Source organism: Bradyrhizobium semiaridum (assembly GCF_020329505.1).
Taxonomy (GTDB): Bacteria; Pseudomonadota; Alphaproteobacteria; order Rhizobiales; family Xanthobacteraceae; genus Bradyrhizobium; species Bradyrhizobium semiaridum.
This window is the reverse complement of sequence record NZ_JAGKJJ010000009.1, coordinates 55,379-112,101: the sequence shown is the minus strand read 5'-3', so window position 1 is coordinate 112,101 and position 56,723 is coordinate 55,379. Positions and strand designations below refer to the sequence as shown.

Sequence of the window (56,723 nt, the reverse complement as noted above, 5' to 3'; positions counted from 1 at the left end):
GGTGGAACCCTGACGGTCTCGGATGGAGCATTGGTATCCGGCACCATCCTGCAAGAGTTCGGCAGGTTGAATGTCGATGCAGGCGGCACGGCAACCGGAACGACCATCAATGGTTACGCGACGATGGAACTGTCCGCCGGCGCGACAGCGGCCAACACGACCGTCAATCAAGGCGGCACGTTGATCGTGCTTGGTAACGCCGATTTCTCGGGGACGACATTCAACGCCGGCAGCGCTCTCGAGATCGGCGACGGCACGATCGAAAACGGATTTACTGTCGCGAACAGTTCGGCGCTCTACGTTTTGGACGGTGGCATCCTCAATGACGGTGTTGTCGCCGCAGGCGGAACGCTCGTCGCTCAAGCCGGCGCGACCCTTTCCCATACGACCTTCGAAAGTGGCGCGACGTTCATCATCGACTACGGCTATACAGAAGACGGCTTCACCGTGGCTGACGGCGTGCAGTTCAGGCTGAGCGGCGGCACGGCCACGAACACGACGATATCGACGGGCGGCAAGCAGGTCGTAGGCGGCGACTTCGGCGACGGAGGCACTGCCAGCAACACCGTCATCAATGGCGGTGAACAGGACGTCGGGCTCCTCGCCACCGCGAGCTACACCACGATCAATGCGGGCGGCGTCCAGCATGTTGCCGGCGTTTACGTACATGATCTGCCGGGTCCAGGTGAGGCCGATCACACGATCATCAACAATGGCGGCGAGCAGGACGCCGATGGCGGCATCGTCACGGCGACCACCGTCAACGCAGGCGGTGTCCAAAATCTTACCAATGGCGGCACCGCGCACGGCACCATTGTTGAATCCGGTGGCATCATCAACGCTTCGGGAGTGACGATCTACTATCCTCCGGGAGGCCCATACGGCCAGGTCATCAGAAGCACGGTTGATTCAGCCGTTGTCGGCAGCGGCGGCGAATTGCACCTGTCCGGGGCCGGGGTCGCCACCAACGTCACCATCAACGGCGGCGTGATGACGGTTTCGGGATCAATTCCGGATCCCACCGGCGACCCGAACGCACCGGCGGTCGATGCCAGCGCGGCGAGCGGAACAATCCTCAATTCCGGCAGCATCTCCGTCTCGGACGACGGTATCGTTAATTCGACGACGCTGAACGGCGGCACGCTCGACGTGCTCGACCAAGGCACCGCGGACGCGTCGATCATCCATCCTGGCGCCACGGAGCTCGTCGAAGCCGGCGGCACTGCCGGCGCCACCACGATCGCCGGCGGCACGCTCGATCTCAAGGCGGGCGCGATCTCCGACGACACGATCACCTTCTCCGGCCAGGGCACGCTCAAGATCGAGCAGCAGCTGGCTTCAGGCTCATCGACCTTTGCAAGCCAGATCGCAGGCATCACGCTCGGCGACCAGATCGATCTTTCCGGCCTGTCCTACACGAGCAGCGCAACGGCGACGCTCTCCGGCTCGACGCTCACGGTCAGCAACGGCACGGCCAGCGAGACCTTCAACCTGGCGGACACGTCGGTCACCGGTTTCGGCATCGCGAAAGACAGCTCCGGCGGCATCCTGCTGACGGCCGCGGCGTTGCCGACTATCACCGGAACCGTGTCGAGACAAACGACCAGCAACGAAGCCGCGATCAATCCGTTCGCCACCGTCACGATCACCGATCCGAATGCAGCCGCAACGGATAGTCTCATCATCACGCTGGCAGGCGCGGACGGCATCCTGTCCGGGGCAGGCTTGACTGCGCTCGGCAACGGAACCTACGAGCTGGCGGCGACCAGCGCGACCAACCTGACCGCCGAGTTGCACGCCCTCACCTTCGTGGCCGCGCCGCACGGCGACGGCAGCGTAACGACCACGTTCACGCTGACCGACACAAGCAGCGCCGGCCTGACCGTCAGCGACGCCAACACCTCGGTCATCGACACGCATCAATCCGCTCCCACGCCGATCGACGGTCCGGCATCCGGCTATGCGACCATCGAAGGCACGACGGGCAACGACCTCATCCACGCCTACGGCATGTTCAACACCATCCACAGTAATGGCGGCGACGACACGATCTATGCCGGAACGTACGGCACAGTCGACGTATCGAGTGGCGACAACACCGTTCATCTGGAGGGGATCGTCAACCACGTCACCGGCGGCGACGGCAACAACACGGTGACGGGATCGACCGGCGCCACCACGATTGCGCTCGGCAATGGCAACGACACCATCGACGCTGGCGGATATGGCAACATCATCACGCTCGGCAACGGCAGCAATATTGTCCATCCCGGCGACGGCGCGAGCCGGATAACGGCCGGCGACGGCAACGACAAGGTGACGCTCTCCGGATATGGCAACACGGTCACGCTCGGGCATGGCGACGATGTCGTCTCGGGCGGAGACGGCACCAATACCGTCACGCTCGGCGACGGCGACAACACCGTCGATCTCGGCGGGACGGGAAACCAGATCACGGTCGGCTCGGGAACGAACACGATTGCGGCCGGCAGCGGACTGGCCACCATCGTTGCCGGCGCGGGCCACGATACGATCACGCTTGGCGGCGTCGCCAATCACGTGGTGCTCAACGGCGCCGAGGCGGAGGTGACGAACCAGGTCGGCCAAGACGTCATCACGGTCAATGGCGGATCGGACCAGTTCAACTTTTCCGGGTTCGACAATCACGTGATCATCAATGGTGCGGCCCATGTCAGCATCAACGATCACGGCACCGGCCTGACCGTCTCGATCAACTCCAGCAACCAGATCGATACGATCTCTGGATTTGGCAATGACCCGAACGGCGTCGTCGAGCTTGCGAGCGGCATCGGCAACTACCACTCCGTCGCCGACATCATGAGCGCGCTCACGAGCGACGGGCACGGCGGGACTCTGCTCGCGCTGGGCAGCGGCCCGAGCGCGGGGTCAGTCGATTTCGTCGACACCGCGATCGCCCAATTGCACGCGTCGAACTTTCTGCTCGTGTAAGACCGTACGCCGGTAGAACTGCAAGCGCTGCATCGAAGCGGAATGAAATCAGGCTGAGACATCACAGGTGCACCTCTCCCCGACGGGGAGAGGTGAACCGAGATCGCGCCGATTCTGTCGGGCGCTGTCGGGCGCCGCAAGCGCGGATTGATCAGCCGGCCTTCCTGACCCGCGATCCCCTGAGGAAATCCGAGAACGCCTTCAGCGTCGATTCGGAGACATGATGCTCGATGCCTTCGGCATCGGCCTCCGCCGCCTCGCGCGGCACGCCGAGCGCGAGCAGCACTTCGAGCACGAGACGGTGGCGTGCGCGCACCCGCCGTGCCAACGCCTCGCCCTTCTCGGTCAGGAAGATGCCGCGGTAGGGGCGCGCGGTGGCGAGATTCTCGCGCTTCAGCCGCGCGATCGTGTTGATGGCGGTGGGGTGCGACACGCCGAGCCTGCGCGCGATGTCGGTGGCGCGCGCCTCGCCGGTCGATTCGATCAGATCGGCGATCAGCTCGACATAATCCTCCAGGATCGCCGTCGAGCGCGCCGAGCGGGCCTTGCCAAACCGCCGCGCCTGCGCCTGCTCGGTCGGGAGAGCATGCAGCTTGGGCTGGCGCAACGCCTTCCGGCCTGTCGGAGAATCCGCGTTCATGACCGGCCGACCATGAGCCCGTCATCCCGACATTGCAAGAACGGGATCGCCCTGTCGCCTTCCTGCAACAGCTTCGCAATTGCATCAAGCCCCGCCTTGACTTTGTAGCCTCGGCTTTGCAGTTGTAGTATACGCTACATGTTAGTGTATTTGCTATGGATACCGCTGGGCGTACCGGAGGCCGGAATGCGTGGTTGCGTGGGTCGTTCGGCGCTGCTGGGGTCGACGTCAGTCGCCTTGATCTGCCTGCACGGGATCGCGGCGGCACAGCAGGCGGCGCCCGCGCCAACCGGCAATCCGGCCACCCCGCCCGCGGCTCAGGCCCAGCCGGCCGCCGCTCCTGCAACGCCGAACCCGCAAGCGTCCCCCGCACCGGCGCCCGCTGTACCCGATGCGCCGGCACCCGCATCCGCAGCGCGGCCGCCGGCCGCGGCACCCATGCAGGGAGCCCGGCCGACCGAGATCGAGCTTCCCGAGGTGACGGTCGAGGGGCGGCAGCCGAAGGCGGCGCGCCGCACCGCGCGCAACGCACCGGCCGGACGCCCGGCAGCGCGCACAACGCCCGCGCCGGCAACCGCAGCAACGACGCCGCCACCGGCAACCGCGTCCAATGCCCCGCCTTTCGCGCCGTCGGCGCTGAGTGGAAACCAGATCCAGTCGAGCACGAGCACGAGCTTCGGCAATTTGTTCTTCACCGCCCCCGGCGCCACCTCGGCCGGCCTTTCAACCCAGTCCGCGCGCCCGGTGCTGCGCGGCCTGTCCGACGCCAAGGTCAGGATTCAGGAAAACGGCGTCGGCAGCGTCGATGTCTCCGACATCGCGCAGGATCACGGCGTGCCGCTCGACCCGCTGGCGCTGCAGAAGACCGAAATCTTCCGCGGACCGGGTGCGCTGCGGTTCGGCTCGCAAGCGGTCGGCGGCATCGTCGATGTCACCAACAACCGGATTCCGACCGCCGCGCCGCCCGGCGGCATGGCGGCGGAGTTGCGCTCTGCCGTCACGTCCGGCGACAGCGGCTGGGAGAGCGGCCTGCTGCTCGATGCCGGCGCCGGCAACGCCGCCGTGCACGCCGACGTCTACAGCCGCGGCGCGCAGGACTACCGGATTCCGAGCTATCCCTACCTCGTGCCGCCGAGCCCGGCGCCGGCGTTCGACGGGCGGCAGCCGAACTCGGCGATGCGGGCCGCGGGCGCCGCGATCGGCGGCTCCTATCTGTTCGACGGCGGCTATGCCGGCCTGTCGATCTCGCGCTTCACCAGCGACTACCACGTGCCCGGCATCGCCTCCGCCGAGAGCCAGCAGCACAACGACCTCGAGCAGACCAAGATCATGAGCAAGGGCGAGTATCGCCCCGACGCCGTCGCGATCGCCGCGGTGCGCTATTGGCTCGGCTATTCGGACTATCGCCACGACGAGATCGATCTCAACCAGACCAATTTTGGAAATTTCCAGACCATCGGCGCGACGTTCAAGAACCGGCAGACCGAGGGCAAGATCGAGGTCGAAGGCCAGCCCATCGCGACGCCGCTCGGCGCCCTGACCAGCATCGTCGGCGTGCAGGGCGCCCACCAGCGCCTCGACACGCTCGGCCAGGCGATCCTGCTGCCGGCGCAGACCACGACCGCGGCCGGCTACCTCTTCGAGGAAATGCGGCACACCGACACGCTGCGGACCCAGTTCGCCGCCCGCGTCGAATCCGTCGACGTCGCCGGCACCTCGTTCGGATTTCCGTCGAGCTATCTGCCGCCGCCGGCCGTTGTGCCGAGTTCGCCGTCGCGCTCCGACTTCCTGCCGACCAGCCTGAGCTTCGGCGTGATCAAGGACCTGCCTTCCTATCTGCAGGCCAGCCTGACGCTGCAGCGGATCCAGCGCGCGCCGCGCGCGCTCGAACTGTTCGCCAGCGGCCCCGACGATTCCGAGAAGACCTTCAAGATCGGCAACCCCGACCTGACGCTGGAGACCGCGAACACCGCCGAGATAGGCCTGAAGCGGACGCGCGGCGATTTCCGGTTCGATGCCAACGTCTATTACACCCGCTACGACAAGTTCATCTTCGGCCAGGCCACGGGCAATTTGTGCGGGCCGACCTTTGCGACCTGCGTCGCGGGCGGCACCGGCGACTACATCCAGGTCGCCTACTCGCAGCGCGATGCGATCTTCCGCGGCGGCGAATTGTCGTGGCAGTGGGACGTCGCGCCGCTCTCCGGCGGGCTGTTCGGCATCGACGGCCAGTTCGACATGGTGCGCGCCACCTTCACCGACGGCAGCAACGTGCCGCGCATCCCGGCGATGCGGCTCGGCGGCGGCGTCTACTGGCGCAGCGACGCGTGGTACGCGCGGCTAAACCTGCTGCACGCGTTCAAGCAGAACGATTTTGCCCGGTTCGATACGCCGACCGACGGCTACAATCTGCTCAAGCTGCAGATCGAGCACCGGCAGCGGTGGACGGATTCACCGTGGGGCGCGGTCGAGCTGGCGACCGGCGTGATCGGGGACAATCTGCTCAACGCCGACGTCCGCAACTCCGTCCAGTTCCACAAGGACGAGATCCTGCAGCCGGGCCGGACCTTCAAGCTGTTCCTCAATGTCAGATACGGCGCCGACGCGCCCGCCAACACGGCGATCGGCGCGGTGCGCGGACAGGACACCCCGCCGACCTTTCGCAAGGCGCCTTCCGCCGCCGCATGGGACTGGAGCGGCTTCTATGCCGGCGGCAATGCCGGATATGCCTGGGGCACGGCGAAGACGTATGCCGGATTCATCGACAATGCGAGCCAGACGCCGCTTGACGGCGATCGTCCAAGTGCGGCGCTCGATCATGCCGGCCTCGGCATCCAGGCCGGTTACAACTGGACGATGGGACGGATGGTGGCGGGCATCGAGGGCGACGTCGTCTACGGCAACCAGCGCGGCCGGTCGTCGAGCAGTTGTCCCACCGCAGCCTGCAATCCGGCGCTGCTGCCGCTCGACGCTCCGATGTCGGCCGACCTCAACTATCGGCTGGACTGGATGGCCTCGCTGCGCGGCCGCGTCGGCGTCGCCGTCACGCCCGAGACGCTGGCCTATGTCACCGCCGGCGTCCCGTTCGGGACCGTCAGTTCGTCGGGAACGGTGTCGGGCTTCACGACATCAGGTGCAGCCATCACGACTCCCTTCAAGGTCGACACGTTCCGCTTCGGCTGGGCCGTCGGCGCCGGACTGGAAAGCCGGCTGTTCGGCAACTGGACTGGCCGGATCGAGTACCTCCACTCCGACCTCGGCTCGTTCCGCGCCACGCCGAATCCCGCCGCCGGCATGGCGACGGTCTTCGATTCCGACGCGCAGGTGCGAACCGATGCGGTCCGCGTCGGGGTGAACTACAGGTTCGGCGCGCATATCCCAAAAGACTAGGCCGCGTACTCATAAATCAACCGCGTGAATCGATGTCCGTTGTCTCCAATAGGGTCGCGAAGGCGGATGTTGTCGGACTTCCGAGAAGGGCCAAAGGCCGCCCTCAGCGCGCTCGGCGACCTCGCACCGAACTGACAATTTCCGATGCAGCGTCCTGAAGTTCTTCGAGATGCCGAGTGGCGAAGGCCTCCACCGAAAAGGCGGTCCTGAGCCAGACAATGTTGATCGAGCCCAGAACGCGCGCGCCATCGCGCAGGGGAACAGCAATTGAGATCAAGCCGTCCGCGTGCGGCGGCTTGCCATACCAGCCCCCGACATGGGTGGGGTCTCGCGTCGCGTAGCCGCGTGCTCGCACTTCCGCGAGAATCGTATTCAGACGCGCGGGCTCTCGCGCGAGACGATCTTCGGCCTTGTTCGAAGTCCGCAGCATCTCGATGATCTCCTGCCGCTCCTTGGCCGGACAGTAGGCCAGATAGGCTCGTCCAACGCCGGTCAGCAACCAGTTCACCTGCAGACCAACCCTCTCCTCTTGCAACAAGATCGGGCTGCGCGCACGGGTGGTCTCACGGATTTCCATGTGGTCTCCTGCCGGCACCATGAGATCCGAAGGCCACGAAACGCGCCGACACAGCCGCTCGAGGACCGGAGCGGCGGCTTCCGCGATCCGATCGCGACGCTCCCGGCGAGACGGCGCGCGCGAAAGCGTCGCGCCGATGCGGTAACTCCCATCCGCGAGCCGCCGGGTGACCACGCCGGACCGTGCCAGTGTGTTAAGGATGCGGAGCAGACTTGGCTTGGAGATACCAGTGAAGACGTAAAGCTGATGCAGCGAGGAATCGGGCTGCATCTGCAGAGCCTGCAGGACACGAAGGCCCCGCTCCAGGCTCTTGATGATTTTTGGACCCGCCACCGCCATCCTCCGTTCCACAATGTGGAGCGCAGCATTCCACAATGTGAAACATACGTCGATTTTTCTGGCAAATCCAGCCAGCGCGTCCGAAGGTGGCGTGCCTGCAGGTTGCAACTTTGGAATTGCCATTGAAAAACCCAGCGTTTGATGGAGCTTTCCATGAGACCCCACCTGTTTTTCCGCAGCGCCTCATTGTCCGTTGCGACCCTGGCCCTGCTCGCAGCCTCAGCACCACAAGTATCAGCGCAGACCTCGTTTCCAACGGGGACGATTCGTTTCGTGGCGCCGTTCTCGGCCAGTACGCCGCCGGACATCATCAGCCGCATCGTCTCCAAAGAGCTGACGGAAGCCGAAGGCTGGCGCGTCATCGTCGAGAACCGGCCCGGCGGCGTGACCACCATCGCAGCGACCGATGTCCTGACTCAGCCGGCGGATGGCAACAGCCTCTATGCGATGTCGGTGCCGTCGGTTGCAGCACCGTCGCTGGTGCCGAACATCTCGTTTAATCTCGACAAGGATTTCGACCCGGTCATCAAGGCGACAGTCTCTTACAACGTGCTGGTGGTGAACCCCTCGGTGCCGGCCAAGACGGTCGCGGACCTGGTGGCATTGCTGAAGAGCCAGCCCGACAAACTGACGTTCTCGTCCGGCGGCTTCGGCACGCCCGCCCACCTGATCGGCGAACAATTCAAGCAGCAGACCGGCACGCGTGCCCAGCACGTTCCCTATGCGCAATTCCCGCAGGCGATCGGCGATCTGCTCAACGGCACCAACGCCTTCATGTTCATCACCATGTTGCCGGTCGTCGATCTGATCAAGACCGGTAAGCTGCGGGCGCTGGCGGTGACCGGACCGAAGCGTGTGCCGCTTCTTCCTGATGTGCCGACTATCATCGAAGCCGGCTATCCTTCACTGGTGGTCGAGGACTGGACCGGCTTCGCAGTCAAGCATGGCACGCCGAAGGAAACGGTCGTGCGGCTCAACGCTGCCATCAACAAGGTGCTGGAGAAGCCGTCAGCGCGCGAGGCGCTTGCAAAGATCGGCGCCGAACCGGCGGGCGGCACGCCCGAGCAATTCGGCCGGCTGGTCGGCGATCAGGTTTCGCACTGGCACAAGGTCGTCGCCGACGCCGGCATCAAGGTCCAGTAACAGTGACATCAGATTTTCGCGTGACGCTCCTCGGGACGGGGACGCCAATCCCCCGTCCTGATCGTTTTGGCCCAAGCACGCTGATCGAAGCCGGCAGCCACACTGTGCTGATCGATGCCGGCCGAGGCGCCGCTATGCGATTGTTTCAGCTCGGTGTTCCGATCGGCCGGATCGATGCGCTGTTGCTTACGCATTTTCATTCCGATCACACGGTCGGCATTCCAGATCTCTGGCTGACCGGCTGGCTAAGCTCGCATTTCGGCAACCGTCGGCGACCATTCAACGTGATCGGCCCGGTTGGCACAGCGAGACTCATGCATCATCTGGAAGCAGCCTATGCGCACGACATCGAGATTCGTGTCGAGGACGAAAAGCTCGCCCGCGAGCATGTGGCAGTCACAGTAGAAGAATTTGGTGAAGACGGTGTCGTCTATCAAGCCGGCGACCTGCGCGTCATCGCCTTCACCGTTGATCATGGCGACGCGATCAAGCCGGCTTATGGCTTTCGCATTGAGTATCAAGGCCGGGTCGCGGTGATCTCCGGCGACACTCGCTACAACGTGAACTTGCTCCGCTACGGCGAGGGAGCCGATCTGCTGGTGCACGAGGTTGCGATGGCTCCGCCGGAACTGCTGGGCCAAGCCGACATCCAGCGCATCATCAATCATCACACCTCGCCGCAGGAAGCCGGACGCGTGTTTGCGCAGACACGGCCGAAGCTCGCCGCCTTCACCCACCTCGTCATGCTCGCCAGTCAGACCGTAATTGCCCCGACCATCGAAGCGCTGATCGCCGCAACCCGTGAAACCTATGAGGGGCCGCTGGAGGTCGGCGAGGACTTGATGAGCTTCGAAATCGGCGAGAACGTTACGGTTCGAAAACCTGAAATCTGGCCTTGGTTCAGCTATGGGTCATGAACGACAAAACTCAAGATGAGCATAATAGGTCCGCTTACGGTTGCATAGCGACCGGATGAGCCTAACAGCCGAGCCATGATTCAATCCGCCAGACGGATGGGGCCGAATCGTGCGCTACGAACTCACAGACAATGAATGGTTTGCCATTAAGCCGATGCTGCCGAATAAGGCGCGCGGCGGGCCACGAGTGAATGACCGTCGTGTCCTCAATGGCATCTTCTGGATCTTGCGCTCTGGAGCATCATGGCGCGACCTGCCAGAAAACCTCGGTCCGTACGCGACTGGAACAGGATGAAGTTGAATCGATTTGACCGCGGGTTCGCTCCACCTCTTCCCGACGGGGAGAGGCGTTGCCGCGTCCCCGAAACGACCGGCCTGAATTTCACGATTTGATGTTTGTTTCCGGACTGCCTTGCCCGAGCCGCGCCTCCGTGCCGGCCAGCAGCCGCTGGATGTTGGCACGATGGCGCACGATGACGTAGATGCCGCCTAAGATGACCAGCAGGCGATAGGGCAACGGGTGCTCAAGGCTGCACACGAGGACGATCGCCGTGAGCGCCGCCAGCATAGAACCGAGCGAAACAATCCGGAAGACAGCCACCACGGCTGCAAAGACCGCCGCAGCACCGAGGCCGACCGGCCAGGACATCGCCAGCAGCACACCCAGGCCCGTCGCAGCGGATTTGCCGCCGGTGAAATTCAGCCAGACCGAACGGCCGTGTCCCAGCAAGACCGCAAGTCCGGAAAGGCAGACAGCCCAGGAGGCGCAGGTTTGCGGATCAAGCGCCGGCGGCGGCGTGACGAACGGCAACGTGTACAACCAGGGATAAAACCAGCGGGCGAAGGCGATGGCTGCAACGCCTTTCAACACATCGACCAGGAGCACCGCCAAGGCAGGCCACTTCCCCAGGGCCCGCAACACATTCGTCGCGCCTGTCGATCTGGAGCCATGCTCGCGGATATCGATGCCCCTCAGCAGTTTCCCTGCCAGATAGCCGGTGGGTGTCGAGCCGAGGAGATAGGCGATCGCCAATCCGGCCATGCTCGCTATCCAGAAGGCCACACACGTCATTCGATGCTCCAGCTATCGCGGATGCCACCAGCGGCCGCCGATCACGACGCCTTCCGACACGATCTTGCGATCGCCAGTCAGATGTTCGCCGACCACGTCGACGTAATCGAACTGCCCTTCCCTGACCGAGAGCAGCGTGGCGTCGCCGACGCTGCCGGGCTTCAGGCTGCCGAGCTCCGGCCGGCGCAGCGCCATCGCGGCATTGACGGTCGAGGCCGCGATCACGTCCGGCAGCGACATCCCCATGCAGAGGAATTTCGACATCGTCGTCACCTGGTCGAACGCCGGGCCGCCGATGCAGAGCTGATGGATGTCCGATGAGATGGTGTCCGGATAGAAGCCGTTGGCGAGCATAGCGCGCGCGGTCTTGAAGGCGAACGAGCCCTTGCCGTGGCCGATGTCGAACAGCACGCCGCGCTCGCGCGCCTCCAGCACGACCTTCTTCACCGTGCCCTGTGCGGTCGCCGGCGTGTTCGGAAATGGACGGAACGCGTGCGTCAGCACGTCACCCGGCCGCAGCCGCGCCAGCACCTCCTCATAGCTCGGCGGCGGATGATCGATATGCGCCATCAAGGGCATGCCGACCTGCTCCGCCACCTCCAGCGCGATCTCGAGCGGCACGACGCCCGACGTGCCCGAGGCGAACAGGCCGACGCGCACCTTGATGCCGACGATGAGGTCGCGGTTCTCGTCGGCGACGCGCGCCGCGTCGACCGGATTCATTAGCCGCAATTCCTCGCTCTCGCCGACCATCACGCGGTCGGAGAAGCCGAAGATGCCGGGATGCGAGACGTGCAGATAGGCAAGGATGCGGACCTGGCTCGGCTCGATCACATGCTTGCGGAAGCCGGCGAAGTTGCCGGGCCCGGCGCTGCCGGTGTCGACCGCGGTGGTAACGCCCGAAGCGCGGCAGAATTCCTCGGCATCGATGCCGAGCGAGGTGCCGCCCCAATAGACGTGGGTGTGCAGGTCGATGATTCCCGGCGAGACGATCAGTCCGGAGACATCGCGTATCTCAGTCGCGGGACCGGCGGCAAGCGCGTTGCCGACCGCGGCCACCCTGCCGCCACTGAACGCCACGTCGGTCACGGCATCGAGCTTTTGCGACGGGTCGATCACTCGTCCGTCGCGCAGAATCAAATCGAAAGCCATCATCGTCTCCGGATTGCAGTCCGGAAGATGGTCGACTTCTCCACCGCCTGCAAGCGGCTCAACCGGCACGCACCTCGTCGGAAACCTGCTTGCTCATCGCTGCCGCGCGATCCGCGCCCTTGACCGATGCGAGGATTGCGGCAACGGCCGGATGCTGCGCCGCCTCGAGTGCGGCAATCGTCTCATTTGCCCACCGGTACGACGATTCGAAGATCTCCTGATGGCGGTCGAAATCGGTCACATCGATGCCGTCAGGCGTCGGCGGGCGCATCACCATATCGAACGGCGTGGTCGGCAGCGTGTCGTAGCGCTGGTGCGCGACGAGGCTGCGCCACAACACGTTGACGGCGCTCGGCGCTGCGGGCAGCGACTTCCGCCGGAACGGCATCAGCAGCGACGCGAGCAGCTCGAAGCGTCCCGGCAGCGCCGCATAATCGACATCGAACATCTCGGTGGCCGGCTCGCCGAAATGGACCACCAGATTCGGGCCGCTCTTCATCTGATGCATCTGCGCCAGCGGCACGTTGTCGACGAGGCATCCGTCGACCAGCATCAGGCCGTCGCGCGTATAGAACGGCGGCAGCAGGCCGGGGATGGCGCTCGATGCCCGCACCGCCTGCCACAAGAGGCCGGTTCTGATCAACTCGAGACTGTGCGTCGACAGATTGGTCGCGACCGCGGCGAACGGCCGCCAGCAATCCTCGATCCGGCAGTCGTGGCCGTACTGATCGGCCAGCGCGGCATCGAAGGCCTTGTGGTCCAGCAAGGCATAGCGCGGCCAGGTCGGGCGGCGGAAGCTGCGGCTGGAGACGAAGATCTCGTGCGTGCCGCGTTCGAGGTGCTCGGCGTCGTAGTTCTTGGCAAAGCCGGCGACCATCGCCGAACCGACGCTGGTGCCGACGAAGATGTCGAACATCACGCCGCGCTCGCGGAACGCCTTGTAGATCCCGACATGCGCCGTGCCGAGGCTGCCGCCGCCGCCGGCGACAAAGCCGACGGCGCGCCCGCACAGGAAGCGGACCAGGCTGTCGATATCGATCATGTCCTCGAGCGCGACATGATGGTGCATGTGACATGGCACTCGCGCCAGCCAGGCCGCGGTGCCGCTGACCTCGTGCCGCCGGTGATCGTGGACACGCACGAGGCGCCGCGCCGACGCGCCGTGCACGCCGCAGGCAAAACTCTCGATCTCGGTGAGCGCCGGCGGCGGCGCATCGCCGCGGCAGATGAACACCACGAGGTCGGCCTGGCGAATGGCCTTGCGCGCCCAGTCCGATGCGTCGTGGCCGCCGAAGTAGGCCACCAGCGGCGCGTCATACTCGATCCGGTTGAGCCAGCCGGCGACCTCGGATGCATCGAGCGCGTGCCCGGGAAACATCGCCTGAATACGCGCGTGGTCGACGATCTCGGCACCGGCGGCGGCAAGGCTCTGGCGCAGGCGCTGCTCGAACGCGGGCGGCGCCGGCGCGTGTCCGCCCGCGATCAGCGCGACGGTCCGGGCCCGCGGCGACGCCCGCACCGGCAGCAGCCGTGCGGTCTCGGTGGCAAATCGCCGCGCAAGGGCGGCAAGCAGCGCCTCGACGATCTCAGGCGTTTCCCGTGCGAGCTCGGCATAGGCGGCGCGCGTCAGCTCCAGCACGCTGCTGTCGCGGATCGCAATTACGTTGGCGGTGCGCGGGATATTGGCGAAGAATCCGATCTCGCCGACCAGCTCGCCGGCGCGCAGCTCCGCGATCGGCTCGGCATGATCGGTCCGGTACACGGTGAGCGCGCCGTGCAGCACCAGAAACAGGGCGTCCGAGGCGCCGCCCTGCTCGACCAGCAACTGGCCGCGCACGAGGTCCCGCCGGGTCATTGCCGAAAATGCGATCAGCCGCTGTTCCGCGGTCAGCGTCCTGAACAGCGCGAAATCCTCCGACGCATTTCCCCACGCAAACGTCGCGCCCGTCCCTTGCGTGGGCGGCACCCTGTTCGATTGCATGATCGGATGTTAGCGCCGCGCCGCCGCCACGGCGAGCCCCATCAGGGGCCGTGCCAGCATCAGCTAGGACGCACTGCAACAGGATTGTGGTGCCGGGTTCACCCGACCAGCTCCGGCCACGGCACGATGGTCGACTTCACCGTCTTCATCGCCATCGCATCCGCCACCGCCTGCCCGACGCCCTCTTCCGTGAACGGATAGATGGTCTGCATGTCGAGCCAGGGATATTTGCTCCTCGTGCGGTAGAGCATGTCGACGCCGAGCGGCAGGTCGTTGCCGGTAAAACCCCAGGAGCCGAGCACGTTGAGGTCCTTGGTGCAGATGCGGTGCCACGACGTGTCGATCGAGCCGGCATCGGTGAACTGGCCCATCTCGACATAGGTGCCGCCGTCGCGCAGCATCTCGATGCCCTCGGGGCCGGCGGTCGGATGGCCCGAGCAATCCATCACGAGATCGGCACCGAAGCCGCCGACGATGTCGCGCACCGCCTTGATGCGCTGCGCCGCCGTCTTGTGCTGCTCGATGTCGACGGTGGCCTCGGCGCCGAACTTGCGCGCCAGCGCAAGCCGCGGCGTCTCCGGCGCGCCGACGCAGATCACGCGCCCCGCCCCCATCTCCTGCGCGGCGGCGACCGCGAGGATGCCGATCGGGCCAGAGCCCTGGATCACCACCGTGTCGCCCCAGCTGAAGCCGCCGGCGCGCGTCGCGCGGTTGAAGGCGCGGATGCAGGAGGTCAGCGGCTCCGAGAGTGCGCCGAGCCGCAGCGACATGTCATCCGGCAGCTTGTAGATCTTCGTGCCCGGCAGCATGTCGAGATCGACATAGACATATTCGGCCCAGCCGCCCCACATATGCGGCGGCTTGTCGAAGCCGAGATAGCGGCCGTAATAAACCGGCGTCAGGCACTTGTTGGCGCTCTCTGGATAATGGATGCAGTAGTAGCAGCGGCCGCACGGCATCAAGGGCGGTATCATCAACTTGGAGCCGACCGTCAGCGGCTTGCTCATGAAGTCCTCGGTGAACTCGGGACCGCATTCGACGATCACGCCGCCAAGCTCATGACCGAGCGTGAACGGCCACGGCAGCGGTTTCGGCCAGTGCCCTTTCAGGATGTGCAGATCGGTACCGCAGACGCCGCAGGCGCCGACCTTGATCAGCGCCGCCTTCTTGCCGACGTCAGGCCACGGCACGGTGCGGATGACGGGCTTTGCGCCGGGCCCCTCATGCGTGCAGACGCGGATCTGCTGCATCGGTTGTTCCTCCCACGTCTTGTCGTTGCGAGGCTAGGTGAAGCAGTCGGCGTTGCCAATATCGGCTGCGAAACGACGCACCTGCACGCCGGCCTCTCCATGTCCGTCGTCCTGGCGAAAGCCAGGACCCATAACCACCGAATTTGGTTGAGAGCGGGACGTTAGCCACTGCGTCGCGCAACAACAACCAGTTGGGGTAATGGGTCCTGGCTTTCGCCAGGACGACACTCGGAGGCGCCTGGTTCCCCTGGCCGACGCGCCGCGCGTCACTCAACCGCAGGCCGCCTGCCTGTACTTGATGCACGCCGATGTAACGCCCCGTTAACCCTGTCAGCCGTAGGGTCGTCGGGGCTCCGAATGGACGGTGGTCGGGCTGCGGTGATGTCGTTTGCACAGAAGAAAACTTCCGTCGTCCCGGTTGCGGAGGAACGGCGGCGCTTCCAGCGCGTCAAGGTGCACCTGCTCGGCCGCTACATGCTGCCTGACCGGCGTGAGTTTCCCTGCCAGATCATCAATATGTCCCCGGGTGGCCTGGCTTTGCTGGCGCCCGGCATCGGCAATGTCGGCGACCGCGTGATCGCCTATCTCGACCATATCGGCCGGGTCGAGGGCCGCATCACCCGGATCATCGACAACGGCTTTGCGATGACGATCGGGGCCACCGCGCGCAAGCGCGACAAGCTCGCCGCCCAGCTCACCTGGCTCGCCAACCGCGACATCCTCAACCTGCCGGAAGACCGCCGCCACGATCGTATCGTGCCGCGCAACCCGATCGCCCTGCTCACGCAGGAAGACGGCACCCGGATGACCTGCCGGATCATCGACCTTTCGCTGTCGGGCGCGGCCATCGCCGCCGAGAACCGCCCGCCGCTGAAGTCGCTGGTGATGCTCGGCAAGGTGCAGGCGCGCGTGGTGCGAAACCTCGAGGAAGGTTTTGCGCTCGAGTTCGTCCACGAGCAGGCTGCGGAAACCCTCGAAGAGAGCGTTACCGCGAGGTAAAGCGAAACCCCGCGCAAAACCCCCGATTTTTGCTCCGCGAAGGCGGCCTCCGGTGCTCCGGCGGCCGCCTTCGGCGTATGTGGACGGCGGATTCAGCGGTTAATATCGGAACCGTTTGCGGCGGCAAACCACGCTTGGCCCAGCGTTTGCCCCGTTAATGCATAAAATTTGAATCAATTGCAGTCGTTTCAAATTTTACGCGAATTCGATTCAAGTACAGATCGAATTCGCCGCGCCTTTTACCAGTATTCGCGTCAAATCTACCTTGCGCACTTAGCGGCGGCGAAAATCGTTTGTGTCAAACGTGGTCCCAACAAGAAAAACGGGGGCCACGATGTTTGGGTTCAGGGGACAGGGGAAAGGTTTGGCGGTCGCCGCCATCCTGTTTGCGACATGCGTGTCGGCCAAGGCCGGCGACGTGGTCTACGCCAGCCTGGGGGACGTCGCGCGTTCGCCGATCGGCTGGGTCGAATTCTGCACCGAGAACCCCGGCGATTGCCGCGGTGGTGCGACGCAGCCACGCGACATCGTGATGTCGCAGACCGCTTGGCGCGACCTCGTGCGGGTCAACAAGTGGGTCAACGAAACGATCAAGCCGATGACCGACATGGATCATTGGGGCGTGATCGAGAAATGGTCGTTGCCGTCGGACGGCTACGGCGACTGCGAGGACTACGTGCTCCTGAAGCGCAAGATGCTGATGGATGCCGGCTGGCCGCGCGAGGCGCTGTTGATCACGGTGGTCCGCGACAAGAAGGGCGAAGGCCACGCAGTGCTGACGGTGAAGACCGACAAGGGCGAGTTCGTTCTCGACAATCAGAACGAGAGCATCGTCGCCTGGACGGATACCGGCTACCGCTTCGTCAAGCGGCAATCGCAGAGCGATCCCAACGTGTGGGTCTCGCTCGGTGACAGCCGCCCGGCAGTTGCAACGGCAAGCTCGCGCTGAGCAGAAGGATTTTTGGTTACGCGACCCGGTCACATCCCCACCCCTCCCCGTCCCAGACCGGTTCGCGCGCGGCCACCCTTCCCCCAAAGGGTGGCCGCATCCTTTTGGGGGACGCGATCGCCGCTTGGGAAGAGGCGATCAAGGGATCCGCATCGTCGTTCGGATGAGGCGTTGCACGGAAAATCTCCTGGGAATCTGCACATAGCAAAGTCTGCAGGTCCGCTATGCTGTAGGCATGAAACGACTCTTGATCTTTTCTCTGGTCGGTCCGCTCGTGGGAGTCACGATGATCTCGGCGACAATGGCGCTTTGGTCAGGGTGGAACTCGACGTTCTCACGATGGCTGGTCTTTACGATCTTGGTCGGCGATGCAGCGAAAACGTACATCGTCATTATGGTGCTGTTGGCATGGTCAAGCGACGTGATCCTCGTCCGATGGGAAGTCCACCGGCTGATCCGGATGATTGTTTCGGGAGGAGCCGTTGGAATTCTCACCCTCGGCCTTGAGCGGTTCGACACGATGCTGCTGGTGATGGGATTAATTTGCGGCGCAGTGGCAGCGCTTTGTGTCTGGTTATCGGCGAGCTTCGAGCAAGACGGCCTGCTGTGGTGATCAACCCGAGCGTCACCGAGACGGGCACCTCGATAGTGATCTGGCCGAAAATGATTGGGCGCCGCATCCGAATCCAACCTCCGTGCGCTCGAGCACCGCTTGCCGTGTCCCCTCCGGCATTGTGGCAGCGATGAAGGCCCGCTAAGGCCCACTTCTTCGTTGAGCTTGACTTGCTCGCGGATGTCGTTTTGAATTGAATTCAATTCAGAAACAGACGAGATCGCTGTGCCGGGCTTGGGAACGCGTGGACGATTACTCTCTGCGGCGCAGGACGAGCTCGTCGAAGGCCACGGCCACCTCGAGATGCAGGCTGTTGCCAGGCGAGCGCGAGCGTCGGTCGGGCTCGCCTATCACCACTTCGGATCGAAGGCCGGCCTGATCGCGGCTGTGGTCGAGGACTTCTATCGCCAGCTCGATGAAGCTGCGTTTGGCGGCGCCAAGCTGCCTGCGACGAGCTGGGCAGAACGGGAGAAAGCCCGCATCGGCGCCTATGTCGCGTTTCACTACGACCACCCATTTGCTCCGCTCGTGATCGGTCCGCTCAGCCGCGCACCGGAAGTGCTGGACGTTGAGACAGCCTTCACCAGCCGGCAGCTCGCGGGTGGCGCGAGGATGCTTCAGGCGGCGCAGCGCGATGGGATTGTGCCGGCCGACATCGACCCTGACCTCACCATCGCGCTGATGATCGGCGGCATCCGCCAGGCACTGATCGGCGCGCTGACCGGCGATCGGCGGCCTGATCCGATGCGGCTCACCGACGAGATCTGGGCCTTCATGGCCGCCGCGCTGCGCCTGCCCGCCAAGGCCAAAGCTTAGCGTGCACTGCCACAGCTAACGTTCAGCAGGAAGTCAAAGATCGAAGGCCATCATGTTCAACCCGCACGATTTTCACACGCCGCGATCGTCCTACACGAAGCCCGATTTGCTGCGATCAAGCGAGGGCGGCTATTTCGGGCCGGGCAACGCGCAACTGCCGGCGCCGCCGATGCTGGTGATGGACCGCATCACCGAGATCAGTCTCAACGGCGGCGCATTCGGCAAGGGCCATGTCGTCGCCGAGCTGGACATCGCGCCCGGCCTCTGGTTCTTCGCCTGCCATTTTGCCGGCGACCCGGTGATGCCGGGCTGCCTCGGTCTCGACGCCATGTGGCAGATCATCGGGTTCTGGCTCGGCTGGTCCGGTTCGCCGGGCAAGGGCCGGGCCATCGGCGTCGGCGACGTGAAGTTCAGGGGCCACATCACGCCGGAGGTCCGGCGCGTCCGCTACGAGGTCGACATGCGCCAGGTCCGGCGCGGCAGACTGGCCCTCGGCGTCGGCGATGGACGCGTGCTGGCCGACGACACCTGCGTCTATGTGGCCAGGGAGATGAGGGTCGGTTTGATCGCGCCTCCGTCGGTCTGAACGCGCCTCCCGGATCGAGCCGAAACCGCCCAACAGTCCCAATTTGGGGCAAGGGCCATTGAATTCGCGGCAGATTTCGCCCGCCGATATCCCACGCCCGCCTGAATCCTGGTTTTGCCCCTGCCCCGGTTGTGGTAATCGGAGCTATTCAATTGATCTCCGGTTTCTCGTCGCATGGTCGAGTTTGCCCCCGGGAATACGCAGTCGAGCAGCCGCATCGGCGTGCAGCCGATCGCGATCGGCGCCGTGGCGCTGGTGCTCGTGCTGTTCGGCATCGGCTCGATCGCGATGTATCGTGCCTTCAGCGGCAACACCCCCGAGACCGACCGCGCAGTTGCCGCCCGTCAGTTGCAGGCGCGGGCCGTACAGGTTTCCGAAGCCCTGGTCGAGAAGACCAAGGGGCTCGAGATGACCCAGCAGGAATCGATCGACCAGCTGCAGGAGGTGCAGGACCAGATGCAGGCGATGCGCCGGCAGCTCGCCGCGCAGCAGGCCGACAACAAGAAGCTCTCCGACCAGGTCGCCACGCTGACCGAGCAGGTCGAGGGTCTGCGCCAGGCGCAGGCGAACGCGCAGGCCAACGAGCCGGCTGCGGAGCCGTCGCCGCGCAAGCGGTCGAAGGTGCGGAGCTCTTATCGCAAACGCCACCGATCGCGCGGCTGAGCCGGGGTTCGCCGCAAACGCCCGGTAAAGTGAATTAATCGCCGAATTTGTGAACTGGTTCACATATCGGCATTCGAATCCGAGTCATCCTTAAAGGACCGGATGGCGTGAGCCGATTTCAAGGTCCGGGGCTGGCAAGGTCGTTGACGGTATACTACGTCGACGGCCTTGTTTTTTTCTGCGCGCTGCTCGCAGGCTGGTGATTTGCCAGCCATCGGCTTTGTTTGCTGAATGCCGCCTCCTTGATCCCCAGGAGGACATGAATGAGCGCCGGCCCTGTTCTGACCCAGGATGTCATCGGACTGACCAAGCCCGCGCCGGTGTCGCGCCGCGGCTTCATGACCGCATCGGCTGCCGTCGCCGCGGGCTACACCCTAGCCGCTGGCCCGGTACGGGCCGACGTGATCAAGACCAACACCAGCGGCCTCACGGTCGGCGATGCCAGGATCAAGGTGGCCGAGGGCGAGATGCCCGGTTATTTCGCGCGCCCTGCCGGCGTCAACAATCCGCCGGTGGTGCTGGTCGCGATGGAGATCTTCGGCCTGCACGAATACATCAATGACGTCACGCGCCGGCTCGCCAAGCTCGGCGCCTTCGCGGTGGCGCCGGACTACTACTTCAAGGGCGGCGACCTCACCAAGATCACCGACATCCCGCAGCTGATGCCGATCGTGAATGGCAAGGCTGATGCTGAGCTGCTGGACGACCTCGACGCGACGGTGGCCTGGGCGAAATCGCAGGGCGGCGACACCTCGCGCCTCGGCATCATCGGCTTCTGCCGCGGCGGACGCACGGTCTGGGAATATGCCGCGCATTCGACGGCGCTGAAGGCCGGCGTCGCCTTCTACGGCCCGCCGCTCGATCCGCCGAACCCGCTGTGGCCGAAGAGCCCGATGCAGCTCGCGCCCGAGATGAAAGCGCCGGTGCTCGGCCTCTATGGCGAGGCCGACACCGGCATTCCGGTCGAGAGTGTCGAGGCGTTCAAGGCGGCGCTGGCTGCGAACAAGAAGACCGCCGAGTTCAAGATCTACCCCGGCGCGCCGCACGGCTTCCATGCCGATTATCGCGCCAGCTACCGCAAGGACGCGGCCGAGGATGGCTGGAATCAGATGCAGGCCTGGCTGAAGAAATACGGCGTGCTCGGCTGACCGGATTGCGTTGCCGGCGCGGCGGGTGTCGTTGCCGACTACCCGGTGCGATCGCGGGCGACGCGATCGCGCCGCGACCGCAATCGTGCAAGCCTCGGCTCGAGCTCGTGGAGCATCCAGATCAACGCGATCGCCAGGCTGAGAACAACGCCCATGAACAGCAATGTCAAATCGGGAGCGGTCAACATCTCGGTCATCCTCTGAGGCCGGGCCCCGATCGCAGCCGGGCCGTTTAGCGTTGTGACGCATTCACACGGGAACGGCTGCACGACACAGCTCCAAGATAAGGCAAGCCGCATACCATTGCGCGGCGGCCCCGGCGTCAGAACACCGAGGCCGCGACGATCATTCCAAGACCAGCAGCGTGGCGATCAGATGGACCACCATGCGCTGCGCGGTGGGCTCAATTGCAGACCTGCACGGGGCGGACCCGCCATCCGTACGGGGTCATCACGCTGCGGCGGACGACGTAGCAGCCGCCATAGTAATCGTCGCCATAGCCGTAATCGGCGTAGTACGGATAGCCGGCGTAGTAATCGTCATAATAGCCGCCATAGGCGCCGTACGCCCCATAGGCGAGGCCAAGGCCGATCGCTGTCGCCGCCAGCGGATAACCCCAGCCGCGGCGATAGTAGCCGCCACGCCAGCCGCCGCCGTGCCAGCCACCGCCGTGCCAGCCGCGACCAGCCCATCCGGCGCCGCCGCCGATCGCAGCCGCCCGGAAGCCACCGCCATAGCCTCCGCCACGGAAAGCCGGACCGGCATGGAAGCCGCCGCCGAACCCACCGCCGCCAAAACCGCCAGCATGAAAACCGCCACCGCCGCCGCGGAAGCCGCCGCCGCCAAAGCCGCCGCGCGCCGACGCAGCGTCGACCGTGAGCAGACCGACCGAAGCGGTCGCCAACAAGGCAATCATCGTTTTACGCAACATCACCCGTTACTCCTTCTAAAGAAGAAATCCTCCGGCGCGTCCCTGCGCCCGATCATGCTAACCCAATGTAGGACCGCGACTTCCCGCCTGCGCGCTTTGTCGCGCTCACTTCTGCGCGACCCGCGTTAATCATTGGCGGCACCGGCACCCTAGCAACCGCGGCAAATGCCCTTCAACCGGTGGTCGACCGAGCGGTTCTCGTCTTCGATGGTCTTGTCGATGCTTTGGCCCGACGCCGAACCGGTGGTGACGCCCTCGCCGCTGTTCGGCCGGCCCGAGGACTGGGCGGTGCCGGCACTGTTGGTGCCGCGCGGTGACCCGAGTTGCGACGAGGCCGTGCCGGACGTGCCTGACGGCGACGGGCTGCCGGTGCCCGCGCCGGCGCTGCCTCCGGCGCCTCCGGTGCCTTGAGCGAAGCCGGCTGCCGGCGCCAGTAGAAACACGATTGTCGCGAGCGCGGTGGTGGCGGATAATTTGCGCATTGGAGTTCTCCCTTGCGGGCTCAACCATTGCGCAAGACGGCAGTTCCCAGGGAGCCCCCACAGCATTGGAGCAATGCGCTTTGCGCAAGCTGATCGAGTTCGATGACGAGACGTTCGACAAGCTGAAACAGCTCGGACGCGACCGTATGGCGACATTGCAGGAGCTGGCCGACGAGGCCTTCGCCGATCTCTTCAAGAAGCACGGTATCCCGATCGACCTGAAGGACGCGCTGCGCAAGAGCGCGAAGCTTCAGGGCGCAGCGAAGCAGGACGGCGCACCATCGAAGCGTGCACGCAGGCCGGGCCGGAAGGCGTGACGTCCGTTCAACCGATCTTGTTCAGCCGATCTTCTTGAGTCCCGCCTTGTACTGCGGTCCCCGGATGGCATAGGACTTCGCCGGCCGCGTCATCACCTCGATCTGGCCTGCCTCCAGCGTGCGGATCGCGCGGGCCGGCGCGCCGATGATCAGCGAGTATTCCGGAAATTCCTTGCCCTCGGGGACGACCGAACCGGCGCCGACGACGCTGCCGCGCCGGATGCGCGCGCCGTTCATCACGATCGATCCCATCCCGATCAGCACGCCGTCTTCCAGCGTGCAGCCGTGCACGATCGCGTTGTGGCCGATGGTGACGTCGTTGCCGATCACGAGCGGAAAGCCGGGATCGACATGGAGGGTCGAATTGTCCTGGACGTTGGAACCTGCGCCGATCTCGATCCACTCATTGTCGCCGCGCAGCACTGCACCGAACCAGACGCTCGCGCGCGGTTTGAGGCGCACCTTGCCGATCACGACGGCGGTGTCGGCGATGAAATAATTGCCGTCAGCGGGAAGATCGGGCCCCTGCCCGTCGAGTTCGTAGATCGCCATGAATTGTCTCCTCGATTGAAGCGACCTTGGCACGGCGGCCATTGGGCTTTCAAGCGAGGACTCGGGTCCGCTTTGCGGATCAGGTCAGCACGCCCGCGGCGCGCAGCGTCATCAGGAAGAAGGTGCCGGACATCAGGCTCCAGAAGCCCGAGATGATCGTCGCCATCATCACGAATTCGAAGCGGCGGCGCTCGATACGCGCACCGCGCAGCGTGTTGCGCATGATGATGAAGGGCGCGGCGAACACCAGAAACGGAACCGCGGCGAAGGTCTTCGGCACCGCGCCCTGCTGCAACAGGCCGAACCCGGCCGGACGCTCCGCCATCATCTGGTAGCCGCTCGCCAGGGCTCCGGCCAGCGCAAAACCGATGAAGAGCGAGAACAGCGAATTCAGGGCATCGGGCGACATCGGCACTTCCATCACGCAACAGGCCACCACCGTGCTTCGCAAAATCGGCGGCGCGCCGCCACATCATCCTTAAGAAAGGGTTAACAGGGCGAAGCCGGCCGCGCGCGGCGCATGGCCGATGGTTTGCGGATTCCATTGGAATCATACGGAAATCCGCCGCCACGTGGCATAGTCGGCAGGTGATTCGGCTACCTCCGACCTGATCCTGCCCTGCTCATGACGCTGCTTTCGACGGCCCAACATCTCGCCCGCGACACCCGCCGCAATCCGCGCGCGCACCTCGTTCCGATCGCCGTGTCGGGGATCATCGCAGCCGGCGCCGTTGCCATCGTCGCCTACCTGCTGTGGCCGACTTACACGACCGTCCCGGCAAGCGATCCCTCGCGGCTGCCGGTCAGCGTCGGCGGCACGCTGTTCAACGTGCCGACTCTGGCGGTGCGCATGAAGGTCCAGCGCCACTCCGGCCCGCAGGAACGCGTCGACCTCAGCTTCCTCTATCCGTCGCTGGCGGCGCCTGCCGCGCCGAAGCACTACAGCGCCGATACGATCGAGGACAAGGTGCAGCCGATCGACCGGATCTTCGTGTCGATCTCCGCGCACCACGATTCACTGGCCCCCGAGGCGCGGCTGCGCACGATCTATCCGCGCTATCTCGAGGACGCCGCGAGCACCGATCACGAGCTGACCAAGCGCGCGTTTCGCGACGGCTCGCCCTATGGCGGCGAGGATCTGTTCACCGCCGGCGAGCCGGCGCTGACCGCGCGCTGCTCGCGCGACGCCGCAACGCCGGGCATGTGCCTGAGCGAACGGCGCGTCGAGGGCGCCGATCTGACCTTCCGGTTTCCGCGGGGCTGGCTGGTGCAATGGCGCGACGTCGCCATCGCGATGGATCGGCTCGCCGCGCAGATGCGCGGGCCGAGAGGCTGATTGGTTCCGTCATTGCGAGCGCAGCGAAGCAGGCGCACGAGTTGAGTTACTCGGCCAGATCCTCTTCGAGGATCGCCATCTGGAACTGGAACGAGCGGTCATCGTCCTCGTCGTCGACGAACAGCACGCCGATGAATTCCTCGCCGATATAGACCTCGGCCGAGTCGTCCTTCTTCGGCCGCGGCACCACGCGAATCTTGGGATTGCCGAATACGCGTTTGAGATACGCGTCGAGCTTCCTGACTTCCTGAACGTCCACGGCAGTCTCCAATCGTGTCGGTGATTTTCCGGGGAGTTTTAGGACGGGACGGCACGGATCGCCAGAGCCTTTTCAAGCTTTGGCGACGTGATGTTGCGCACACGCGCGACCGGAAAGCGAACGAAATCAGAGCCCGATCGCGTTGAGCATCTGGTCCATGGTGCGCGACGGCTCGGCGCAGCCGGCCTCGCCGACGATCTTGGCGGGAACGCCGGCGACGGTGACGTTATGCGGCACCGGCTTGACCACGACGGAGCCGGCCGCGATGCGCGCGCAATGGCCGATCTCGATGTTGCCAAGGATCTTGGCGCCGGCACCGATCAGCACGCCGTGACGGATCTTGGGATGACGATCCTCGTTCTCCTTGCCGGTGCCGCCGAGCGTCACGCCGTGCAGGATCGAGACATCGTCGTCGATCACAGCGGTTTCGCCGCAGACGAAGCCGGTGGCATGATCGAGGAAGATGCCGCGGCCGATCCGCGCCGCCGGATTGATGTCGGTCTGGAACACCGCCGAGGAGCGGCTCTGCAGGTAGAAGGCGAAATCCTTGCGGCCCTTCTGATGCAGCCAATGCGCCAGACGGTGGGTCTGCAGCGCGTGAAAGCCCTTGAAGTACAGCAATGGATCGATGAAGCGCGCGGTCGCCGGATCGCGGTCGTACACGGCGACGAGGTCGGCGCGGAAGGCGTTGCCGATATCGGGCGCATCGCGCAGCGCCTCGTCATAGGTCTGGCGGATCAGATCGCCCGACAGCGCGGCGTGATCGAGCCGCTCGGCAATGCGATGCACCACCGAATCCTCGAGGCGGTCATGATGCAGCACGGTGGCATAGATGAAGGAGGCCAGCTCCGGCTCGCGCCGGACAATGTCTTCCGCCTCGCTGCGGATGCGATCCCAGATCGGATCGAGCGCCGCAAGCTTGCCCCCCTGCGGATTGACCTGATGAACTGCCATGGCTGCTCTCGCAATTCGGTGTTTCGGCTGTGCGTTATAGCACGGTGGATCGAGCGCGTCGCGGGACGGCTCGGTACGGTAAACCCCAGCCGAACGCCCCGGCCGGACGTCTAGGGCAGGTGGTCGGGATTTTGCCGAAATCAAGCCGTCCTTTTGCAACTATTGGCGGATTTCGTCCGAACCGCAGATTTGGGCATGGTCGGCCCAATGCCGGGGGGTCACACCATCAACACCCAGATTCTACGCGTGACCGATACAAGGTCGGTCTGGATCGCCACCATTGCCATTCCCCTGTTGCTGCTCGCGCCGGCCTTCTGGAACGGCTATCCGCTGCTTCAGTGGGATACCGGCGGCTATCTGGCGCGCTGGTATGAGGGATATCTGGTGCCGAGCCGGTCCACGGTATTCGGCATCTACCTGCATCTCGGCGAGCGGTCGGGCTTCTGGCTCAATCTCGGCATCCAGACCTTGGCGACGCTGTGGATCCTGCAACTCGTGCTGCGCGTGCTCGGCCTTGCCCGGCCGATCCGGCTGATTGCGATCAGCCTGGTGCTGGTGCTGACCACCGCGCTGCCTTGGCTGTCGAGCATGCTGCTGACCGACATCTTCGCCGGCCTGTCGGTGCTCGCGCTGTTCGCGCTGGTGCTGCACGGCGAGAAGATTGCGACATTGGAGAAGGCGGCGCTGGTCGCCTTCACGGCGTTCGCAGCCGCCTCGCACAGCGCAACGCTGGCGGTGCTGCTCGGCCTGTGCTGTGCCGGCTGGGCCGTGCGTCCGTGGCTGCGCCGGCAGCTTCCGCTCGGCGGCCTCGTGCAGGGCAGCCTCACCCTCGCCGCCGGTGCGGTCATGCTGCTGACCGCGAACTTCGCACTGTCGGGACAGCTCGCCTGGACGCCCGGCGGCTATGGCGTCCCGTTCGGCCGCATGCTGCAGGATGGCATCGTCGCGCAATATCTGCGCGACCATTGCGCCAGGCAGAATCTGAAACTTTGTCCCTATCGCGAGCAGCTGCCGCCGACCGCCGACGACTTCCTGTGGGGTCACAGCATGTTCAACACGCTCGGCCGCTTCCAGGGGCTGAACGACGAGATGGGCTTCATCGTCCTGCATTCGCTCGCCGAATATCCGGCATGGCAGGCCAGGGCTGCGCTGACTGCAACCGCCGATCAGCTCGCCCATGTCGCCACCGGCGAAGGCACCAACGGCTGGATCCCGCACACCTACGGCATCATCGAGCGCTATATCCCGGCGCAGCTCGCGCCGATGCGCAAGGCCAAGCAGCAGCGCTGGCAGCTCGACTTTACCGCGATCAACCGCATCCACGTGCCGGTCGCGCTGGCCTCGATGCTGGCAGTCGCGCTGCTGTTCGGCCACGGCCTATGGCGGCGGCGGCGCGACGACTTCACATTGCTGGCCGGCACGGTCACGCTCGCGCTGCTCGGCAACGCGTTCATCTGCGGCGTGATATCGGGCCCGCATGACCGTTACGGCGCGCGCATGGTCTGGGTCGCGACCTTCGTCGTGCTGATCGCGGCCGCGCGCGCGTTGGCGAAAGACGATGCCGACGAGCTACTTTCGCCGTGACAGGAAGTCGATGACGCCGGTCTTGTAGACTTTGTCGCCGACCGCGCGCATGTGATCGCGGTTCGGGATATCGAGCACCTCCGACCCCGGAATGATCTTGCCGAGCGCGAAGGCCGAACCGGCGATCTCGTCATTGCTGCCGACCGCGATCAGCACCGGCACGGCGATGCCGGCCGCCTCCTCGCGCGTCATCAGGCGGCGCGAACCGCGCAGGCAGGCGGCGAGCGCGCGGCGGTCGGAGCGGGTCTGGTCGGCGAAGGCACGGAACGTGCGGCCGACCGGATCGGTGACGTCGTCGAGCGAGGCCGCTTCCAGCGCGACGGCGACGTTCTCGCCGGGTCCGCCGCCTTCGATCAGCCCGACGCCGATGCCGCCGAGGATCGCCGAGCGCAGCCGGTCCGGCTGCTCGCGCGCGAGGATCGCGGTCATCCGCGAACCCAGCGAATAGCCCATGACGTCGGCGCGGGCGATGCCGAGATGATCCATCAGCGCGATCACGTCGCTTGCCATGATCGCGATCTCGTACTGCTCGGCATCGTAGAGTTTTGCGGATTCGCCGTGGCCGCGATTGTCGAGCGCGATGACGCGCCGGCCGGCCTTGACGAGGTCCGAGACCCAGGTCGGGTAGATCCAGTTGACGTTCTTGCTCGACGCAAAGCCGTGCACGAGCACGATCGGTTCGCCCTCGCCTTCGTCGATATAGGCAATCTCAACATCGCCGTGATGGAAACTCGGCATCATCCATTCCGTTTTCTTCTTGGGGGATTTTGGGATTGGCGGTCGACAGCCGACCGCAAGCTTAGCCCTGGACGGCTGCGCCCGCCAGCGCGGCCTGGGTCGCCATGTCAGCCGTCGCCTGCTGCCTGAGGCGACGCGCCTTGCTGCGTCTAAGCCACCACGCGGTCGCCCGCTCGGTGGTCGCCTTGATCGACGCGAGGAATCCGAACAGCGTCAACAGCGCGCCGAACAGCCACATCGTGAGATTGAACGTGCCCACGGCAAGCAGCAGCGCACCGCGGCCGAGCAGCTTCAGGATCGCACGGGTCTGGCCGCCCTTCGCTTCGGCGATGCGGGCGGCGCGCGCGAGCTCCTTCGGGTTCTCCGCGACCTTGAGCGTATCCCGCGCGGCACGAACACCGGCGGCCTCGCCGATGCGTCCGACGTCCTTGGCGGCGCGCACCAGCGCGCCGGCCTTCTCGGCGCGGAACGCCGCGCGGATCGCGCCCGCGGTCTCTGCCGGCCGGAGCACCGAACCTGATGACACGGCCTGGCGCAACGCCGGCTCGTCGACGACATCGCGCGCCGAGCGTCCGGCCCACGAAATCAATCCCTCGCTGAGCCGTCCCGCCTTGCGCGTATCCTTGACCAGCGTCAGTCCGGCACGCAGCGGCGCCGCGCCGCCGACCGAGACATAGGTCGCCGCGGTCACCGCGAGCCCGGCGGCAGCGAGGCCAAGCACCAGATGATCGGTGTCCTCGCCCATCGCCAGATGCTTGCCTTCGCGCACGACATCCCTGATGTCGCCGAACACGAACAGATCGCCGGCGACCGTGCCGGACAGGCTTGCGACATCGTCGGCATCGCCGGTCACGAAGCCGGTAGCGAACCCCTTGGCGAAATGCACCGTCGAGCCTTGCTCGGCGACCGCATCGTCGACACGCTTGGTGAGTTCGTCACCGAGCGCGATGTTTCTGTCGCGCGCGAGCGCAACGAAGCTCGCGGCGAGATCGGCGTCGTTGGCGGCGAGCGCCGCCTCGATGTTTTCCGAGATCAACGTCGGATTGTTGCGCAGGGCCGATTTGATTCTGAGATCGGCGAGTTCGGCCGGATCGTCCTGCGCGGCCAGCACGGCGCCGGCATCGTGGGCATGCGGCCAGACGGCGGCACCCAGCGCAGCGGTTGCTGCGATGCCGGCCGCCGCGAAGCTGACACGCATCCGGTTCATCACGAAAAAACCTCTAGTTTAAGTCGCCTTGGAGATAGTGTGCCGTTTTTGCGACACAACGGCTCCGACCAAAGGAGGGCTTCTCTGGGACGACAAGATTGTGTCGAATTTGCATGAGCAAATGGGCCGTCGGGGCTCTAGGAATCAACAGTTCCCGCCAGTATGGTGCGCGGCATTTCGCGATGCCGCACGCTGCTGATTGTGTTTGCTCATTGCTGCCACCAAGGTGAGAATATGTCCGACCACGTCGTCCCGCACTTCCATAACGATGCCGGAGTCTCGGTGATCGAGATCGGCTCGCAGGAGTTCATGTGCGTGGGCGCCAACCCGCCCTTCGACCATCCGCATGTGTTCCTCGACCTCGGCAACGACAGCGAGATCATCTGCCCGTACTGCTCGACGCTGTATCGCTTCGCGTCCGACCTTGCGCCCGGCGAGGCGCGCCCGCCCGAATGCGTGCTGAAAGACCGGGTCGCCTGACCTGACGCGCCCGTGGCGCTGACGCGAACCGTCATCGTAGCAGGCGCCGGGATCGGAGGACTGACGGCATCGCTGACGTTGGCCGCGCAGGGTTTTCGCGTCGTCGTGCTGGAGAAGGCCGACCGGCTCGAGGAAGCCGGCGCCGGCATCCAGCTCTCCCCGAATGCCAGCCGTATCCTGGTCGAGCTCGGGCTGAAGGAGCGGCTTGCGCGGCGCGCGGTGACGCCGGAGGCCGTGACCGTCATGAGCGCGCGCGCCGGCGGCGAGATCACGCGGATGCCGCTCGGCGAGGCCGCTGCGTTCCGCGCCGGATCACCCTATTGGGTGGTCCACCGGGCCGACTTGCAGGCCGCGTTGCAGGATGCGGTGAACGATCATCCCGACATCGACCTCCGCCTCGGCTGCCAGTTCGAGGACGTTGCCAAGCATGCCAAGGGACTGACCGTGGTCCAGCGCCGCGGCAATGCACGGCAGCAGGAATTGGCGGTGGCGCTGATCGGCGCTGACGGCATCTGGTCGTCGGTGCGCGGACATTTGTTTCCGGACGTGCAGCCACGATTTTCCGGCCTGATCGCCTGGCGCGGCACGCTGGAGGCCACAGCCCTGCCGCGTGAATATACCGCGCCGCGGGTGCAGCTCTGGATGGGGCCGAATGCGCATCTCGTCGCCTATCCGATCTCGGCGGGCCGTCAGATCAATGTCGTCGCGATCGTCTCCGGCACCTGGAACCGGCCGGGCTGGAGCGCACCCGGCGACGTCAACGAGGTCAAGGACGCGTTCACGTCGCGCTGGCCCGCGACTGCACGGATGCTGATCGGTGCAGTCGATGGCTGGCGCAAATGGGCGCTGTTCACCCTGCCCGATATCGGCCGCTGGAACGAAGGCGCGGTGGCGCTGCTCGGCGACGCCGCGCATGCGATGTTGCCGTTCGCCGCGCAGGGCGCCGGCATGGCGATCGAGGACGCGGCGGTGCTTGGCAAGAGCTTGAGAGAGGCCATGAGTGACAGCGGCGGCGAAAACGTTTCAGGGATTCCTGCCGCACTGAAGCGCTACGCCCAGATGCGCCGCCCGCGCGTTCTGAAAGTGCAGCGCCTCGCGCGGCAACAGGGCCGCATCTATCATCTGAGCGGTCCGGCCGCGATTGCGCGCGATCTCGCCATTCGCGCCATCGGGCCGCAGCGCATGCTGGCGCGGCAGGATTGGATCTACGACTGGCGGGCGTAACGGACGGTCGGCTAGTGGAGCGCCGAGCGCGGCGGCCGTGCGCCTTTTGCGGCGGGAGCGGGCGACGTGGACGGCGTCGCCTCGGCGGCCGCCGGTGGGGTTTCATGGCACCTGCTCTTGCGCCAGGCATCCTCCAGCACCTTCTGCTGGCCATGGATCGCAATCAGCTCGTTCCGGTAGGCCAATTCCGACACCACGGCACCGCCGACACCGGTCTGGGCCTTGGCCATCAACGCCTCCTGATTGGCGGCGCGGCTGGCCAGACTCTTGCGCTCGGTCTCGAGCTGCGTGCAGTCATAGAGATCGTATTTGGCGGGATCGGCAAAAGCCGACGACACGCTGTCGCCGATCTGCGCGCAGCCGGAGACGCCGGCAGCCAGGGCGAGCAGCGTAACGACGGCCGCCGCGCGCGACAGGCTGCGGCGGCAGGGGAAACGAGCGAACATGCGGCTTTCTTAATCGGACAGTGTTGAGATTGCCTAAAGCAGCCACAGATGTCGGGATTGAGGCTGCATCGCGGCATCGCGGCACGCCGTCCTTATCGGCGCAAGGCGCGCCTGGCGCAATCGGAATTGCAGGTCGGCGCGCTAAGGCATTGAAACCGCGCTTGTTCACACCGGATAATGCCGATTCCACTGCAGCGCCAAACGCGCTAGAAATCGGCGCGCCTGGCGCACGCGGACGTGGCGGAATTGGTAGACGCAAGGGACTTAAAATCCCTCGATGGCAACGTCGTGTGGGTTCGAGTCCCACCGCCCGCACCAGGCTTCGGTACAGCGCCTCACTCGAACGTCGACCCCAACCGCCTCTCCCTCTTCCATAACGATCCGGCACGGCCTCCGCTCGCCGTCGACGGCAAGCGTGAAGCGGTCGGGAAACCAGAGCGGCGAGTTGACCTCGATGCTGGCTCCTGCCGCGAGAGGTTTCGCACCGTGCATGCGATCACTTCGCTGCCGAACTCGATGGTCCCCGACTTTGAGGACCCGGCAACGCGGAGCGGCACGCCGCTCCTCCATGGGCAGCGCGGCGGTCGGCGCGGGCTTGCTGTTGGGCACGGCCATCGGGCAGGAACCACTTCCCGTCAAAATTGTTGTCACGCAGCAATTGGAGATGACGATGACCAACGAGCGCGATTCCGAGAAACAAGCGGCGAATGAGCGCCACCAGCGCAAGGGCGGGCCGCCCCCGGAGCGCACCCCGCCGCAGGGCGGGCCGCCAGTCCATGACGGTCTCGAGCAGGTGCGAGACTGTCACACCTGATCGGCGGAAGCCCTAAAAACAAGAATGGCCGGGGCGATGCCCGGCCATTTTTGCTTGTGCTGTGTGAAGACTGTGCTTGTGCTGTGTGAAGACGCCTTGCGTCCTTTTACTCCGACTTCTCGATATTCCAGAAGATCGGCGTCGCCGGACCGTCGAGCACGCCGGTCAATGACTTCCGCCATGCGCTCGGGATCGTGTACTGGCCGAGCGGAACGTAGATCACCTGGTCGTAGGCTTCCTTCTGGATGTCGGCGGCGATCTTCTTCTTCTCGTCAATCGAGGCTGCGCGCGCGAACTTGTCGCGCAGCTCCTCGATCTTGGGATCATCGGCCCAGCCGAACCAGCCGCCGTTCTTGCCGCGCCCGGTGATCGATGCGTTGACGATCGGATCGGACACGTCGGCCGCGACCCAGTTGGTGAAGAACATGTTCCAGCCGCCTTCCTTCGGCGGCTTCTGGCTGGCGCGGCGGGTGACCACGGTCTGCCAGTCGGTCGCCTGCAGATCGACCTTGAAGCCGGCATCGCGCAGCAGCTGCGCCGCGACGATCGGCTGCGCCTTCAGCGTCGTGACGTCGCCGGGCGCCATCACGACGACGGGTGTGCCGTCATAGCCCGACTCGGCCAGCGCCTTCTTGGCCTCGGCCATGCCGGTGCCCTTCACCAGCGTCTCGGCACCGACGTCGGTCTCGAGCGGCGTGCCGCAGACGAAGAACGCGCCGCAGATCTGCTGATACTTGGCGTTGCCGACCAGCGCGTCGAGCACGTCTTTCTGGTTCATCGCCAGGAACGCGGCGCGGCGCACCTTCGGATTGTCGAACGGCGGGTACAGGAAGTTCATCCGGCCGAGCGTCTGGAAGCCGAACTTGTTCAGCACCTCGATCTTGAGGTCCTTGCTCGCTTCCAGCACCGGCAGCATGTCGAACGGAACGTTCTCCATGAAGTCGATGTCGCCGGATTGCAGCGCGTTCACCGCGGTCTGCGCGTCGGGCATCGTCACCCATTCGACGCGATCGACCTTCACGACCTTGCCGCCCGCGGTCCAGCTCGCCGGCTCCTTGCGCGGCACATAGTCCTTGTTCTTCTCGTAGACCGCCTTCACGCCCGGCTGGAATTCGCTCTGCACGAATTTGAACGGGCCGGAGCCGATCTGTTCCGGGATCGGCTTGTCCGGCGGCGTCTCGGCAAGACGCTTCGGCATCATGAACGGCACGCGCGACGACGGCTTGCCGATCGATTCCAGCACCAGGCCGTAGGGCTCCTTCAGCTTCAGCGTGATGGTCTTGGCGTCGGTGGCATCGAGGCTCGCGACGAAGTCCATCAGCTTCTGGCCCATGCCGTCGACCTTGCCCCAGCGCTTCAGCGAGGCGACGCAATCTTCCGCCGTGACCGGCGTGCCATCATGCCACTTCAGGCCGTCGCGCAGCGTGAAGGTGTAGGTGAGCTTGTCGTCGGAGACCTTCCAGTCCGCCATCTGCGGCTGGATCTTGAAACTGGAATCGGTCGCGAGCAGCGTGTCGTAGATCATGTAGCCATGGTCGCGGGTGATGTAGGCCGTGGTCATGATCGGATCGATGACGCGCAGATCCGAATGCATCACCGCGGTGATGGTCTTGCCCGCGGCCATCGCCGGCGGCGCAAACGACAAATCCTGCGGCGCGAACGACAGCGCGAGCGCCGACAGCGCGGCCGCTATCGTGCGATGCTTCCAACGCGAGATAGGCAACATGCAATTTCTCCTGACGTCTGATTGGTCAAAGCCGGCTTATTCGTTATGCATGAGGTCCGTTATTTAGGCGGACTAACATGCTGTTGGGCTTGCGAAATCGAGACTTGCACCAAGTCCTGTGTGCGTCAATCGGTTTCCGGCGAGATCGCACGTACACTAACGAATGATGCGGCGCGGCCCGGATTTTGACTTTACAAATTCGCTAGCTGCGACTTTCGTATGCGCGCGCGACGGCGCGGTCCAAACAACAAAGAGAGAAACGTCATGAACCCAGCCAATCTTCCCTTTGATTCTGAAGCGATGCTGCAGGGCCTGCGGAGCTGGGTGGAATGCGAGAGCCCGACCTGGGACGCGTCCGCGGTCGAGCGCATGCTCGACCTCGCCGCGCGCGACATGGCGATCATGGGTGCGACGATCGAGCGCATCGCCGGGCGGCAGGGGTTTGCCGGCTGCGTCCGCGCCCGCTTCCCGCATCCGAAGCAGGGCCAGCCCGGCATCCTGATCGCCGGCCACCTCGACACCGTGCATCCGGTCGGCACCATCGAGAAGCTGCAGTGGCGGCGCGAGGGCAACAAGTGCTTCGGCCCCGGCATCTTCGACATGAAGGGCGGCAACTATCTCTCGCTCGAGGCGATCAGACAATTGGCCCGCGCTTCGTTCACGACGCCGCTGCCGATCACCGTGCTGTTCACCCCGGATGAAGAGGTCGGCACGCCGTCGACGCGCGACATCATCGAGGCGGAAGCCGCGCGCAACAAATATGTGCTGGTGCCCGAACCCGGCCGGCCGAACAACGGCGTCGTCACCGGCCGCTACGCGATCGCACGCTTCAACCTGGAAGCCATCGGCAAGCCGAGCCATGCCGGCGCGACGCTGGCCTCCGGCCGCTCCGCGATCCGCGAGATGGCGCGGCAGATTCTCGCCATCGACGGCATGACATCAGAGGATTGCACCTTCTCCGTCGGCATCGTGCATGGCGGCCAATGGGTCAATTGCGTTGCCACGACCTGCACCGGCGAAGCGCTCAGCATGGCCAAGCGGCAGGCCGATCTCGACCGCGGTGTCGAGCGCATGCTGGCGCTGTCGGGCACCACCAACGACGTGACGTTCAAGGTGACGCGCGGCGTCACCCGCCCGGTGTGGGAGCCGGACGCCGGCACCATGGCACTCTATGAAAAGGCAAAAGGTCTCGCGGCGGCGATGGGCCTCGACCTGCCGCACGGCAGTGCCGGCGGCGGCTCCGACGGCAACTTCACCGGTGCGATGGGCATCCCCACGCTCGACGGCCTCGGCGTGCGCGGCGCCGACGCGCACACGCTCAACGAACATATCGAGGTCGACAGCCTCGCTGAGCGCGGCCAGCTGATGGCGGGACTGCTGGCGACGCTGGAATGATCGCTTGCATGCCCAACACGTCGGCAGCGCCGGAGCGAACTTTAGTCTTGTTTGCGCGCCCTCGATGGTGCCCTCGCAGGCCGGTGCGGCCGAGACCAGCCACGCAGCTTTCCTCCAATTATCCGGCCGAAGGGAAGGAATATGAGCGTATGAGAGTGCGGGCGGGCCGGAATTCGCTGAGAACCACCGCGTGACAGGGATTAGCTTTACCATGGGGAGAAGCGAGCCAACTTGGGAGGCCACAATGCGCATCGCGGCGGCGCACACGCGTCACATGGCGGTCCAGCGTGGAATTGTGAACGACACGGCTGCCGGCTTCGGCCGGGGCCGCATTTCACCACGTCCCCACCGCTCGCATCGGTCCGACAATTCTATGCAAGTCGCCAGGAAAGGCGGGACATGACCACCGAGACGTTGACCAGGCCGAATCAGATTGCCGGCGAGCTGTGCGCTGCCGTCGACCGGAACTTTGATGATCAGATCGCCTTCCTGTCGCGCATGGTCCAGTTCCGCAGCCTGCGCGGACAGGAAGCGCCGCAGCAGCTTTGGCTGGCCGAACAATTCGCCAAGCGCGGCTACGACGTCGATGCGTTCAGCCTCGCCGACGTCGACCTGATGAGCCATCCGAAGGCTGCACCGATGGACGGCATCGATCTTGCCGGATCGCAGCAGGTCGTTGCGACGCTCAACGGCAAGGGCAGCGGACGCAGCCTGATCCTGCAAGGTCATATCGATGTCGTGCCGGAGGGGCCTGCGGACCTTTGGGACCACCCGCCGTTCGCGGCTGCGGTCCGCGACGGCTGGATGTTCGGACGCGGCGCACAGGACATGAAGGCCGGCGTCTCGGCCATGATCTTCGCACTCGATGCGATCCGAAGCGCCGGCTACGCGCCGCACGGCCGCATCCATCTGCAGACCGTGACCGAGGAGGAAAGCACCGGCAACGGCGCGCTGTCGACGCTGATGCGGGGCTATCGCGCCGACGCCTGCCTGATTCCCGAACCCACCGGGCATACGCTCACCCGCGCCCAGGTCGGGGCGATCTGGTTTCGGCTGCGCGTGCGCGGCACGCCGGTGCATGTCGCCTATTCCGAGACCGGCACCAGCGCCATCCTGTCGGCGATGCATCTGGTGCGTGCGTTCCAGGATTACACTAAGACGCTCAACGCAAGGGCGCTCGACAACAGCTGGTTCCGCGGCGTCAAGAATCCGATCAAGTTCAACGTCGGCATCATCAAGGGCGGCGACTGGGCCAGTTCGACCGCGGCCTGGTGCGAGCTGGATTGCCGGCTTGGTCTGTTGCCCGGCGAGACGCCGCGGGAGGCGATGCGCGGCATCGAGGAATGCTTGGCCGACGCGCACAAGACCGATGACTTCCTGTCCGACAACCCGGCCGAACTGGTGTGGAGCGGATTTCAGGCCGACGCCGCGGTGTGCGAGCCCGGCAGCGAAGCTGAAGCCGTGCTGTCCGCAGCCCATCAATCGGTTTTCCAGGCTCCGATGGAGGAGCGCCTGTCCACCGCCGTCAACGACACCCGCTACTATTGCGTCGATTACGGCATCCCTGCCCTCTGCTATGGTCCTTATGGCGTCGGCCCGCACGCGTTCAATGAGCGCATCGAGCTCGACAGCCTGCGCAAGACAACGCAGAGCATCGCATTGTTCGTCGCCAACTGGTGCGGCGTGACGAGAGCGTGAATGGCCCACCGCCCAGCGCCGGTCGTTCACCACAGAATGTGCAATTCGAAATTGCGGTTTCAGATCAGAGGGAGACGATCAGGACCGGTCGACACGGCGCAGAGACTGACGCCACATCGTGCTTTCCAGGCTGCAAGCGGCCTGAACCGCAGCTTGATCTGGCGCGGTCATTGGCACAGTATTTGCCTGCAAATTCATCGCTTTCGGACCGGCTTTCAGAGTAACGACGCAGAGGCGCATGACACACATCACGGGGACACAATCAGCATGATGCCGCCCAGCCTTCGCTTCGCACCGCCTGAATGGAGCTAGCAACATGCTCGGCTATCTGCTTCGCCGCATCCTTGCCGCCATCCCCGTGATGGGCGTGGTCGCGCTGTTCGTGTTCCTGCTGCTGCGGCTGACGCCGGGCGATCCCGCCGCGATCCTCGCCGGCGACAATGCGACGCCGGAACAGCTCGAGCGCATCAGAACCTCGCTCGGGCTCAACGAGCCGATCTACATCCAGTTCTACACCTGGATCGTCAAGCTGCTGCACGGCGATCTCGGCGTCTCGCTGATCTCCAACAAGCCGATCCTCGAGATGATCGGCCCGCGCCTCGAACCCTCGATCTCGGTCGCGCTCGCCACCATCATCCTTTCGATCGTGGTCGCGGTGCCGCTCGGCGTGATCGCGGCGTGGAAGCACGGCACCTGGATCGACCGCTTCGTGATGGGACTGTCGGTGCTCGGCTTCTCGGTGCCGGTGTTCGTGATCGGCTATGTGCTGATCCAGATCTTTGCGATCAATCTGCACTGGGTGCCGGTGCAGGGCTTCAGGAGCATCTCGGCCGGCTTCGGTCCATTCTTCGAACGCCTGATCCTGCCGACCTGCACGCTCTCCTTCATCTATGTCGCGCTGATCGCGCGCATGACGCGCGCCTCGATGCTCGACGTGCTCGGCGAGGATTACGTGCGCACCGCCCGCGCCAAGGGCATCGGCGAGACCGGCGTGCTGCTGCGTCACGCGCTGCGCAACGCGGCGGTGCCGGTCATCACCGTGATCGGCTCCGGCTTTGCGCTCCTGATCTCCGGCGTCGTCGTCACCGAAAGCGTGTTCAACCTGCCCGGCATCGGCCGCCTCACCGTCGATGCGGTGCTGGCGCGCGACTATCCGGTGATCCAGGCCATGATCCTTCTGACGTCGGGCATCTATGTCGCGGTCAATCTCTTGATCGACCTCGCCTATACCCTGCTCGATCCTCGTATCCGGTACTGAGCGATGGCGATCGATACCCTTCCCGAATCCTCGATCCCCGTCACCCGGCCGTTCCGGCTGCGGCTCGGCTTCCTGACGGCGACGCCGATCATCGCGGTTGCGACGATTTGCCTCGTCCTCATCATCCTGATGGCGATCTGCGCGCCGCTGCTGGCGCCGCACGATCCGCTGCTGCTGGCGCCGGCGCAACGGCTGAAGCCGGCAAGCGCGCAGTTCCTGCTCGGCACCGATGCCTTCGGCCGCGATGTGCTGTCGCGCATCATCTACGGCGCGCGGATCTCGCTTGTGATCGGGCTCGGCGCCGCGGTCTGCTCGATCGCGATCGGGCTCTTGATCGGCCTCGTCTCCGGCTTCTTCCGCTGGGTCGATGCCGTGATGATGCGGATCATGGACGGCCTGATGGCGATCCCCGCCATCCTGCTCGCGATCGCCGTGGTGTCGCTGTCGGGCGCCAGCATCTGGACGGTGATGATCGCGATCACCATCCCCGAGATCCCGCGCGTGGCGCGGCTGGTGCGCTCGGTGGTGCTGACCGCGCGCGAGGAACCCTATGTCGAGGCGGCGATCTCGGTCGGCTCCAGCCTGCCCAAGATCATGTGGCGGCATTTGATGCCGAACACGATCGCGCCGCTGATCGTGCAAAGCACGTATGTGTGCGCTTCCGCGATCCTCACCGAGGCGATCCTGTCGTTCCTCGGCGCCGGCATCTCGCCGGAAACCCCGACCTGGGGCAACATCATGGCCGAGGGCCGTGCCTACTTCCAGGTCAAGCCGTCGCTGATCTTCTGGCCGGGACTTCTGCTCTCGATCGCCATCCTCAGCGTCAATCTGATCGGCGACGCCGCGCGCGACGCGCTCGATCCCCGCATGAAGCAGCGTGAGGGCAAGTGACCGCAGCCAACTCGACCAACGTCGTCCTCGACATCAACAACCTCGTCGTCGGCCTCGGCCGCAAGGCGGACGCGCACCGCATCATCGATGACCTTTCGCTGCAGGTCCGCGAGGGCGAGACGCTGTGCCTCGTCGGCGAAAGCGGCTCGGGCAAGTCGGTCACCTCGCTGACGGTGATGGGCCTGCTGCAAAAGGGCACGCTGGTGCCGTCAGGCGGCAGCGTCAAACTGGTCGGCGAGGAACTGCTCACCGCCAGCGACCGCCGCTTGCGGCAATTGCGCGCGACGCGGATGGCGATGATCTTCCAGGAGCCAATGACCGCGCTCAATCCGGTGGTGCATGTCGGCCGCCAGATCGACGAGGTGCTGCGCGCCCATACCGATCTCGACGCCCGCGCGCGCCAGCAGAAGATCCTGGCGATGATGGAGCATGTGCGGCTGCCGGACGTCGAGCGCATCTTCGCCTCCTACCCGCACCGCCTCTCGGGCGGCCAGCGCCAGCGCATCATGATTGCGATGGCCCTGGTCCTGGAGCCGAAGCTGTTGATCGCGGACGAGCCGACCACCGCGCTCGATGTCACCACCCAGAAGCAGATCCTCACGCTGATCCGCGACCTGCAGCGCGATCACGGCACCGCGGTGCTGTTCATCACCCACGACATGGGCGTGGTCGCCGAGATCGCCGACCGCGTCGCGGTGATGCGGCACGGCCGGCTGGTCGAGAGCGGCCCGCTCGACGACGTGCTGCGCCACCCGAAGATGGAATACACCCGCAACCTGCTGTCCTCGGTACCCAGTCTCGTGCCCCGCACGCCGCGCCCCGAGACCAGCGAGCCGGTGGTGCTGGAGGCCAACGAGCTCGGCAAGGTCTACCGCGAACGCTCGATGTTCGGCAAAGCCCGCGAGGTCGCCGCCGCGAAAGACGTCACCCTCACTTTACGCAAGGGCCGCACGCTCGGCATCGTCGGCGAAAGCGGCTCCGGCAAATCGACGGTGGCGCGCTGCATCGTGCGCCTGATCGATCCGACGTCGGGCGGCGTGCGCCTCGCCGGCCGCGAGATCTCGGATTTGTCGCGGCGGCTGCTGCAGCCGCACCGCAAGAAGATCCAGATCATCTTCCAGGACCCCTATCGCTCGCTCAATCCGCGCGTCACCGTCGGCGAGAGCATCGCCGAAGGCCCGATCAATTACGGCATGCCGCGCAAGGATGCGCTGGCGCGGGCGCGCGAACTGCTCGAGCTGGTCCACCTGCCGCCCGACGCCATCTCGCGCTACCCGCACCAGTTCTCCGGCGGCCAGCGCCAGCGCATCGCGATCGCGCGCGCCCTGGCGCTCGATCCCGACGTGCTGGTGGCGGACGAAGCCGTCTCCGCGCTCGACGTCTCGGTGCAAGCGCAGGTGCTCGATCTGCTTGACGAAATCCAGAAGCGGCTCGGCATCGCGCTGTTGTTCATCACGCACGACCTGCGTGTCGCTGCGCAGATCTGCGACGACGTCGCCGTGATGCAGCATGGCCGCATCGTGGAGCAGGGACCGGCGGCCGAGGTGCTGACCAATCCGCAGCAGGCCTACACCCGCGCGCTGCTGGATGCGGCGCCTGGTCGCGGTTGGGATTTTGCCAACTTCCGTCCGGTTTCCGAAGCCGCGGAGTAAATCCGTAGCCCGGATGCAGCGAAGCGAAATCCGGGTTCTCGCACGCGGTGCCGGCTGTCCCGGATTGCGCTTCGCTGCATCCGGGCTACAAACCGCTCGCTCGCAATGACGGACTGCGTTGAGGGCATGCAAATCCGGCAGTGCTCCACGCCTTGCGCTTGGCGCAACGACACGCTTAACGTCGCCCGCAAGAGCAACGATCCGGAAAAGTGGGCCACCGGTTTTCCGAATAGATCATGCTCAACCGAAGAAAAGTGTCGAGACCGACTTAATGACCCGCATCGCCGTTGGCGGCTTCCTGCACGAGACCAATACCTTCGCGCCGGCGAAGGCCACCTATGATGATTTCGTGCATGGCGGCGGCTGGCCGGCGATGACGCATGGCGCCGGCGTGCTCAAGGTGATGCGCCGGATCAATGCCGGCCTCGCCGGCTTTGCCGAGACGGCCGAGGCCCATGGCTGGGAGCTGGTCCCGACGGTCGCGGCCGGCGCGACGCCGTCGGCGCATGTGACGAAGGACGCCTTCGAACGCATCGTGACGGAGATGGTCGACGGCATCGCCGCGGCCGGCCCGGTCGACGGGGTCTATCTCGATCTGCACGGCGCGATGGTGACCGAGCACCTTGACGACGGCGAAGCCGAGATCCTCGCCCGCGTCCGCAAGACGATCGGCCACGATGTGCCGCTGGTCGCGAGCCTCGATCTGCATGCTAACGTCTCGCCCGAGATGATCGCCCATGCCGACGCGCTGATCGCCTATCGCACCTATCCGCATGTCGACATGGCCGACACCGGCCGCGCCTGCGCCAGGCACCTCGCTCTGCTGCTCAAGTCCGGACAGCGCCTCGCGAAGGCGTTTCGCCAGGTACCGTTCCTGATCCCGATCAGCTGGCAATGCACCAACGACCAGCCGGCCAGGGGCATCTACCAGAAGCTTGCCGCGCTGGAGAGCGAGGCGGTGCCGACACTGTCGTTTGCGTTCGGCTTCCCGGCCGCCGATTTCCGCGATTGCGGCCCGAGCGTGTTCGCCTACGGCCGGACGCAGGCCGACGCCGATGCGGCCGCCGACCGCATCCTCGCGCTGGTCGAAGGCCATGAGGACGATTTCGACGGCGGCATCTATTCACCGGACGACGGCATCCGCTACGCGATGGAGCTGGCGCGGTCGGCGACCAAGCCGATCGTGATCGCCGACACCCAGGACAATCCGGGCGCCGGCGGCACTTCCGATACCACCGGCATGCTGCGCGCACTGGTGCGCAACCGGGCGAGCGGCGCCACCGGCGTGATCTGCGATCCGCAATCGGCCAGGGCGGCCCATGCGGCCGGCGCCGGCGCGACCGTCACGCTCGATCTCGGCGGCAAGTCGGGCATTCCCGGCGATGCGCCATATCGCGAGAGTTTCGTGGTCGAACAGCTCTCCGACGGCAAATTCCTTGCGCCGGGTCCGTTCTACGGCGGCCGCGACATGGATATGGGCCTGTCGGCGTGCCTGCGCATCGGCGATATCCGCGTCGTCGTCGCCTCGTACAAGGCGCAACTCGCCGACCAGGCGATGTACCGCTATGTCGGAATCGAGCCGACGGCGCAGAAGATTCTGGTCAACAAGAGCTCGGTGCATTTCCGCGCCGATTTCGAGCCGATCGCCGAAAAGCTGCTGATTTGCGCCGCGCCCGGCGCGATGCCGGCCGATCCCGCCACGCTGCCCTGGAAGCATCTGCGGCCGGGCATTCGCATCAAGCCGAACGGCGCTGCCTTCACACCACCCTCCCCATCACGCACAGACGGATAGGACCCATGCCGACAATTGAGCGCATCGACAGCTATGCCGACGAACTCACTGCCATCAGGCGGGATTTGCATGCGCATCCCGAGATCGGGTTCGAGGAGGTGCGCACGTCGGGGATCGTTGCCGAGAAGCTGACGAGCTGGGGCATCGAGGTGCATCGCGGCCTTGGCGGCACCGGCGTGGTCGGCGTGCTCAAGGGCAAGGGCAACGGCACCAAGAAGATCGGCCTGCGCGCCGACATGGACGCGCTGCCGATGGAGGAAAACACCAATCTGAAGTGGCGTTCGACGATTCCCGGCCGCTTCCACGGCTGCGGCCATGACGGTCACACCACGATGCTGCTCGGCTCGGCGCGCTACCTCGCCGAGACCCGCAATTTCGACGGCACCGTGCACTTCATCTTCCAGCCCGCCGAGGAAGGCCTCGGCGGCGCCCGCGCGATGATCAAGGACGGCCTGTTCAAGCAGTTCCCCTGCGACGAGGTCTACGGCCTGCACAACGCGCCCGACCTCAACCATGGCGAGATCGCGATCCTGCCGGGCCCGGCGATGGCCGCGGCCGACTTCTTCGACATCAGGATCCAGGGCTATGGCGCCCATGGCGCGATGCCGGAGCGCTCAAAGGATGCGGTGGTGATCGCAATGACGCTCGGTCAGGCGCTGCAGTCGATCGTCAGCCGCAACGTCGATCCGCTGCAGGCGGCGGTGCTGTCGATCACCCAGATCCATTCCGGCTCGGCGTACAACGTCATTCCCGGCGAAGCCTGGATGTGCGGCACGGTACGCTGCTTCTCCGAGGAGGTCCGCGCGCTGATCCGCAAGCGCATGCGCGAGATCGCTGCCGGTTTTGCCGCCGCCTATGACGCCGAGATCTCGGTCGAGATCCGCGACGGCTTCAGCGTGCTGGTCAATCAGGAAGAGCAGTCCCGCGTCGTCGAGGAAGTCGCGCGCACCGTCGTCGATCCGGCCAAGGTGATCACCCGCTCGACGCCCAAGATGGGCAGCGAGGATTTCGCCGACATGATGCAGGCCGTGCCCGGCGCCTATTTCTGGGTCGGCCATGACGGCTCGGTGCCCGTGCACAATCCCGGTTACGTTCTCGACGACAAGATCCTGCCGATCGGCGCCAGCATGTTCGCCCGCATCATCGAGAAACGCCTGCCGGTAGGTGCCCATGCATAAGCCGAAACAGGACGCCATCACCTCGCTGCACGATCTCTCCGCCGTCGACCTGCTCGCCGGCTACCGCGCCAAGCAGTTCTCGCCGTCGGAGGTGCTGGAAGAGATCATCGCCCAGGTCGCGGCCTGGGAGCCGCACATCAAGGCGCTCTATCTCTACGATCCCGACGGCGCGCGAAAGGTCGCGAAGGCCTCGACCGAGCGCTGGCAACAGGGCGAGCCGACCGGCACGCTCGACGGCGTGCCCGCCACCATCAAGGACAACGTCGCGACCAAGGACCAGCCGGTGCCGCTCGGCTCGGCAAGCGTGAAGCTCACGCCGGCGGCGAAAGACGCGCCGCCCGCGGCGCGGCTGCGCGAGGCTGGCTGCGTGATCTTCTCCAAGACCACGATGCCGGACTACGGCATGCTGTCGTCGGGGCTGTCCTCGTTCCATCCGCTCACCCGCAATCCCTGGGATGTCAGCAAGAATCCCGGCGGCTCGAGCTCCGGCGCGGGCGCGGCCGGTGCGGCCGGCTACGGCCCGCTGCATCTCGGCACGGATATCGGCGGCTCGGTGCGGCTGCCGGCCGCCTGGTGCGGCCTCGTCGCGCTGAAGCCGAGCCTCGGCCGCGTTCCGATCGATCCGCCCTATGTCGGCCGCGTCGCCGGCCCGATGACCCGCAGCGTCGACGACGCAGCGCTGATGATGAGCGTGCTGTCGCGACCCGACCGTCGCGACGGCATGAGCCTGCCCGCGCTCGAGGTCAACTGGAAGGCGCTGGAGAAATCGCCGCGCAAGCTGCGCATCGGCCTGATGCTCGATGCCGGCTCCGGCCAGAAGCTGGAGAAGGAAGCTCGCGACGTCGTCGTCAAGGCGGCGAAGGCGTTCGAATCCGCCGGCGCGGTGGTGACCGAGATCGACGGCATCCTGACGCCCGAGATGCTGGAAGGCCTCGACCATTTCTGGCGCGCCCGGACCTGGGACGAGCTGTCGAAACTGTCGCCAGCCGACCGCGGCAAGACCCTGCCCTACATCCTGAGCTGGGCCGAGGCCGGCGCAAAGCTATCCGGCGTCGACGTGGTGCGCGGCTTCAACCAGACCATGGCGATCCGCGCCGCCGCGACAAAGCTGTTCTGCGAGGTCGACTACGTGATCTCGCCGGTCTCGCCGGTGGTGAACTTCCCGGCGGAGTACGCCGCGCCGCTCAACGACCCGGCAAAGCCGTTCGAGCACATCTGCTTTACCGTGCCGTGGAATATGTCGGAGAACCCGGCGCTGGCAATCAACGGCGGCTACGACAAGAAGGGCTTTCCGATCGGCATCCAGATCATCGGCCGACGCTTCGACGACATCGGCGTGCTCGGCATGGGCAAGGCGTTCGAGGGCCTGCGCGGCCCGCAGAAGCCGTGGCCGACGCCGCCGAAGAAATAAGATACCACCTCTCTCCGTCATTCCGGGATGGCCCGAAGGGCCAGGCCCGGAATCCATTTGCCCACATGCGCCGTGGATGAATGGATTCCGGGCTCGCGCTTCGCGCGCCCCGGAATGACGTGATAGAGATCATGCGATGATCATCAAGAGGCGGACAAAGGAAGGAACCCCCATGGCGTATGAAACAATCAAGTACGAGATCGACGAGAAGATTCTCACGATCACGCTGAACCGGCCCGACAAGCTCAACGCCTTCAACGCCACGATGCAGCAGGAGCTGATCGACGCGTTCGACAAAGCCGACCAGGACGATGAGGTCAGGGCCATCATTGTCACCGGTGCAGGCCGCGGCTTCTGCGCCGGCGCCGACCTCTCCTCCGGCGCCAACACGTTCGACCGCGACGCGCGGCGCGGCCCGGTCAAGCGCAATGCCGACGGCAGCGTCGACTACAGCGATCCGCAAGTCCGCGACGGCGGCGGCCAGGTGACGCTGCGCATCTTCAAGTGCCTGAAGCCTGTCATCGCCGCGGTGAACGGCCCCGCGGTCGGCATCGGTGTCACCATGCAGCTGGCGATGGACATCCGCATCGCCTCGGAGGCTGCGCGATTCGGCTTCGTGTTTTCCCAGCGCGGCATCGTGCCGGAGGCCGCCTCAAGCTGGTTCCTGCCGCGCATCGTCGGCATCTCGCAGGCGCTGGAATGGTGCTATTCGGGCCGCGTGTTCCCGGCGCAGGAAGCGCTCGCCGGCCGGCTCGTCAGCAAGGTGGTGCCGCCGGACGATCTGCTGCCGACCGCGCGTGCGCTGGCCAAGGAGTTCGCGGCCAAGACCGCGCCGGTGTCGGTGGCGCTGATCCGCCAGATGATGTGGCGCATGCTGGGCGCCGACGATCCGATGGAAGCGCACAAGGTCGACAGCCGCGGCATCTATGCTCGCGGCCGCTCCGACGACGTCAAGGAGGGCGTGGTGTCGTTCCTGGAGAAGCGACCCGCGCAGTTCAAGAACAAGGTGTCCTCGGACATGCCCGACTATTTCCCGTGGTGGCAAGAGCACGAGTATAAGTGAGCGAACGGCGTCCCGCGGCGTCCACCACCGACGGCGTCGTCCTGCTGCACGGCATCAGCAGGACTGCGCGCTCGTTCCGCCGGATGGAGCTCGCGCTGAAGGACGCGGGCTTTGCCACGCTCAATCTCGACTATGACAGCCGGCGCAAGCCGCTCGATGCGCTGGCAGAAGATATCCACCCCTCGATCGATCCGTTCGCGAACGCGATCAGTGGCTGCGTTCATTTCGTCTGCCATTCGATGGGCGGCCTGCTCGCCCGCGCCTATCTCGCAAGACATCGTCCATTGCGGCTCGGCCGCGTCGTGATGCTGGGCACGCCGAACGGCGGCAGCGAAATCGCCGACCGCCTGAAGAATTTTCCGGCTTATCGCGCCTTCTTCGGCCCGGCCGGCCAGCAGCTTGTCACCCGCCGCGATGCCGCGACCAGCGCGCTGCTGCCTGACATCGACTATCCGGCCGGCATCATCGCCGGCAACCGCTCGGTCTATCCGATCACCTCGGTGATGCTGCCGCGCCCGCATGACGGCCGGGTCTCGGTCGCCGGCACGATGCTCGACGGCATGGCCGATCACATCGTGATCCGCACCTCACATCCGTGGCTGGTGCGCAACCGCGACGCCATCGCGCAGACGATCGCGTTTTTGCGCGAGGGAAGGTTCACTACGCCATAACCGTCATGGCGAGGAGCCAATGGCTCGCAATGACGAGCCGCTACTGCATCATCAGCGCCACCCGCCCGATCGCCTTGCGCTCGATCAGCAGCCGCATCGCCTTGGCAAAATCCTCCAGCGGCAGGCGGTGCGAGATGCTCGGCCGCACCTTGCCGGCCTCGGCCCATTCGCTCAGCGCCTTGAACCTGACCTCGCCGAGCGCAGGATCCTTGCGCACCGCCTCGCCGGCGCGAACGCCGAGCACGCTTGCGCCCTTGATCATGAGCAGATTGGTCCGCGCCAGGCCGATGCCGCCGGTGAAGCCGACCACGAGGATCCGCGCGCCCCAGTTGATGCAGCGCATCGAGTTCTCGAACACCTCGCCGCCGACGGGATCGAACACCACGTCGGCGCCGCGGCCATCGGTCAGCCGCTTGACGGCATCGCGGAACGGCTCGCGCTCGTAGAGCACGAGATGATCGGCACCGCGCGCTTTGGCGATCGCAAGCTTCTCCTCAGATGAGGCGGCCGCGATCACGGTAGCGCCGAGCAGCTTGCCGATCTCGACCGCGGCGAGCCCGACGCCGCCGCCAGCACCATGCACCAGCAGCACCTCGCCCGGCTTGATCTGGCCGCGGTCGATCAGCGCGTGATACGCCGTGCCGTGCGCGGCGAGAAACGTGGCGCCCTCCGCGTAGTCGAAAGTCGACGGCACGGGCACGAGCTGCGACGGCACTGCCACCGTCTCGTCGCAATAGGCGCCGAACCGCATCTTGACGATCACCTTGTCGCCGACGGCGACATCAGCGGCCTGATTGACCTCGACGACATCGCCGGATGCTTCCGAGCCCGGCGTGAACGGCAGCGGCGGCTTGAGCTGGTACTCGCCCGCGGCCATCAAGATATCGGGGAAATTGATCCCGGCGGCACGGATCGCGACGCGCACTTCGCCCGGCTTCAAGGGCGCCGAGGCAAAGCTCTCCAGCTTCAAGCGCTCGGGCGGTCCGAGCTCGCGGCAAACAACGGCTTTCGGCATCAGGCGGCGCTCGCCTTGCTGCGCGCCAGCGCTTCGCGGATCAGCGGCAGGCGGTCATTGCCGAAATACATGTCGGTCTTGCCGACGAAGATGGTCGGTGAGCCGAAGCCACCGCGCGCCATCACTTCATCGGTGTTGGCCTTGAGTTGATCCTTGATCGCCTGATCGCCGATGCCGGCAAAGAATTGCGCCGGATCGATCCCGACCTTGCCGCAGATCTCGGTCAGCACGGCATCCTGCGAGATGTCCTTGTCGTCACCCCAATAGGCTTCGAATACCGCGCGGGCGAACGGCACCATTTTTTCATTGCCGAGCCAGATGCAGCCGCGCATCGCCTTGACGCTGTTCACCGGAAACACCGTCGGCGGCATCTTGATCGCAAGGCCCGCCGAGCGCGCCCAGTCGCCGAGATCCTTCTTCATGTAGCGCGCCTTCAGCGGCACCGGCGTCTCGCGCTGGGCATAGACCGACGGATTGACGGTGTTGAAGATGCCGCCGACCAGGATCGGCCGCCAGGTGATCGCAGCGCCGAACTCCTTCGCCAGCGGCTGGATGTTGTGCCAGGCGAGATAGGTCCAGGGACTGGAACAGTCGAAGAAGAATTCGATCATGGCGTTTCCTTTCTCTCAATTTCGTCATTCCGGGGCGCGCCCCTGGCGCGAGCCCGGAATCCATCGCTCCACGAAACTTGCGGCCCAATGGATTCCGGGCTCACGACTTCGTCGCGCCCCGGAATGACGAGGAGCTACTGTTTCCCCAGCACTTCCTTTGCCCTCTGCCCGAACATGACCTTCCGCGACTCCTCGTCGAACGGCTCCTTGACGAACTTGCCGATCGCAAGGCCCGCCTGCACCTGCGGGCGGGCGCGCACGGTGGCGTACCAGCGCTTGATGTGCGGGTAATCGTCGAGCGTAAAGCCCTGCGCCTTGTGCGTCATGGTCCAGGGGAAGCAGGCGATATCGGCGATCGAATAGTCGTCACCGGCGATATAGGCGCCGGTCTTGCCGAGCTGGCGGTCGAGCACGCCGTAGAGCCGCGCCGTCTCGTCGCGGTAGCGCTCGATCGCGTAGGGAATCTTTTCGGCCGCATAGAGCGCGAAATGACCGTGCTGGCCGAGCATCGGCCCGAGGCCACCCATCTGCCACATCACCCATTGGATGACGGTCGACCGCGCCCGCAATTCCTGCGACAGGAAGCGGCCGGTCTTGTCGGCGAGATAGATCAGGATCGCGCCGGTCTCGAACACCGAGAACGGCCCGCCGCCGTCGCCGGGCGCATGGTCGACAATCGCGGGAATGCGGTTGTTCGGGCTGATCGCCAAAAATTCCGGGCGAAACTGCTCGCCGGCGCGGATGTTCACCGGGATGACCGTGTAGGGCAGCCCCAGTTCCTCCAGCATGATCGAGATTTTCCAGCCGTTCGGCGTCGGCGCGTAGTGCAGGTCGATCATCGGCGTCTTATTCCGCTCTCAGAAACTTTTGTTGTTCTGTACGCCGAGCATAGGACATGGCAGACAGGCGCTCAATCCGAACCGACCGGGAGGCTCCCATGCTGTTTCCAACCACGATCGCAGGCTCCCTGCCCAAGCCGGAATGGCTGGCCGAGCCGAATGTGCTGTGGGCGCCCTGGAAGTCCGAGGGCGCCGAACTCGCCCGCGCCAAGCGCGATGCCACCATGCTGGCGATCAAGCTGCAGGAGGACGCCGGCGTCGACATCGTCACCGAGGGCGAGCAGGCGCGCCAGCATTTTGTCCATGGCTTCCTGGAGAAGATCGAGGGCATCGATTTCGCCCACAAGGTCGAGATGGGCATCCGCAAGGACCGCTACAAAGCCATGGTGCCGCAGGTGGTGGCGCCGCTGCAGCTCAAGGGCCGCGTCCATGAGGGCGAGGCCCGGGTCGCGCGCGCCCATACGACGAACAAATTGAAATTCACCCTGCCCGGCCCGATGACGATCATCGACACCATCGCCGACCAATATTACGGCGACCGGGTCAAGATGGCGTTCGCCTTCGCCGAGCTGTTGAACCAGGAGGCCAAGGCGCTGCAGGAAGACGGCGTCGACATGATCCAGTTCGACGAGCCGGCCTTCAACGTCTACATGGACGAGGTTCGCGACTGGGGCATCAAGGCGCTGGAGCGCGCGGCCGAAGGCCTGACCTGCGCCACCGCGGTTCACATCTGCTACGGCTACGGCATCAAGGCCAATACCGACTGGAAGCAGACACTCGGCGGCGAGTGGCGGCAATACGAAGAGACTTTCCCCGTGATCGACAAGAGCGCGATCCAGCAGGTCGCGATCGAATGCCGCAATTCCAAGGTGCCGCTGGAATTGCTGGCGGCGCTGCCCGGCAAGATCGTGCAGGCCGGCGTGATCGACGTCGCCAGCGACGAGGTCGAAACCGCAGAGGACGTGGTCAAGGTGATCGAGGCGGTCGCAAAGTTCGTGCCGAAGAGCAACATCATCGCGACCACCAATTGCGGCATGGCGCCGATGCGGCGGGATATCGCCGAGGCCAAGCTCGTCGCGCTCGGCGCCGGCGCGAAGCTGGCGCGGCAGCGGCTGACTTAGCCGTACCTTCACCTCGCCCCGCTTGCGGGGAGAGGTCGAAATTCAAGCAAAGCTTGAATTTCGGTGAGGGGGAATCTCCGCGAATACATCTCAGCGGAGCACGTGGAGACAGCCCTCGCCCCAACCCTCTCCCCGTAAAGAACGGGGAGAGGGAGCTACACCATGGCGCTCGGGTGCAGCGCCGGCCGGTAGCCGGCCTGAAAGGCGCGAACCGTTGACGGCGGCGTCAGCAGCATGGCCGTGCCTGCCGCGTCAGCCCGTCTGTAGCCGCTGAACGACCAGCGCAGCGTGGCGCCGCCAGCGACGAGGTAGCTCTCCTCGCTCTCGTGCACCATCGTGCCATCAGGCAATTGATGCAGCGGCACCGGCAGCGGATGCAGCCGCTTCCTGCCGCGATCGAGCCGCTCGGCGTGCAGCACCGCATCCATCGCCTTGACCTTGAGATCGCTGACGCGGTTGCCCTGCTCCCACGCGACGCGAAACCTTTTTGCATCTTCGCGGCGGCAGTAGAAGCACGGCCGGTGTCCGGCGGCGAAGGCAGTGGCTTCATCGAGGAAGAACAGCTCGGTCCAGCTCTGCCGGCTCATCACCTTGCGCCGCCGGCCCCTGAACTCGCAGACGCAGGTCAGCCAGGCCGGCGACGACCAGCGTCTTTTCAGGAGCGTCCGCGTCGCGGGGTCGTGAATGATGCCGCGATTGCCAGTGAAGGTGCCGCGATGTTCTGACGCAACGATCTCGCCTGTCGGTGTGACGCGATTTTGCAGGGGCATGGTGCGCTCCGCGGCGAATGGTGAGTAGCGAATGGCGAATAGACTGTTCGCTACTCACCATTCGCTATTCGCTCTTTCTCACGCCGCGCCATCGCGGATCGGCGGCTGGAACGACAGTGCGGTGTCCCACGGGAAGTAGATCCAGGTGTCCTGCGACACTTCGGTGATGTAGGTGTCGACCAGCGGTCGCCCCTTGGGCTTGGCATAGACGGTGGCGAAATGCGCGTCGGGCAGCAGTTCGCGCACCAGCTTGCCGGTCTTGCCGGTGTCGACGAGGTCGTCGACGATCAGAAGCCCCTTGCCGGTGCCGCCGCCAAGCTTGGCGGTCTGCTCCGAAATGCCCTTGAGCACCTTGAGGTCGCCCTGCTTGTCGTGGTCGTAACTCGCCACGCAAACGGTGTCGATCACGCGCAAGCCGAGCTCACGCGCCACGATCGCGGCCGGCACCAGCCCGCCGCGGGTGATCGCGATGACCGCATGGAACGGGCCGACCTCGTTGAGCCGCCAGGTCAGCGCCCGGCAGTCGCGATGAAATTGATCCCACGACACCGGAAACGGCCGACCGGCGCGCTCCTGTGCAATCTGATCGGAAGGCTTATCAACCATCTCGTCTCAATCCACCGCCGGCTTGTTCTGCGCGGCCTGCACCTGCTTCAGCATCTCCTTCACCGCGGCCATTGCCGCGGCGAGCTTGTCCGGATCGCGCGAGCGCACCACGAGATTGGTGTTCGGCTTCTGGTTCTCGTCCTGGAACGGATAGCTGCCGATGATCGTGTCCGGATGCGCGAGCGCGATCGCACGCAAGGGACCGCCGATATCTCCCTCCCTCGCGTCGGCCCGGACCGAATCCGACAGCATCCGCACGCCGGACTTCAAGGTCGGCGCCACGATGTCCATCATCGCCTGCATGATGGTGGGGATGCCGGCCATCACGATGACATTGCCGAGCTTGAAGCCCGGCGCCAGGATCGTCGCGCTCTGGATCAGCTCGGCGCCGTCAGGCACGCGGGCCATGCGCAGCCGCGCCTCGTTCAGATCCTGCCCGCTCCAGCGCTCCCTGAACCGGGCCACCACGTCGGGATGATGATGGATGTCGACCCCGAACGCCTTCGCCACGCTGTCGGCGGTGATGTCGTCATGAGTCGGTCCGATGCCGCCGGTCGTGAACACGTAGGTGTAGCGATGCCGCAGCGCATCAAGGGCAGCGATGATGTCGGCCTCCTCGTCGGCGACGACGCGCACCTCCTTCAGGTCGATGCCGATATTGGTCAGGTATTCGGCGATGAAGCCGATGTTCTTGTCCTTGGTCCGGCCGGACAGGATCTCGTCGCCGATCACCAGAAGCCCTGCCGTGACGATCTCGCTCATGGTCTCATTCCCTAACTTGATCCCCTGACATTGCCGGTCCAATGCCTTGATGTCACGGGGTTTTGCCGTCGAATTAAGCAGACCTCAGCCGGTTTTTCGGGCAGCCGCCAAGTCACCCTTAGCAAATGCCGCCAGCCAATGCATATCGCGCTGGCCCGCCCCTTGCTACCATCCCATCAAGTCATGCACTGTGTGATGCGGCTTGGGAGGGCAGTCGGGGTTTATGGCAGCAGCGTTCGATGAGATGAACGGCCTCGGGGGCGACCTCCGTCCGGCCTACCAGGAGCTCTCCCGCTGGCTCAAGGAGACGCCGGCGGATGCCCTCGAATATCGGCGCCAGGAGGCGGAGCTCTTGTTCCGCCGGATCGGCATCACCTTCGCGGTCTATGGCGATGCCGAAGCCACCGAGCGGCTGATCCCCTTCGACGTCATCCCGCGCATCATGTCGGCCAGCGAATGGACGCTGCTGGAGAAGGGCCTGAAGCAGCGCGTGCTCGCGCTCAACATGTTCCTCAAGGACATCTATCACGGCCGCGACATCCTGCGCGCCAACATCATTCCCGAGGACCTGATCTTCCAGAACCCGGTGTTCCGCCCGGAGATGAACGGCCAGGACGTGCCGCACGACATCTACGTCCACATCGCCGGCATCGACATCATCCGCACCGACGCGGACAATTTCATCGTGCTGGAGGACAATGCGCGCACGCCGTCCGGCGTGTCCTACATGCTGGAAAACCGTGAGATCATGATGCGGCTGTTTCCGGACCTGTTCGCCCGGCACCGCGTCGCGCCGGTCGAGCGCTATCCGGACGAGCTGCTCTCGGCGCTGCGCTCGGTGGCGCCGCACAGCGCCGCGGCCGAGCCGACGGTCGCGCTGATGACGCCGGGCGTCTACAACTCAGCCTATTACGAGCATTCGTTCCTGGCCGATAAGCTCGGCATCGAGCTGGTCGAAGGGCGCGACCTCATTGTCAAGAACGACGAGGTGTTCATGCGCACCACCGAGGGGCTGAAGCGGGTCGACGTGATCTACCGCCGCGTCGATGACGACTTCCTCGATCCTCTCACCTTCCGGCCGGACTCCGCGCTCGGCGTGCCCGGGCTGATGTCGGCCTATGCGGCCGGCAACATCACGCTCGCCAACGCGGTCGGCACCGGCATCGCCGACGACAAGGCGATCTACTCCTACATGCCCGATATCGTGAAGTTCTATCTCAGCGAGGAGCCGATCCTGAAGAACGTGCAGACCTGGCGCTGCCGGGAACCGCAGGATCTGTCCTATGTGCTCGACAACCTCGCGGACCTCGTCGTCAAGGAGGTGCACGGCTCCGGCGGCTACGGCATGCTGATCGGCCCCGCCGCGACCAAGGCCACCATCGAGGCGTTCCGCGACAAGCTCAAGCGCGAGCCCGAAGGCTTCATCGCGCAGCCGACGCTGGCGCTCTCGACCTGCCCGACCTGCACCGACAAGGGGCTGGCGCCGCGCCATGTCGACCTCCGCCCGTTCGTGCTGACCGGCAGCGACCGCACCACCATCGTGCCCGGCGGCCTGACCCGGGTGGCGCTGAAGGAAGGCTCGCTCGTGGTCAATTCCAGCCAGGGCGGCGGCACCAAGGACACCTGGATACTGAGTGAGTGAATTCTCGATGTGCTCAGTTCGCGCGGCATCGGCACCTCACCTCTCCCCTTGTGGGAGAGGTCGGATCGCATCGCAAGATGCGATCCGGGTGAGGGGTGACGCCCTCTCATGGGACCTGCGTCCCCTCACCCGGAGCTGCGCGCCGACCTCTCCCCGATGGGGAGAGGTGTTCCCCGCGACTCGTCCTGTCATACTCAACGGCATCACATTCTAGAGGTTGTGTCAGCATGCTGTCGCGCACCGCCGAAAATCTGTTCTGGCTGGCCCGCTACGTCGAACGCGCCGAGTATCTCGCGCGCACCATCGACGCGACGCTGCGCGTCACCGCGCTGCCGGCCGCCTATGTCGGCAAGACCAATGAATGGGACTCCGCCCTGCTGACCGCCGGCGTCGGCGCCAGCTTCTACGATCACTACGAGGAAGCCAACGAGCGCAACGTCGTCGAGTATCTGTCGGTCTCGGCCGAGAATCCCTCCTCGATCAGGAACTGCATCGAGGCGGCGCGACTCAACTCCCGCTCGGTGCGCACCGCGCTGACGTCGGAGATGTGGGACACCATCAATTCGGCCTGGATCGAGCTGCAGGCGGTCTGGAGCAAGGGCACCGGCAACCGCGAGGAGCTGGCAAAATTCTTGCGCTTCGTGCAGGAGACCTCGCTGCGCTTCGACGGCTCGGCCTACCGGACCATGCTGCGCAACGACGCCTACTGGTTCTCGCGGCTCGGCGTGCATCTGGAGCGCGCCGACAACACCGCGCGGATCCTCGACGTGAAGTATCACGTGCTGCTGCCCGAGGAGGAGCATGTCGGCGGCCCACTCGATTATTACCAGTGGACCTCGATCCTGCGCTCGGTGTCGGCCACCACGGCCTATCACTGGGTCTATCGCGAGACGCTCAAGCCCTGGCTGATCGCCGATTTGCTGATCCTCAACGACACGCTGCCGCGGTCGCTGGCGAGCTGCTACAGCAATCTGGTGCGCAATCTCGACCAGATCGGCGTCGCCTACGGCCGCCAGGGCCCCTCCCAGCGTCACGCCCGCGGCATCAGGAACCGGCTCGAGCACAGCCATATGGACGATATCTTCCAGCGCGGCGTGCATGAATTCATCCAGGAATTCATTGCGGACAACTCGCGGCTGGGCGAGATCATCACCAAGCAGTACCTGATCTAGGGTAAGGACGCGCATCAGGGACACTGCGCGGGCGTTCAATCTTCCCTCCGGGAGGGCAAAATCCCGTTGCGGCAATACCTGATCTAACCTACTGGAATCATGCCATGCGCCTGCGGATAGCCCATACCACCACCTACCGCTACGAGCCGGCGGCTTCGGGCGTGATCCAGATTCTGCGAATGACACCGAGCAGCCATGACGGCCAGTATGTCGCCGAGTGGCAGATCGACGTCTCGACCGATTCCAAGCTGGACACCCATGAGGACGCATTCGGCAACGTCACCCATGTGCTGACGCACGGTTCGATCGCCGACCTCACCATCCATTGCGAAGGTCTGCTCGAGACCCAGGACACCGGCGGCGTGCTGCGCGGCACCGACGAGCGGTTTCCGCCGAGCCTGTTCCTGCGCCCGACACCGCTCACCGACCTCAACCCAGCGATGGCGACGTTCGTGCGCGAGCTGCGCGCCGAGGCCGGCAGCGACGTGCTCGGCTTCCTGCACGCGCTGATGGTGCAGATCTTCGAGCACATGACCTTTGACGAGGATCCGACCAGCAGCACGACCTCGGCCTCCGAGGCGTTCGCGCTGAAGCGCGGCGTGTGCCAGGACTATGCGCACATCTTCATCGCCTGCGCGCGCGCCGGCGGCGTTCCGGCGCGGTTCGTCTCCGGCCATTTCCTGCGCTCCGACGGCATGGTCAACCAGCAGGCCGGCCACGCCTGGGCCGAGGCATTTGTGCCGGATCTCGGCTGGATCGGCTTCGATGCGGCCAACGGCATCTGCACCACCGACGCCCACGCCCGCGTCGCGATCGGCCTCGACTATCTCGGCGCGGCTCCGGTCCGCGGCACCCGCTACGGCGGCGGCACCGAAACGCTGACCGTCGCGGTGAAGGTCGATCAGGCCGGGCGTCCCGGGC

54 protein-coding genes, 1 tRNA gene and 1 pseudogene (2 of these 56 running past the window's edge) are annotated in these 56,723 nt (G+C 65.3%); 33 read left to right on the top strand and 23 right to left on the bottom strand.

Annotated features, from left to right (window positions below; all coding sequences use genetic code 11):
• Positions 1-2,970, top strand: partial view of an AIDA repeat-containing protein gene (locus J6500_RS13550; RefSeq protein ID WP_225713200.1) — the 3' portion only. Its footprint begins 669 nt before the window's first position; only the last 2,970 of its 3,639 coding nucleotides appear in the window; the start codon falls outside the window, past its left edge; it ends in the stop codon at positions 2,968-2,970.
• A 151-nt stretch (positions 2,971-3,121) separates the two neighbouring features.
• On the opposite strand, the gene mntR is transcribed toward J6500_RS13550, so the two are convergent.
• The gene (gene mntR / locus J6500_RS13545) at positions 3,122-3,610 is read right to left on the bottom strand and encodes a manganese-binding transcriptional regulator MntR (protein WP_225713199.1); all 489 of its coding nucleotides are present in this window, start codon (positions 3,608-3,610) and stop codon (positions 3,122-3,124) included.
• A gap of 438 nt (positions 3,611-4,048) precedes the next feature.
• On the opposite strand from mntR, the gene J6500_RS13540 reads away from it, so the two are divergent.
• On the top strand, positions 4,049-7,000 hold the full coding sequence (locus tag J6500_RS13540; RefSeq protein ID WP_225713198.1) for a TonB-dependent receptor domain-containing protein: 2,952 nt from the start codon (positions 4,049-4,051) through the stop codon (positions 6,998-7,000).
• 103 nt (positions 7,001-7,103) lie between these two features.
• Here the strand turns inward: J6500_RS13540 and J6500_RS13535 are convergent, their stop codons facing one another.
• Positions 7,104-8,039 carry an IclR family transcriptional regulator domain-containing protein gene (locus J6500_RS13535; protein ID WP_225713197.1) on the bottom strand — a complete coding sequence of 312 codons (936 nt, stop codon included), beginning with the start codon at positions 8,037-8,039 and terminating at the stop codon, positions 7,104-7,106.
• A 30-nt stretch (positions 8,040-8,069) separates the two neighbouring features.
• Between J6500_RS13535 and J6500_RS13530 the strand changes: the two genes are divergently transcribed.
• The 3 genes and pseudogenes from J6500_RS13530 to J6500_RS13520 form a co-directional block, all read left to right on the top strand.
• On the top strand, positions 8,070-9,059 hold the full coding sequence (locus J6500_RS13530; protein ID WP_225713196.1) for a Bug family tripartite tricarboxylate transporter substrate binding protein: 990 nt from the start codon (positions 8,070-8,072) through the stop codon (positions 9,057-9,059).
• A 20-nt stretch (positions 9,060-9,079) separates the two neighbouring features.
• A complete protein-coding gene (locus J6500_RS13525) occupies positions 9,080-9,976 on the top strand; it encodes an MBL fold metallo-hydrolase (protein WP_225713195.1) in 897 nt (298 codons plus the stop codon).
• 106 nt (positions 9,977-10,082) lie between these two features.
• Positions 10,083-10,259, top strand: a pseudogene (locus J6500_RS13520) (transposase); the annotation flags it as partial.
• A 99-nt stretch (positions 10,260-10,358) separates the two neighbouring features.
• Here J6500_RS13520 and plsY read toward each other — a convergent pair.
• The 4 genes from plsY to J6500_RS13500 all read right to left on the bottom strand — a co-directional run bounded on the left by plsY (position 10,359) and on the right by J6500_RS13500 (position 15,431).
• Positions 10,359-11,039 carry a glycerol-3-phosphate 1-O-acyltransferase PlsY gene (gene plsY, locus J6500_RS13515; protein WP_225713282.1) on the bottom strand — a complete coding sequence of 227 codons (681 nt, stop codon included), beginning with the start codon at positions 11,037-11,039 and terminating at the stop codon, positions 10,359-10,361.
• A 21-nt stretch (positions 11,040-11,060) separates the two neighbouring features.
• Positions 11,061-12,200: an amidohydrolase/deacetylase family metallohydrolase gene (locus tag J6500_RS13510; RefSeq protein ID WP_225713194.1), complete on the bottom strand. Its 1,140-nt coding sequence runs from the start codon at positions 12,198-12,200 to the stop codon at positions 11,061-11,063.
• Positions 12,201-12,258: 58 nt separating this feature from the next.
• On the bottom strand, positions 12,259-14,181 hold the full coding sequence (locus tag J6500_RS13505) for a patatin-like phospholipase family protein (protein WP_225713193.1): 1,923 nt from the start codon (positions 14,179-14,181) through the stop codon (positions 12,259-12,261).
• A gap of 98 nt (positions 14,182-14,279) precedes the next feature.
• The gene (locus J6500_RS13500) at positions 14,280-15,431 is read right to left on the bottom strand and encodes a zinc-binding dehydrogenase (protein WP_225713192.1); all 1,152 of its coding nucleotides are present in this window, start codon (positions 15,429-15,431) and stop codon (positions 14,280-14,282) included.
• A 381-nt stretch (positions 15,432-15,812) separates the two neighbouring features.
• On the opposite strand from J6500_RS13500, the gene J6500_RS13495 reads away from it, so the two are divergent.
• The 7 genes from J6500_RS13495 to J6500_RS13465 all read left to right on the top strand — a co-directional run bounded on the left by J6500_RS13495 (position 15,813) and on the right by J6500_RS13465 (position 21,205).
• Entirely contained in the window at positions 15,813-16,430 is a 618-nt protein-coding gene (locus J6500_RS13495) for a PilZ domain-containing protein (RefSeq protein WP_211987133.1), read from the top strand.
• A 334-nt stretch (positions 16,431-16,764) separates the two neighbouring features.
• On the top strand, positions 16,765-17,379 hold the full coding sequence (locus J6500_RS13490) for a transglutaminase-like cysteine peptidase (protein ID WP_225713191.1): 615 nt from the start codon (positions 16,765-16,767) through the stop codon (positions 17,377-17,379).
• A 286-nt stretch (positions 17,380-17,665) separates the two neighbouring features.
• Positions 17,666-17,992, top strand: coding sequence for a hypothetical protein (locus J6500_RS13485; RefSeq protein ID WP_225713190.1), 327 nt, complete (start codon positions 17,666-17,668; stop codon positions 17,990-17,992).
• 225 nt (positions 17,993-18,217) lie between these two features.
• The gene (locus tag J6500_RS13480; protein ID WP_225713189.1) at positions 18,218-18,808 is read left to right on the top strand and encodes a TetR/AcrR family transcriptional regulator; all 591 of its coding nucleotides are present in this window, start codon (positions 18,218-18,220) and stop codon (positions 18,806-18,808) included.
• A gap of 52 nt (positions 18,809-18,860) precedes the next feature.
• On the top strand, positions 18,861-19,394 hold the full coding sequence (fabA, locus tag J6500_RS13475; RefSeq protein WP_225713188.1) for a bifunctional 3-hydroxydecanoyl-ACP dehydratase/trans-2-decenoyl-ACP isomerase: 534 nt from the start codon (positions 18,861-18,863) through the stop codon (positions 19,392-19,394).
• Between the two features lie 174 nt (positions 19,395-19,568).
• Positions 19,569-20,057, top strand: a complete 489-nt coding sequence (locus tag J6500_RS13470) for a hypothetical protein (protein ID WP_225713187.1) — start codon at positions 19,569-19,571, stop codon at positions 20,055-20,057.
• 338 nt (positions 20,058-20,395) lie between these two features.
• Positions 20,396-21,205, top strand: a complete 810-nt coding sequence (locus J6500_RS13465) for a dienelactone hydrolase family protein (RefSeq protein WP_225713281.1) — start codon at positions 20,396-20,398, stop codon at positions 21,203-21,205.
• A gap of 38 nt (positions 21,206-21,243) precedes the next feature.
• Here J6500_RS13465 and J6500_RS13460 read toward each other — a convergent pair whose 3' ends face one another.
• The 3 genes from J6500_RS13460 to J6500_RS13450 form a co-directional block, all read right to left on the bottom strand.
• The gene (locus tag J6500_RS13460) at positions 21,244-21,393 is read right to left on the bottom strand and encodes a hypothetical protein (protein ID WP_225713186.1); all 150 of its coding nucleotides are present in this window, start codon (positions 21,391-21,393) and stop codon (positions 21,244-21,246) included.
• A 215-nt stretch (positions 21,394-21,608) separates the two neighbouring features.
• Positions 21,609-22,136 (bottom strand): hypothetical protein, encoded by a 528-nt coding sequence (locus tag J6500_RS13455; RefSeq protein WP_376707800.1) that lies wholly within the window; start codon positions 22,134-22,136, stop codon positions 21,609-21,611.
• A gap of 149 nt (positions 22,137-22,285) precedes the next feature.
• The gene (locus J6500_RS13450; RefSeq protein ID WP_225713185.1) at positions 22,286-22,618 is read right to left on the bottom strand and encodes a hypothetical protein; all 333 of its coding nucleotides are present in this window, start codon (positions 22,616-22,618) and stop codon (positions 22,286-22,288) included.
• Here J6500_RS13450 and J6500_RS13445 point away from each other — a divergent pair.
• Positions 22,618-22,935, top strand: coding sequence for a hypothetical protein (locus tag J6500_RS13445; RefSeq protein WP_376707796.1), 318 nt, complete (start codon positions 22,618-22,620; stop codon positions 22,933-22,935). The genes J6500_RS13450 and J6500_RS13445 overlap by 1 nt on opposite strands.
• Positions 22,936-22,956: 21 nt before the next feature.
• On the opposite strand, the gene J6500_RS13440 is transcribed toward J6500_RS13445, so the two are convergent.
• Together J6500_RS13440 and J6500_RS13435 are read right to left on the bottom strand one after the other, a co-directional pair.
• The gene (locus J6500_RS13440) at positions 22,957-23,487 is read right to left on the bottom strand and encodes a gamma carbonic anhydrase family protein (protein WP_225713184.1); all 531 of its coding nucleotides are present in this window, start codon (positions 23,485-23,487) and stop codon (positions 22,957-22,959) included.
• A 79-nt stretch (positions 23,488-23,566) separates the two neighbouring features.
• Positions 23,567-23,896, bottom strand: a complete 330-nt coding sequence (locus tag J6500_RS13435) for a DUF6949 family protein (protein ID WP_225713183.1) — start codon at positions 23,894-23,896, stop codon at positions 23,567-23,569.
• Between the two features lie 216 nt (positions 23,897-24,112).
• On the opposite strand from J6500_RS13435, the gene J6500_RS13430 reads away from it, so the two are divergent.
• Positions 24,113-24,823 (top strand): hypothetical protein, encoded by a 711-nt coding sequence (locus J6500_RS13430; RefSeq protein WP_225713182.1) that lies wholly within the window; start codon positions 24,113-24,115, stop codon positions 24,821-24,823.
• Between the two features lie 46 nt (positions 24,824-24,869).
• Here J6500_RS13430 and J6500_RS13425 read toward each other — a convergent pair whose 3' ends face one another.
• Positions 24,870-25,082 (bottom strand): DUF3126 family protein, encoded by a 213-nt coding sequence (locus J6500_RS13425; RefSeq protein ID WP_212398002.1) that lies wholly within the window; start codon positions 25,080-25,082, stop codon positions 24,870-24,872.
• 126 nt (positions 25,083-25,208) lie between these two features.
• Positions 25,209-26,036, bottom strand: coding sequence for a serine O-acetyltransferase (cysE, locus tag J6500_RS13420; protein ID WP_225713181.1), 828 nt, complete (start codon positions 26,034-26,036; stop codon positions 25,209-25,211).
• Positions 26,037-26,231: 195 nt separating this feature from the next.
• Between cysE and J6500_RS13415 the strand changes: the two genes are divergently transcribed.
• On the top strand, positions 26,232-27,620 hold the full coding sequence (locus J6500_RS13415; RefSeq protein WP_376707795.1) for a hypothetical protein: 1,389 nt from the start codon (positions 26,232-26,234) through the stop codon (positions 27,618-27,620).
• Here J6500_RS13415 and J6500_RS13410 read toward each other — a convergent pair.
• On the bottom strand, positions 27,606-28,358 hold the full coding sequence (locus J6500_RS13410) for an alpha/beta fold hydrolase (RefSeq protein WP_225713179.1): 753 nt from the start codon (positions 28,356-28,358) through the stop codon (positions 27,606-27,608). The genes J6500_RS13415 and J6500_RS13410 overlap by 15 nt on opposite strands.
• A 61-nt stretch (positions 28,359-28,419) precedes the next feature.
• Positions 28,420-29,565, bottom strand: coding sequence for a hypothetical protein (locus J6500_RS13405; RefSeq protein WP_225713178.1), 1,146 nt, complete (start codon positions 29,563-29,565; stop codon positions 28,420-28,422).
• Positions 29,566-29,799: 234 nt separating this feature from the next.
• On the opposite strand from J6500_RS13405, the gene J6500_RS13400 reads away from it, so the two are divergent.
• Both J6500_RS13400 and J6500_RS13395 read left to right on the top strand, forming a co-directional pair.
• Positions 29,800-30,045 carry a zinc-finger domain-containing protein gene (locus tag J6500_RS13400; protein ID WP_225713177.1) on the top strand — a complete coding sequence of 82 codons (246 nt, stop codon included), beginning with the start codon at positions 29,800-29,802 and terminating at the stop codon, positions 30,043-30,045.
• Between the two features lie 12 nt (positions 30,046-30,057).
• Entirely contained in the window at positions 30,058-31,269 is a 1,212-nt protein-coding gene (locus tag J6500_RS13395) for an FAD-dependent monooxygenase (protein ID WP_225713176.1), read from the top strand.
• 11 nt (positions 31,270-31,280) lie between these two features.
• Here the strand turns inward: J6500_RS13395 and J6500_RS13390 are convergent, their stop codons facing one another.
• Positions 31,281-31,715: a twin-arginine translocation pathway signal gene (locus J6500_RS13390; RefSeq protein WP_225713175.1), complete on the bottom strand. Its 435-nt coding sequence runs from the start codon at positions 31,713-31,715 to the stop codon at positions 31,281-31,283.
• Between the two features lie 231 nt (positions 31,716-31,946).
• Here J6500_RS13390 and J6500_RS13385 point away from each other — a divergent pair.
• Together J6500_RS13385 and J6500_RS13375 are read left to right on the top strand one after the other, a co-directional pair.
• Positions 31,947-32,033: transfer RNA gene (locus J6500_RS13385), tRNA-Leu, on the top strand.
• Positions 32,034-32,283: 250 nt separating this feature from the next.
• Complete coding sequence (locus J6500_RS13375) at positions 32,284-32,529, top strand: hypothetical protein (RefSeq protein ID WP_225713292.1); 246 nt, start codon at positions 32,284-32,286, stop codon at positions 32,527-32,529.
• Between the two features lie 106 nt (positions 32,530-32,635).
• Here J6500_RS13375 and J6500_RS13370 read toward each other — a convergent pair whose 3' ends face one another.
• The gene (locus J6500_RS13370; RefSeq protein ID WP_225713174.1) at positions 32,636-34,255 is read right to left on the bottom strand and encodes an ABC transporter substrate-binding protein; all 1,620 of its coding nucleotides are present in this window, start codon (positions 34,253-34,255) and stop codon (positions 32,636-32,638) included.
• A 264-nt stretch (positions 34,256-34,519) separates the two neighbouring features.
• On the opposite strand from J6500_RS13370, the gene J6500_RS13365 reads away from it, so the two are divergent.
• The 10 genes from J6500_RS13365 (at position 34,520) to J6500_RS13320 (ending at position 47,264) form a co-directional block, all read left to right on the top strand.
• On the top strand, positions 34,520-35,650 hold the full coding sequence (locus J6500_RS13365) for a M20/M25/M40 family metallo-hydrolase (protein ID WP_225713173.1): 1,131 nt from the start codon (positions 34,520-34,522) through the stop codon (positions 35,648-35,650).
• Positions 35,651-36,049: 399 nt separating this feature from the next.
• Positions 36,050-37,348: an ArgE/DapE family deacylase gene (locus J6500_RS13360; protein ID WP_225713172.1), complete on the top strand. Its 1,299-nt coding sequence runs from the start codon at positions 36,050-36,052 to the stop codon at positions 37,346-37,348.
• A gap of 316 nt (positions 37,349-37,664) precedes the next feature.
• On the top strand, positions 37,665-38,606 hold the full coding sequence (locus tag J6500_RS13355) for an ABC transporter permease (RefSeq protein ID WP_225713171.1): 942 nt from the start codon (positions 37,665-37,667) through the stop codon (positions 38,604-38,606).
• Positions 38,607-38,609: 3 nt separating this feature from the next.
• Complete coding sequence (locus J6500_RS13350) at positions 38,610-39,497, top strand: ABC transporter permease (protein ID WP_225713170.1); 888 nt, start codon at positions 38,610-38,612, stop codon at positions 39,495-39,497.
• Entirely contained in the window at positions 39,494-41,149 is a 1,656-nt protein-coding gene (locus tag J6500_RS13345) for an ABC transporter ATP-binding protein (RefSeq protein ID WP_225713169.1), read from the top strand. Before J6500_RS13350 ends, J6500_RS13345 begins: the two co-directional genes overlap by 4 nt.
• A 271-nt stretch (positions 41,150-41,420) precedes the next feature.
• Positions 41,421-42,941 (top strand): M81 family metallopeptidase, encoded by a 1,521-nt coding sequence (locus tag J6500_RS13340; RefSeq protein WP_225713168.1) that lies wholly within the window; start codon positions 41,421-41,423, stop codon positions 42,939-42,941.
• 5 nt (positions 42,942-42,946) lie between these two features.
• On the top strand, positions 42,947-44,119 hold the full coding sequence (locus J6500_RS13335; RefSeq protein WP_225713167.1) for a M20 aminoacylase family protein: 1,173 nt from the start codon (positions 42,947-42,949) through the stop codon (positions 44,117-44,119).
• Positions 44,112-45,530 (top strand): amidase, encoded by a 1,419-nt coding sequence (locus tag J6500_RS13330; protein WP_225713166.1) that lies wholly within the window; start codon positions 44,112-44,114, stop codon positions 45,528-45,530. The genes J6500_RS13335 and J6500_RS13330 overlap by 8 nt, the downstream gene beginning before the upstream one ends.
• 172 nt (positions 45,531-45,702) lie before the next feature.
• Positions 45,703-46,593, top strand: a complete 891-nt coding sequence (locus tag J6500_RS13325; RefSeq protein ID WP_225713165.1) for a crotonase/enoyl-CoA hydratase family protein — start codon at positions 45,703-45,705, stop codon at positions 46,591-46,593.
• Complete coding sequence (locus J6500_RS13320) at positions 46,590-47,264, top strand: alpha/beta hydrolase (protein WP_225713164.1); 675 nt, start codon at positions 46,590-46,592, stop codon at positions 47,262-47,264. The genes J6500_RS13325 and J6500_RS13320 overlap by 4 nt, the downstream gene beginning before the upstream one ends.
• Positions 47,265-47,304: 40 nt before the next feature.
• On the opposite strand, the gene J6500_RS13315 is transcribed toward J6500_RS13320, so the two are convergent.
• The 3 genes from J6500_RS13315 to J6500_RS13305 form a co-directional block, all read right to left on the bottom strand.
• A complete protein-coding gene (locus J6500_RS13315) occupies positions 47,305-48,279 on the bottom strand; it encodes an NADPH:quinone oxidoreductase family protein (protein ID WP_225713163.1) in 975 nt (324 codons plus the stop codon).
• Positions 48,279-48,890 carry a 2-hydroxychromene-2-carboxylate isomerase gene (locus tag J6500_RS13310; RefSeq protein ID WP_225713162.1) on the bottom strand — a complete coding sequence of 204 codons (612 nt, stop codon included), beginning with the start codon at positions 48,888-48,890 and terminating at the stop codon, positions 48,279-48,281. The genes J6500_RS13315 and J6500_RS13310 overlap by 1 nt, the downstream gene beginning before the upstream one ends.
• A 134-nt stretch (positions 48,891-49,024) precedes the next feature.
• Complete coding sequence (locus tag J6500_RS13305; protein WP_225713161.1) at positions 49,025-49,729, bottom strand: glutathione binding-like protein; 705 nt, start codon at positions 49,727-49,729, stop codon at positions 49,025-49,027.
• A gap of 98 nt (positions 49,730-49,827) precedes the next feature.
• Here J6500_RS13305 and J6500_RS13300 point away from each other — a divergent pair, with 98 nt between their 5' ends.
• Complete coding sequence (locus tag J6500_RS13300) at positions 49,828-50,850, top strand: methionine synthase (protein WP_225713160.1); 1,023 nt, start codon at positions 49,828-49,830, stop codon at positions 50,848-50,850.
• A 155-nt stretch (positions 50,851-51,005) separates the two neighbouring features.
• Here the strand turns inward: J6500_RS13300 and J6500_RS13295 are convergent, their stop codons facing one another.
• From J6500_RS13295 to J6500_RS13285, 3 genes are all read right to left on the bottom strand, one after another.
• Positions 51,006-51,620, bottom strand: coding sequence for a hypothetical protein (locus J6500_RS13295; RefSeq protein WP_225713159.1), 615 nt, complete (start codon positions 51,618-51,620; stop codon positions 51,006-51,008).
• A 78-nt stretch (positions 51,621-51,698) separates the two neighbouring features.
• Complete coding sequence (gene gpt, locus J6500_RS13290) at positions 51,699-52,226, bottom strand: xanthine phosphoribosyltransferase (protein ID WP_225713158.1); 528 nt, start codon at positions 52,224-52,226, stop codon at positions 51,699-51,701.
• A gap of 6 nt (positions 52,227-52,232) precedes the next feature.
• Positions 52,233-52,988 (bottom strand): competence/damage-inducible protein A, encoded by a 756-nt coding sequence (locus J6500_RS13285; RefSeq protein ID WP_225713157.1) that lies wholly within the window; start codon positions 52,986-52,988, stop codon positions 52,233-52,235.
• 223 nt (positions 52,989-53,211) lie between these two features.
• On the opposite strand from J6500_RS13285, the gene J6500_RS13280 reads away from it, so the two are divergent.
• The 3 genes from J6500_RS13280 to J6500_RS13270 all read left to right on the top strand — a co-directional run.
• Entirely contained in the window at positions 53,212-54,630 is a 1,419-nt protein-coding gene (locus tag J6500_RS13280) for a circularly permuted type 2 ATP-grasp protein (protein WP_225713156.1), read from the top strand.
• Positions 54,631-54,857: 227 nt separating this feature from the next.
• A complete protein-coding gene (locus tag J6500_RS13275) occupies positions 54,858-55,802 on the top strand; it encodes an alpha-E domain-containing protein (RefSeq protein WP_225713155.1) in 945 nt (314 codons plus the stop codon).
• 104 nt (positions 55,803-55,906) lie between these two features.
• Positions 55,907-56,723, top strand: partial view of a transglutaminase family protein gene (locus J6500_RS13270; RefSeq protein ID WP_225713154.1) — the 5' portion only. Its footprint extends 26 nt past the window's final position; only the first 817 of its 843 coding nucleotides appear in the window; the start codon lies at positions 55,907-55,909; its stop codon lies beyond the right edge, outside the window.

Coding starts and splice junctions, on each gene's coding strand:
- mntR (WP_225713199.1), bottom strand. CDS start 3,610: ATGAACGCGGATTCTCCGACAGGCCGGAAGGCGTTGCGCCAGCCCAAG.
- J6500_RS13540 (WP_225713198.1), top strand. CDS start 4,049: ATGCAGGGAGCCCGGCCGACCGAGATCGAGCTTCCCGAGGTGACGGTC.
- J6500_RS13535 (WP_225713197.1), bottom strand. CDS start 8,039: ATGGCAATTCCAAAGTTGCAACCTGCAGGCACGCCACCTTCGGACGCG.
- J6500_RS13530 (WP_225713196.1), top strand. CDS start 8,070: ATGAGACCCCACCTGTTTTTCCGCAGCGCCTCATTGTCCGTTGCGACC.
- J6500_RS13510 (WP_225713194.1), bottom strand. CDS start 12,200: ATGGCTTTCGATTTGATTCTGCGCGACGGACGAGTGATCGACCCGTCG.
- J6500_RS13505 (WP_225713193.1), bottom strand. CDS start 14,181: ATGCAATCGAACAGGGTGCCGCCCACGCAAGGGACGGGCGCGACGTTT.
- J6500_RS13500 (WP_225713192.1), bottom strand. CDS start 15,431: ATGCAGCAGATCCGCGTCTGCACGCATGAGGGGCCCGGCGCAAAGCCC.
- J6500_RS13495 (WP_211987133.1), top strand. CDS start 15,813: ATGTCGTTTGCACAGAAGAAAACTTCCGTCGTCCCGGTTGCGGAGGAA.
- J6500_RS13490 (WP_225713191.1), top strand. CDS start 16,765: ATGTTTGGGTTCAGGGGACAGGGGAAAGGTTTGGCGGTCGCCGCCATC.
- J6500_RS13485 (WP_225713190.1), top strand. CDS start 17,666: ATGATCTCGGCGACAATGGCGCTTTGGTCAGGGTGGAACTCGACGTTC.
- fabA (WP_225713188.1), top strand. CDS start 18,861: ATGTTCAACCCGCACGATTTTCACACGCCGCGATCGTCCTACACGAAG.
- J6500_RS13470 (WP_225713187.1), top strand. CDS start 19,569: ATGGTCGAGTTTGCCCCCGGGAATACGCAGTCGAGCAGCCGCATCGGC.
- J6500_RS13465 (WP_225713281.1), top strand. CDS start 20,396: ATGACCGCATCGGCTGCCGTCGCCGCGGGCTACACCCTAGCCGCTGGC.
- J6500_RS13460 (WP_225713186.1), bottom strand. CDS start 21,393: ATGTTGACCGCTCCCGATTTGACATTGCTGTTCATGGGCGTTGTTCTC.
- J6500_RS13455 (WP_376707800.1), bottom strand. CDS start 22,136: ATGTTGCGTAAAACGATGATTGCCTTGTTGGCGACCGCTTCGGTCGGT.
- J6500_RS13450 (WP_225713185.1), bottom strand. CDS start 22,618: ATGCGCAAATTATCCGCCACCACCGCGCTCGCGACAATCGTGTTTCTA.
- J6500_RS13440 (WP_225713184.1), bottom strand. CDS start 23,487: ATGGCGATCTACGAACTCGACGGGCAGGGGCCCGATCTTCCCGCTGAC.
- J6500_RS13435 (WP_225713183.1), bottom strand. CDS start 23,896: ATGTCGCCCGATGCCCTGAATTCGCTGTTCTCGCTCTTCATCGGTTTT.
- J6500_RS13430 (WP_225713182.1), top strand. CDS start 24,113: ATGACGCTGCTTTCGACGGCCCAACATCTCGCCCGCGACACCCGCCGC.
- cysE (WP_225713181.1), bottom strand. CDS start 26,036: ATGGCAGTTCATCAGGTCAATCCGCAGGGGGGCAAGCTTGCGGCGCTC.
- J6500_RS13415 (WP_376707795.1), top strand. CDS start 26,232: ATGGTCGGCCCAATGCCGGGGGGTCACACCATCAACACCCAGATTCTA.
- J6500_RS13410 (WP_225713179.1), bottom strand. CDS start 28,358: ATGCCGAGTTTCCATCACGGCGATGTTGAGATTGCCTATATCGACGAA.
- J6500_RS13405 (WP_225713178.1), bottom strand. CDS start 29,565: ATGAACCGGATGCGTGTCAGCTTCGCGGCGGCCGGCATCGCAGCAACC.
- J6500_RS13400 (WP_225713177.1), top strand. CDS start 29,800: ATGTCCGACCACGTCGTCCCGCACTTCCATAACGATGCCGGAGTCTCG.
- J6500_RS13390 (WP_225713175.1), bottom strand. CDS start 31,715: ATGTTCGCTCGTTTCCCCTGCCGCCGCAGCCTGTCGCGCGCGGCGGCC.
- J6500_RS13375 (WP_225713292.1), top strand. CDS start 32,284: ATGGGCAGCGCGGCGGTCGGCGCGGGCTTGCTGTTGGGCACGGCCATC.
- J6500_RS13370 (WP_225713174.1), bottom strand. CDS start 34,255: ATGTTGCCTATCTCGCGTTGGAAGCATCGCACGATAGCGGCCGCGCTG.
- J6500_RS13365 (WP_225713173.1), top strand. CDS start 34,520: ATGAACCCAGCCAATCTTCCCTTTGATTCTGAAGCGATGCTGCAGGGC.
- J6500_RS13360 (WP_225713172.1), top strand. CDS start 36,050: ATGACCACCGAGACGTTGACCAGGCCGAATCAGATTGCCGGCGAGCTG.
- J6500_RS13355 (WP_225713171.1), top strand. CDS start 37,665: ATGCTCGGCTATCTGCTTCGCCGCATCCTTGCCGCCATCCCCGTGATG.
- J6500_RS13350 (WP_225713170.1), top strand. CDS start 38,610: ATGGCGATCGATACCCTTCCCGAATCCTCGATCCCCGTCACCCGGCCG.
- J6500_RS13340 (WP_225713168.1), top strand. CDS start 41,421: ATGACCCGCATCGCCGTTGGCGGCTTCCTGCACGAGACCAATACCTTC.
- J6500_RS13335 (WP_225713167.1), top strand. CDS start 42,947: ATGCCGACAATTGAGCGCATCGACAGCTATGCCGACGAACTCACTGCC.
- J6500_RS13330 (WP_225713166.1), top strand. CDS start 44,112: ATGCATAAGCCGAAACAGGACGCCATCACCTCGCTGCACGATCTCTCC.
- J6500_RS13325 (WP_225713165.1), top strand. CDS start 45,703: ATGGCGTATGAAACAATCAAGTACGAGATCGACGAGAAGATTCTCACG.
- J6500_RS13315 (WP_225713163.1), bottom strand. CDS start 48,279: ATGCCGAAAGCCGTTGTTTGCCGCGAGCTCGGACCGCCCGAGCGCTTG.
- J6500_RS13310 (WP_225713162.1), bottom strand. CDS start 48,890: ATGATCGAATTCTTCTTCGACTGTTCCAGTCCCTGGACCTATCTCGCC.
- J6500_RS13305 (WP_225713161.1), bottom strand. CDS start 49,729: ATGATCGACCTGCACTACGCGCCGACGCCGAACGGCTGGAAAATCTCG.
- J6500_RS13300 (WP_225713160.1), top strand. CDS start 49,828: ATGCTGTTTCCAACCACGATCGCAGGCTCCCTGCCCAAGCCGGAATGG.
- J6500_RS13295 (WP_225713159.1), bottom strand. CDS start 51,620: ATGCCCCTGCAAAATCGCGTCACACCGACAGGCGAGATCGTTGCGTCA.
- gpt (WP_225713158.1), bottom strand. CDS start 52,226: ATGGTTGATAAGCCTTCCGATCAGATTGCACAGGAGCGCGCCGGTCGG.
- J6500_RS13285 (WP_225713157.1), bottom strand. CDS start 52,988: ATGAGCGAGATCGTCACGGCAGGGCTTCTGGTGATCGGCGACGAGATC.
- J6500_RS13280 (WP_225713156.1), top strand. CDS start 53,212: ATGGCAGCAGCGTTCGATGAGATGAACGGCCTCGGGGGCGACCTCCGT.
- J6500_RS13275 (WP_225713155.1), top strand. CDS start 54,858: ATGCTGTCGCGCACCGCCGAAAATCTGTTCTGGCTGGCCCGCTACGTC.